The organism is Cellulosimicrobium sp. XJ-DQ-B-000, assembly GCF_031119065.1.
GTDB lineage: Bacteria > Actinomycetota > Actinomycetes > Actinomycetales > Cellulomonadaceae > Cellulosimicrobium > Cellulosimicrobium funkei.
The window spans coordinates 56,590-114,260 of record NZ_JAVHYN010000006.1; the positions used below are offsets into that span (position 1 = coordinate 56,590).

43 protein-coding genes (2 of these 43 only partly in view) are annotated in these 57,671 nt (G+C 74.4%); 20 read left to right on the forward strand and 23 right to left on the reverse strand.

Annotation, left to right across the window (positions count from 1 at the left end; genetic code table 11):
- Together RDI86_RS11155 and RDI86_RS11160 are read left to right on the forward strand one after the other, a co-directional pair.
- Nucleotides 1–837, forward strand: partial view of a carbohydrate ABC transporter permease gene (locus RDI86_RS11155; RefSeq protein WP_083711959.1) — the 3' portion only. It extends 129 nt beyond the left edge of the window; only the last 837 of its 966 coding nucleotides appear in the window; its start codon lies beyond the left edge, outside the window; the stop codon is at nt 835–837.
- Nucleotides 834–1,895 carry a carbohydrate ABC transporter permease gene (locus RDI86_RS11160; RefSeq protein WP_083711930.1) on the forward strand — a complete coding sequence of 354 codons (1,062 nt, stop codon included), beginning with the start codon at nt 834–836 and terminating at the stop codon, nt 1,893–1,895. The genes RDI86_RS11155 and RDI86_RS11160 overlap by 4 nt, the downstream gene beginning before the upstream one ends.
- A gap of 188 nt (nt 1,896–2,083) precedes the next feature.
- Here RDI86_RS11160 and RDI86_RS11165 read toward each other — a convergent pair whose 3' ends face one another.
- Together RDI86_RS11165 and RDI86_RS11170 are read right to left on the reverse strand one after the other, a co-directional pair.
- The gene (locus tag RDI86_RS11165) at nt 2,084–3,391 is read right to left on the reverse strand and encodes an alkaline phosphatase (protein ID WP_308821410.1); all 1,308 of its coding nucleotides are present in this window, start codon (nt 3,389–3,391) and stop codon (nt 2,084–2,086) included.
- Between the two features lie 163 nt (nt 3,392–3,554).
- Nucleotides 3,555–4,595: a DUF2804 domain-containing protein gene (locus RDI86_RS11170; RefSeq protein ID WP_308821411.1), complete on the reverse strand. Its 1,041-nt coding sequence runs from the start codon at nt 4,593–4,595 to the stop codon at nt 3,555–3,557.
- Nucleotides 4,596–4,796: 201 nt separating this feature from the next.
- On the opposite strand from RDI86_RS11170, the gene RDI86_RS11175 reads away from it, so the two are divergent.
- From RDI86_RS11175 to RDI86_RS11185, 3 genes are all read left to right on the forward strand, one after another.
- Nucleotides 4,797–6,017 carry a ferrochelatase gene (locus RDI86_RS11175; RefSeq protein WP_308821412.1) on the forward strand — a complete coding sequence of 407 codons (1,221 nt, stop codon included), beginning with the start codon at nt 4,797–4,799 and terminating at the stop codon, nt 6,015–6,017.
- Nucleotides 6,018–6,058: 41 nt separating this feature from the next.
- Nucleotides 6,059–6,793 carry a hydrogen peroxide-dependent heme synthase gene (gene hemQ / locus RDI86_RS11180; protein ID WP_061267467.1) on the forward strand — a complete coding sequence of 245 codons (735 nt, stop codon included), beginning with the start codon at nt 6,059–6,061 and terminating at the stop codon, nt 6,791–6,793.
- Between the two features lie 204 nt (nt 6,794–6,997).
- A complete protein-coding gene (locus RDI86_RS11185) occupies nt 6,998–7,831 on the forward strand; it encodes a tryptophan-rich sensory protein (RefSeq protein WP_308821413.1) in 834 nt (277 codons plus the stop codon).
- A gap of 84 nt (nt 7,832–7,915) precedes the next feature.
- Here RDI86_RS11185 and RDI86_RS11190 read toward each other — a convergent pair whose 3' ends face one another.
- The 3 genes from RDI86_RS11190 to RDI86_RS11200 form a co-directional block, all read right to left on the reverse strand.
- Nucleotides 7,916–9,262: a Glu/Leu/Phe/Val dehydrogenase gene (locus tag RDI86_RS11190; protein ID WP_308821414.1), complete on the reverse strand. Its 1,347-nt coding sequence runs from the start codon at nt 9,260–9,262 to the stop codon at nt 7,916–7,918.
- Nucleotides 9,263–9,348: 86 nt separating this feature from the next.
- A complete protein-coding gene (locus tag RDI86_RS11195) occupies nt 9,349–10,149 on the reverse strand; it encodes an aldo/keto reductase (protein WP_076405900.1) in 801 nt (266 codons plus the stop codon).
- A gap of 69 nt (nt 10,150–10,218) precedes the next feature.
- On the reverse strand, nt 10,219–10,968 hold the full coding sequence (locus RDI86_RS11200; RefSeq protein WP_076405902.1) for an AraC family transcriptional regulator: 750 nt from the start codon (nt 10,966–10,968) through the stop codon (nt 10,219–10,221).
- Between the two features lie 53 nt (nt 10,969–11,021).
- On the opposite strand from RDI86_RS11200, the gene RDI86_RS11205 reads away from it, so the two are divergent.
- The gene (locus RDI86_RS11205; RefSeq protein WP_308821415.1) at nt 11,022–14,558 is read left to right on the forward strand and encodes a bifunctional proline dehydrogenase/L-glutamate gamma-semialdehyde dehydrogenase; all 3,537 of its coding nucleotides are present in this window, start codon (nt 11,022–11,024) and stop codon (nt 14,556–14,558) included.
- 73 nt (nt 14,559–14,631) lie between these two features.
- On the opposite strand, the gene RDI86_RS11210 is transcribed toward RDI86_RS11205, so the two are convergent.
- The 7 genes from RDI86_RS11210 to RDI86_RS11240 all read right to left on the reverse strand — a co-directional run bounded on the left by RDI86_RS11210 (nt 14,632) and on the right by RDI86_RS11240 (nt 22,986).
- Nucleotides 14,632–15,849 carry a DNA glycosylase AlkZ-like family protein gene (locus RDI86_RS11210; RefSeq protein ID WP_308821416.1) on the reverse strand — a complete coding sequence of 406 codons (1,218 nt, stop codon included), beginning with the start codon at nt 15,847–15,849 and terminating at the stop codon, nt 14,632–14,634.
- A gap of 81 nt (nt 15,850–15,930) precedes the next feature.
- Nucleotides 15,931–16,947, reverse strand: a complete 1,017-nt coding sequence (locus RDI86_RS11215; RefSeq protein WP_061267473.1) for a LacI family DNA-binding transcriptional regulator — start codon at nt 16,945–16,947, stop codon at nt 15,931–15,933.
- 67 nt (nt 16,948–17,014) lie between these two features.
- Complete coding sequence (locus RDI86_RS11220) at nt 17,015–18,565, reverse strand: family 1 glycosylhydrolase (protein WP_308821417.1); 1,551 nt, start codon at nt 18,563–18,565, stop codon at nt 17,015–17,017.
- Nucleotides 18,566–18,700: 135 nt separating this feature from the next.
- Nucleotides 18,701–19,621, reverse strand: a complete 921-nt coding sequence (locus RDI86_RS11225) for a carbohydrate ABC transporter permease (RefSeq protein ID WP_061267475.1) — start codon at nt 19,619–19,621, stop codon at nt 18,701–18,703.
- Complete coding sequence (locus RDI86_RS11230) at nt 19,618–20,742, reverse strand: carbohydrate ABC transporter permease (protein ID WP_061267476.1); 1,125 nt, start codon at nt 20,740–20,742, stop codon at nt 19,618–19,620. The genes RDI86_RS11225 and RDI86_RS11230 overlap by 4 nt, the downstream gene beginning before the upstream one ends.
- A 116-nt stretch (nt 20,743–20,858) precedes the next feature.
- Nucleotides 20,859–22,193, reverse strand: coding sequence for an ABC transporter substrate-binding protein (locus tag RDI86_RS11235; RefSeq protein WP_043653372.1), 1,335 nt, complete (start codon nt 22,191–22,193; stop codon nt 20,859–20,861).
- 292 nt (nt 22,194–22,485) lie between these two features.
- Nucleotides 22,486–22,986, reverse strand: a complete 501-nt coding sequence (locus tag RDI86_RS11240) for a DUF2505 domain-containing protein (RefSeq protein ID WP_021481970.1) — start codon at nt 22,984–22,986, stop codon at nt 22,486–22,488.
- A 134-nt stretch (nt 22,987–23,120) separates the two neighbouring features.
- Between RDI86_RS11240 and RDI86_RS11245 the strand changes: the two genes are divergently transcribed.
- Nucleotides 23,121–24,602 (forward strand): sensor histidine kinase, encoded by a 1,482-nt coding sequence (locus tag RDI86_RS11245; RefSeq protein WP_043653374.1) that lies wholly within the window; start codon nt 23,121–23,123, stop codon nt 24,600–24,602.
- Between the two features lie 146 nt (nt 24,603–24,748).
- Here the strand turns inward: RDI86_RS11245 and RDI86_RS11250 are convergent, their stop codons facing one another.
- The gene (locus tag RDI86_RS11250) at nt 24,749–24,997 is read right to left on the reverse strand and encodes a WhiB family transcriptional regulator (RefSeq protein ID WP_021481972.1); all 249 of its coding nucleotides are present in this window, start codon (nt 24,995–24,997) and stop codon (nt 24,749–24,751) included.
- 240 nt (nt 24,998–25,237) lie between these two features.
- On the opposite strand from RDI86_RS11250, the gene RDI86_RS11255 reads away from it, so the two are divergent.
- Nucleotides 25,238–25,699 carry a hypothetical protein gene (locus RDI86_RS11255; RefSeq protein ID WP_308821418.1) on the forward strand — a complete coding sequence of 154 codons (462 nt, stop codon included), beginning with the start codon at nt 25,238–25,240 and terminating at the stop codon, nt 25,697–25,699.
- Nucleotides 25,700–25,721: 22 nt separating this feature from the next.
- On the opposite strand, the gene RDI86_RS11260 is transcribed toward RDI86_RS11255, so the two are convergent.
- The 5 genes from RDI86_RS11260 to RDI86_RS11280 all read right to left on the reverse strand — a co-directional run bounded on the left by RDI86_RS11260 (nt 25,722) and on the right by RDI86_RS11280 (nt 36,238).
- The gene (locus RDI86_RS11260) at nt 25,722–30,098 is read right to left on the reverse strand and encodes an FtsK/SpoIIIE domain-containing protein (RefSeq protein WP_308821419.1); all 4,377 of its coding nucleotides are present in this window, start codon (nt 30,096–30,098) and stop codon (nt 25,722–25,724) included.
- 193 nt (nt 30,099–30,291) lie between these two features.
- On the reverse strand, nt 30,292–32,850 hold the full coding sequence (locus tag RDI86_RS11265; RefSeq protein ID WP_308821420.1) for an FtsX-like permease family protein: 2,559 nt from the start codon (nt 32,848–32,850) through the stop codon (nt 30,292–30,294).
- A complete protein-coding gene (locus RDI86_RS11270; RefSeq protein WP_308821421.1) occupies nt 32,850–33,671 on the reverse strand; it encodes an ABC transporter ATP-binding protein in 822 nt (273 codons plus the stop codon). Before RDI86_RS11270 ends, RDI86_RS11265 begins: the two co-directional genes overlap by 1 nt.
- Before the next feature lie 218 nt (nt 33,672–33,889).
- A complete protein-coding gene (locus RDI86_RS11275; RefSeq protein ID WP_051876517.1) occupies nt 33,890–34,624 on the reverse strand; it encodes a response regulator transcription factor in 735 nt (244 codons plus the stop codon).
- Between the two features lie 42 nt (nt 34,625–34,666).
- Nucleotides 34,667–36,238: a histidine kinase gene (locus tag RDI86_RS11280; protein WP_308821422.1), complete on the reverse strand. Its 1,572-nt coding sequence runs from the start codon at nt 36,236–36,238 to the stop codon at nt 34,667–34,669.
- Between the two features lie 104 nt (nt 36,239–36,342).
- Here RDI86_RS11280 and RDI86_RS11285 point away from each other — a divergent pair, with 104 nt between their 5' ends.
- Nucleotides 36,343–37,026, forward strand: coding sequence for a response regulator transcription factor (locus RDI86_RS11285; RefSeq protein WP_031316534.1), 684 nt, complete (start codon nt 36,343–36,345; stop codon nt 37,024–37,026).
- 43 nt (nt 37,027–37,069) lie between these two features.
- A complete protein-coding gene (locus tag RDI86_RS11290; protein WP_061267480.1) occupies nt 37,070–38,401 on the forward strand; it encodes an ATP-binding protein in 1,332 nt (443 codons plus the stop codon).
- A gap of 21 nt (nt 38,402–38,422) precedes the next feature.
- Here RDI86_RS11290 and RDI86_RS11295 read toward each other — a convergent pair whose 3' ends face one another.
- Nucleotides 38,423–38,974: a GtrA family protein gene (locus tag RDI86_RS11295; protein WP_083711932.1), complete on the reverse strand. Its 552-nt coding sequence runs from the start codon at nt 38,972–38,974 to the stop codon at nt 38,423–38,425.
- A gap of 114 nt (nt 38,975–39,088) precedes the next feature.
- On the opposite strand from RDI86_RS11295, the gene RDI86_RS11300 reads away from it, so the two are divergent.
- The 3 genes from RDI86_RS11300 to RDI86_RS11310 all read left to right on the forward strand — a co-directional run bounded on the left by RDI86_RS11300 (nt 39,089) and on the right by RDI86_RS11310 (nt 43,125).
- On the forward strand, nt 39,089–40,330 hold the full coding sequence (locus RDI86_RS11300) for a 5-(carboxyamino)imidazole ribonucleotide synthase (protein WP_308821423.1): 1,242 nt from the start codon (nt 39,089–39,091) through the stop codon (nt 40,328–40,330).
- The gene (gene purE, locus RDI86_RS11305) at nt 40,327–40,845 is read left to right on the forward strand and encodes a 5-(carboxyamino)imidazole ribonucleotide mutase (protein WP_061267482.1); all 519 of its coding nucleotides are present in this window, start codon (nt 40,327–40,329) and stop codon (nt 40,843–40,845) included. The genes RDI86_RS11300 and purE overlap by 4 nt, the downstream gene beginning before the upstream one ends.
- A 153-nt stretch (nt 40,846–40,998) precedes the next feature.
- The gene (locus RDI86_RS11310; protein ID WP_308821424.1) at nt 40,999–43,125 is read left to right on the forward strand and encodes an acyltransferase family protein; all 2,127 of its coding nucleotides are present in this window, start codon (nt 40,999–41,001) and stop codon (nt 43,123–43,125) included.
- A 16-nt stretch (nt 43,126–43,141) separates the two neighbouring features.
- On the opposite strand, the gene RDI86_RS11315 is transcribed toward RDI86_RS11310, so the two are convergent.
- Nucleotides 43,142–44,572 carry an LCP family protein gene (locus tag RDI86_RS11315; RefSeq protein ID WP_308821425.1) on the reverse strand — a complete coding sequence of 477 codons (1,431 nt, stop codon included), beginning with the start codon at nt 44,570–44,572 and terminating at the stop codon, nt 43,142–43,144.
- Between the two features lie 4 nt (nt 44,573–44,576).
- Complete coding sequence (locus RDI86_RS11320; RefSeq protein WP_241005836.1) at nt 44,577–45,857, reverse strand: LCP family protein; 1,281 nt, start codon at nt 45,855–45,857, stop codon at nt 44,577–44,579.
- A 155-nt stretch (nt 45,858–46,012) separates the two neighbouring features.
- Here RDI86_RS11320 and RDI86_RS11325 point away from each other — a divergent pair, with 155 nt between their 5' ends.
- The 6 genes from RDI86_RS11325 to RDI86_RS11350 all read left to right on the forward strand — a co-directional run bounded on the left by RDI86_RS11325 (nt 46,013) and on the right by RDI86_RS11350 (nt 52,810).
- Entirely contained in the window at nt 46,013–46,978 is a 966-nt protein-coding gene (locus RDI86_RS11325; RefSeq protein ID WP_255179397.1) for a glycosyltransferase, read from the forward strand.
- Nucleotides 46,975–47,823 carry a glycosyltransferase gene (locus RDI86_RS11330; protein ID WP_061267484.1) on the forward strand — a complete coding sequence of 283 codons (849 nt, stop codon included), beginning with the start codon at nt 46,975–46,977 and terminating at the stop codon, nt 47,821–47,823. The genes RDI86_RS11325 and RDI86_RS11330 overlap by 4 nt, the downstream gene beginning before the upstream one ends.
- A gap of 195 nt (nt 47,824–48,018) precedes the next feature.
- On the forward strand, nt 48,019–49,206 hold the full coding sequence (glf, locus tag RDI86_RS11335) for a UDP-galactopyranose mutase (protein WP_061267485.1): 1,188 nt from the start codon (nt 48,019–48,021) through the stop codon (nt 49,204–49,206).
- Nucleotides 49,203–51,215 (forward strand): glycosyltransferase, encoded by a 2,013-nt coding sequence (locus tag RDI86_RS11340; RefSeq protein WP_061267486.1) that lies wholly within the window; start codon nt 49,203–49,205, stop codon nt 51,213–51,215. The genes glf and RDI86_RS11340 overlap by 4 nt, the downstream gene beginning before the upstream one ends.
- Complete coding sequence (locus tag RDI86_RS11345) at nt 51,212–52,081, forward strand: ABC transporter permease (protein WP_061267487.1); 870 nt, start codon at nt 51,212–51,214, stop codon at nt 52,079–52,081. Before RDI86_RS11340 ends, RDI86_RS11345 begins: the two co-directional genes overlap by 4 nt.
- 3 nt (nt 52,082–52,084) lie before the next feature.
- The gene (locus RDI86_RS11350; protein ID WP_061267488.1) at nt 52,085–52,810 is read left to right on the forward strand and encodes an ABC transporter ATP-binding protein; all 726 of its coding nucleotides are present in this window, start codon (nt 52,085–52,087) and stop codon (nt 52,808–52,810) included.
- A 432-nt stretch (nt 52,811–53,242) separates the two neighbouring features.
- On the opposite strand, the gene RDI86_RS11355 is transcribed toward RDI86_RS11350, so the two are convergent.
- Nucleotides 53,243–55,411, reverse strand: a complete 2,169-nt coding sequence (locus tag RDI86_RS11355) for a hypothetical protein (RefSeq protein ID WP_308821426.1) — start codon at nt 55,409–55,411, stop codon at nt 53,243–53,245.
- Nucleotides 55,412–55,589: 178 nt separating this feature from the next.
- On the opposite strand from RDI86_RS11355, the gene RDI86_RS11360 reads away from it, so the two are divergent.
- Nucleotides 55,590–56,570 carry a glycosyltransferase family 2 protein gene (locus tag RDI86_RS11360; RefSeq protein ID WP_163188304.1) on the forward strand — a complete coding sequence of 327 codons (981 nt, stop codon included), beginning with the start codon at nt 55,590–55,592 and terminating at the stop codon, nt 56,568–56,570.
- Here the strand turns inward: RDI86_RS11360 and RDI86_RS11365 are convergent, their stop codons facing one another.
- Nucleotides 56,571–57,671, reverse strand: the 3' portion of a protein-coding gene (locus RDI86_RS11365) for a SpoIID/LytB domain-containing protein (RefSeq protein ID WP_076405922.1). 927 nt of this gene lie beyond the right edge of the window; 1,101 of the gene's 2,028 nt are visible here — the last part of the coding sequence; its start codon lies beyond the right edge, outside the window; its stop codon occupies nt 56,571–56,573.

Consider the following 57,671-nt stretch of genomic DNA (forward strand, 5'->3'; position numbering starts at 1 on the left):
CCGCTGATCCTCGTCTTCGGCGTCTTCTCGTGGTTCCCGATCGTGCGCGCGGTGATCATGAGCTTCCAGGAGACGAACCTCGTGAGCGACCCGACGTTCGTCGGGCTCGACAACTTCCGCCAGGTGCTCAGCGACCCGCTCCTGGGCAAGGCCGTGAAGAACACGCTCTACTTCGCGTTCCTCGCGCTGCTGTTCGGCTACCCGATCCCGCTCGTCGCCGCGGTGCTCATGCGCGAGGTCCGCCGGGCGCGCGGGCTGTACTCCGCGCTCGCGTACCTGCCGGTCGTCGTGCCGCCGGTCGTCGCGGTGCTGCTGTGGAAGTTCTTCTACAACGGCAGCCCGACGGGCGTGTTCAACACGATCCTCGGCTGGGTCGGGCTCGGCCCGTACCCGTGGCTCCAGGACGCCTCGACCGCGATGCCCTCGCTCGTGCTCGCGGCCACGTGGGCCGGCGCGGGCGGGACGATCATCATCTACCTCGCGGCGCTCACGAGCGTGCCGCCCGAGCTCTACGACGCGTCCGAGGTCGACGGCGCCGGGCTGTGGCGCAAGATCTGGCACGTCACGCTGCCCGCGCTGCGCGGCGTCCTCTTCATCACCCTGATCCTCCAGGTGATCGGCACGGCGCAGGTCTTCCTCGAGCCCTACCTCTTCACCGGCGGCGGGCCGAACAACGCGACCCTGACGATCCTGCTGCTCATCTACCGCTACGCCTTCCAGAACAGCCTGGGCGGCGACTACGGGGCCGCGACCGCGCTGTCGATCATGCTCGCCGCCGTCCTCGCCGTCTTCTCGGTCCTCTACTTCCGGCTCACCCGGTCCTGGAGCACGTCATGACCCTCTCGCCCACCGACAACCCGAGCGAGATCGGCGTCGTCTCGCAGGATTCCGCAGCGGCGACGGACGCCGCCGACGACCCGGCGGGCACCGCTCGCCGCGCCGCGGAGGCGAGCCGCACCCGTCGTGAGGCGGACCGCCGACGGCTGCGCGCGCGCCGCCGCAAGGCGCTCGACGGCGTCGAGGACCGCGGCGCGCTCTCCGAGGCGGACTGGCGCCGCCCGTCCGTGCGGTGGGGGATGGGCACGACCCACGTCTTGCTGCTCGTGGTCCTCGTCGTCGCGGGCCTCGGCCCGATGCTGCTGCTCGCGAAGTACGCCGTCACCCCGACGCAGGACATCCTCCGCACGCCGATGGCCGTCTTCCCGAACGGCATCGCGTGGGACAACCTCGACAAGGCGTGGAACGACGTCCAGGTCAGCCGGTACTTCCTCAACACGATCTGGCTCGCGGTCGGGTCGTGGGCGTCGCAGATCCTCGTCGCGACGACGGGCGGCTACGCGCTGTCCGTGCTGCGCCCGCGGTACGGGAAGGTCGTGCAGGCGCTCGTGCTGTCGACGATGTTCGTGCCCGCGATCGTCCTGCTCGTCCCGCTGTACCTGACGATCCTCGACCCGCCGCTGCTGGGGCGCTCGCTCATCAACAGCTTCTGGGCCGTGTGGCTGCCCGCAGGCGCGAGCGCGTTCAACGTGCTGCTCGTCCAGCGGTTCTTCGACAGCCTCCCTCGCGAGGTGTTCGAGGCCGCGCGCATGGACGGCGCCGGGCCGTACCGGCTGTTCTGGTCGGTCGTGCTGCCGATGTCGCGCCCGATCGTCGGCGTCGTCTCGGTGTTCGCGGTCATCGCGGCCTGGAAGGACTTCCTCTGGCCGCTGCTCGTGCTCAAGGACCCGGCGATCCAGCCGCTGTCCGTGCGCCTGCCGTCCATCGAGGCGTCGACCGACCTCGGCGTCTTCCTCGCCGCGCTCGCGATCTCGACCCTCATCCCCGTCGGCCTGTTCCTCGCCTTCCAGCGCATGTTCCTCCAGGGCGCCGGCCTCGGAGGAGCGGTCAAGGGCTGACCCCAGCGCTCGGCCCCCCACCCCCTCTCCGCACCCCCCTTCTCCGCCCAACCTCTCCGTCGAACACGGGGTCGGCGACCGGAATCGTCTCGATCCGGTCGCCGACCCCGTGCTCGGCGGCGCCAGGGCCGTGGTCGGCGGCGCCAGGCCCGTGGTCGGCGGCGCGGGGCCGGGCGGCTCCCCGGGGCTCAGCCGCGACCGCGGGGCTGCATCGCGCGCAGGACGGCGTCGTGGACGTCGGTGTTGCGCTGCGCGCCCGCGAGGCGTGCGGCGCCCGGGCCCTGTGCGGTGATGGGCGTCGCCTCGCCCGTGTGGCCGCCCGTCGTCCAGTCGACCGTGAGCTGCAGGTCGGAGCCCGCGAGGTCGAACGGGCCGTCCTCGGCCGTCGCGCCCTCGCCGCCCTCGTCCTCGGGGTCGACGTTCTCGATGGCGAGCCCGCCCGTCGCGTGGTCGCCCACGACGAGCACGAGCGTGTCCCGGTTCCGCTCCTGGAAGTCGAGCGCCAGCGCGACGGTCTCGTCGAGCGCCTGCCCGGCCTGGATCGTGCGCGTCGCGTTGGAGCGGTGCGCGAACTCGTCCACGCCCTCCTCCTCGACGAGCAGGAAGAACCCGTCGCGGTCGCGCGACAGCACGTCGAGCGCCTTGGCCGTCATGTCGACGAGCGGCACCTCCGGCTCGTACAGGTCGCCCTCGCCCTCGTTGCGCTGCTCGAACATCTCCTCGTTCGCGAACAGGCCGAGCAGCCTGCGCCCGCGCGCGTCCGCGAGGCCCTCGGCGTCGCTCACGTACGCGTAGCCGAGGTCCTGCGCGCGCTCGACCAGGTTCCCCTTCGTGCCCTTGCTCTGCTCGGTCGGGTCCTTGGCGGGGTTGTCCTCCCACGCGCCGGGGTCGCCCGCCGGGTACCACCAGTCCTCGCCGCCGCCGAGGACGACGTCGGGCCGCGAGCCCTCCAGGAGCTGGCGCGCGATCTCGCTCTGGTCGCCGCGGTCAGGCACGTGCGCGCCGAACGCCGCGGGCGTCGCGTCGGTGACCTGCGCCGTCGTGACGAGCCCGGTGGCCTTGCCCGCGTCCCGGGCCGCCTCGAGGAGCGTCGGGACCGGGTTGCCGTCGACGTCGACGCCCACCGCCCCGTTGTACGTCCGGACCCCGGATGCGAACGCCGTGGCGCCCGCCGCGGAGTCCGTGACGGCCTCCTCGGGGTCGGCAGAGTCCGTCGTGGTCCACCCGGCGTGCTCGAGCGAGTCCATCGCGAGCTGCCCGTCCTTGCCGACCGTCGCGAGCCGGATGAGCTCGCGGTGCGAGAGCCCGAGCCCGTCGCCCTGGATGAAGATGACGTTGCGGGCGCGGTCGTTCCCGTGGCCCTGGCCGCCGCCGCGGTCGCCGCCCCGGTCGTCGCCGCGCTCGCCTCCGCCGCCGAGCGGCAGGAGCATCACGAGCGCCGCGGCGGCCGCGACCCCCGTCGTCCCCGCGCTGAACCGTCCTCGTCGTGCCTGCATGAGACTCCCCTTTCCCACCGGCGCCGGCTGCGGTGCCGGCACGGCCGCCGCGGACGGGGTCGCCGTCGTCGCGGGGCACGCCCGACGGCGTCGGTGCCGTCGGGACGCTCCCCACGCTAGGCAGGGGCGGGGGACTGGCAAGCCGGGCCGGGGTGCGGGGCGGTCACCAGCGGTTGTGGACCTCCTCGGCCCAGCCGACGAGCCCGTCGAACCGCACCGGCGCGGGCGGGGTGCCGCCCGCACCCGGCGCGGCCGGCGGCGTGAACGTGCCCGACCAGTGCCCGAAGCACTGGTCGGTCGACGACGAGACGACCCCGAGGTGCGTGCGCGTGACCTTCGTGTGGAAGGGCACGAACGTCGCGTCGAGGCCGCCGCCGCTGACGCGCCACGGCCGGTCCGGGTCGGCGAGGTCGTAGTCCCACACGAGCTCGTCGGGGAGGTGGTGGAGGCGCCCGTCGACGAGGACCGCGTTCTCGGTCGAGCCCGTGCCGACCGTCCAGCGGCCGCCCACCTGGATCCCGACGACCCGGCCGTGGCTCTCGCCCGAGCCCGCGCCCCAGTTCCACCGGACGTCGTACGGCCAGCGGCCGCGCCCGTGGTCGAGCACGGCCCACGACGACCCGGCCGGCACGTCGACCGTCCGGCCGTCGATCCACAGCGTCCCGTGCGCCGGGCGGGCCACGTCCTTGACCGTGTACTGGAACCGCGTGTCGCTCCACGGGACCACCACCGCGAGCCGCTCGTGACCCGGCGGCAGCGTGGCGACGACGTCGAACGAGACGTCGCGCGTGCGCGCCCGCAGGCGCGTGCCGCCGTCGACCTCGTCGAGGTCGATCGCGAGGTTCCTCGCCCGGGCGCGCGCCGGGCCGTCGCCCAGCGTGCCGGGGAGCTCGACGCCGCGCGCCGGCACCACGGTCGCGCCGGCACCCCACGTCCGGCCCGACTCCCGGTCCAGGACCCAGACCTCGTGCACCGCGGCGTAGTCGATCGAGGAGACGGTGAGGGCGAGGACGTGCGTCGGGGTGGTGACGCCCCAGTACTCCCAGCGCTTGTTCCGGCCGAACCGGCGCGGGCCGCCCGCGCCGCGCCGCCCGATCGCGTCGGTGCCGACGAGGGGCCGGCGGGCCCAGCCGACGGCCCGGCGGTCGAGGCGGCCGTCGGGGCGCGTGAGCGGCACGCGCTCGGTGATCTCCGGGAGCAGCACGGCTCCACCTCCACGTGGTCGGCTCGGGCGGCTCGTGCGCGGGCGTCGGTGCCCGCGGCGCGGCCCGAGGGACGAGCGGCCCGAGTCTAGGGCGCGACCGTCGTCGCGAGGGACGAGGTGACACTCTGTCCCGTCAATGTCACGTCCGAGGTGCCCGCTTCCGGACGAGCGGGCTCAGGAGCGGGTGCCATGATCGGGAGCATGCCCCCGTTCTCCCCCCAGGACGTCACTGCCGACACGGGCCGGGCCGCCGAGCCCGCCGCCAACCCCGCGAGCGCCGTCGACCCCGGCCCTGCGCCCGACCTGCGCCCGTACGACGCGCTGCTGCTGTACTCGTTCGGCGGGCCCAACAAGCCCGAGGACGTCGTGCCGTTCCTGCGCAACGTCACCGCGGGCAAGGGCATCCCGGACTCGCGCCTCGAGGAGGTCGGCGAGCACTACTACGGCTTCGGCGGCAAGAGCCCCATCAACGAGCAGAACCTCGCGCTCAAGGCGGCGATCGAGGCCGAGCTCGCGCGCCGCGGCGTCGAGCTGCCCGTCGTGTGGGGCAACCGCAACTGGGAGCCGTACACGACCGACGCGATCGACGAGCTCGAGGCGCTGGGCGCGAAGAACGCCGTCGCGCTCGTGACGTCCGCGTACTCGTCGTACTCGGGCTGCCGCCAGTACCGCGAGGACCTCGCGGTCGTGCTCGACGGGCGCGGCCAGCTCGGCCCCGACGGCTCCACGGGCGTGCAGTTCGACAAGGTGCGCTCCTACTTCAACCACCCGGGCTTCGCGCAGGCGAACGTCGACGCGGTGCTCGACGGCTACGCGGCGCTCGCGGACAAGGGCGGCGACGGCGCTGCCGCGCGGCTCGTGTTCGTCACGCACTCCATCCCGGACACGATGGAGGCGGCGTCGCGCATCTCGTTCGCGACGTACTCCGAGCAGCACCTCGACCTCGCGCGCGTCATCGCCGCGGAGGTCTCGGCGCGCCTGGGCCACGACGTCGCGTGGGACCTCGCGTACTGCTCGCGCTCCGGCCCGCCGAGCCAGCCGTGGCTCGAGCCCGACGTGAACGACCACCTGGAGGCCCTCGCGCAGGACGGCGTCCGCGACGTCGTCCTCTCGCCGATCGGCTTCGTCTCCGACCACATGGAGGTCGCGTACGACCTCGACACCGAGGCGATGGAGACCGCGACGGGGCTCGGGATGACCGCCGTCCGCGCAGGCACCGTGAGCACGCGCGAGCCGTTCGTGCGCGGCCTCGTGGACCTGCTCGTCGAGCGCGCGGCGCTCGCACGCGGCGAGGACGTCGAGCAGGCCACGGTCGGTGCGCTGCCCGCGTTCCGCTCGGTGTGCGCGCCGGGCTGCTGCCTGCGCCGCGACGGCGAGCCGAGCGGCGTCCCGGCGCTGTGCAGCACGGACATCCACAGCTGAACCCCGGCGGACACCCCCGCACGGACCCGAGAGGAACCCCGATGAACGACGCCGCGCGCGTACCCGCGGACCACGAGCAGATCAACACCACCATCCGCTACGCGATGTGGTCCGTCTTCGCGACGGCGGCGCCCCTGCCCGCCGACGCGGACGAGCGCGCGGGCCTCGTGGCCGACGCGCTGGCCGCCGTCGGCGGCGGTGACGACCCGTCCGCGACGGACGGCGACCTCGTCGTGCGCGGCTGGTACGACGTCGCGGGCCTGCGCTCGGACGCCGACCTCATGGTGTGGTGGCACGGCCCGACGGTCGAGTCGGTGCAGCGTGCCTACCAGCACCTGCGCGCGAGCGGCCTGGGCGCGCACCTCGAGCCCGTGTGGTCGAACGTGGCGCTGCACCGTCCGGCGGAGTTCAACCGGGGGCACGTGCCCGCGTTCCTCGCGGGCGAGGAGCCGCGCGACTACCTGTCGGTCTACCCGTTCGTGCGCTCGTACGACTGGTACCTCCTGCCCGACGCCGAGCGCCGCACCATGCTGCGCGACCACGGCCTCGCGGCGAAGGACTACCCGGACGTGCGGGCCAACACGGTCGCGTCGTTCGCGCTCGGCGACTACGAGTGGATCCTCGCGTTCGAGGCCGACGAGCTGCACCGCATCGTCGACCTCATGCGCGAGCTGCGCGCGACCGAGGCGCGCCGCCACGTGCGCGAGGAGGTCCCGTTCTTCACGGGCCCGCGCACCACCCTCGCCGACTGGGCGGACCGCCAGCCCCTGGCCTGACCCCCCACCCTCGCTCCCGCCCGCCCGGCAAGCCCGGGTCTGCGGCCGAGAACGACTCTGGTGTCGGTATCCCCGCGATACCGACACCAGAGTCGCTCTCGGCGGGGAGCAGGGTCGTGCTCGGCGGCGAGCAGCGTCGTTCTCGGCGGGGAGCGGCGGTGCTCCCGGGATGCTCAGCATGCTGAGTGATGTAAGGCTGGACGTATGACCACCGCAGCCGCCGTCCCCGCGGGAAGCGTCCGCGCCCCCGCTCCCTCCGACCGGGTCCGCCAGGTCGTCGTCCTCGTCGGGTCGCTCGTCGCGGCCGGGGCCGCCGCGTACGGCGCGGGCGCCTTCGGCGGCACGTCCGTCGAGCAGACCGCCGGGGGAGCGCTTTCCTCGACCGCGACGCCCGTCGCGCCCGACAACCCGGCGTTCCGCATCTGGTCGGTGATCTACCTCGGCCTCTTCGCGTTCGCCGTCTACCAGGTGCTGCCGCGGCACGCGACGAGCCCGCGCCTGCGCGCGACCGCGTGGTGGGTCCTGGTGTCCATGGTCCTCAACGCCGCGTGGATCGGCGTCGTGCAGGCCGGGTGGGTGCCGCTGAGCGTCGTCGTCATCGCGGCGCTGCTCGCCGTCAACGCGGTGGTCGTCGTGCGGCTCGTGCGCCGTCGCCCCGAGTCGACGGCGCAGGCCGTCGTGCTCGACGGGACGATGGGCCTGTACACCGGCTGGGTGAGCGTCGCGACGCTCGCGAACGTCGCCGCGGCGCTCACCGACGCGGGCGTCGGCGAGCTCGGCCTCGGCGCGACGGTCTGGTCGGTCGTGCTCGTCGCGGCGGCCGCCGCCCTCTCGGTCGCGTGGGCCGTGTTCGCCGCCGGGCGTCGCGCGGTCGTGCTCGGCATCGGCCTCGCGATGTCGTGGGGCCTCGCGTGGATCGCCGTCGGCCGGTTCCAGGGCGAGCTGGTCAACCACACCGTCGCCTGGGCCGCCGTCGCAGCATCCGCGATCGCCCTCCTGTCGGCGCTCCTGGCGACAACCCGCCGGCCACGCCCCTGATCACCCGCCGAGCACGGGCTCCGCGACCGGATCGAGCCCAGGACGGTCGCGGACCCCGTGCTCGGCGGGGCCGAGTCTGGTCCGTCAGGGGTAGAGGCCTCGGATCTGGTGGGCCTCTGCTACGCGCTGGACGCCGATGACGAGCGCCGCGTCGCGCAGGCTGAGGTCCTCGCGGCGCGCGAGACCCGCGACCTCCTCGTAGGCGTGGAGCATGCGGTGCTCGAGCTTGTCGCCGATCTCGTCCGCGGTCCACCAGTACGCCTGGTTCGCCTGGACCCACTCGAAGTAGGAGACGACGACGCCGCCCGCGTTCGCGAGCACGTCCGGCACCACGGTCACGCCGTTCTTCGCGAGCACGCGGTCGCCCTCGGCGGTCGTCGGGCCGTTGGCGCCCTCGACGACCCAGCGCGCGCGCACGGTCCGGGCGGTGTCGCCGTCGAGCACGCCCTCGACCGCGGCCGGGACGAGCACGTCGACGTCGAGCGCGAGCAGCGCGTCGTTGTCCACCGGGTCGGCCCGGTCGAAGCCCACGACGCTCCCCGTCGCGGCGACGTGCTCGACCAGCGCCCGCACGTCGAGCCCGTCCGGGGCGTGCACCCCGCCGTACTGGTCGGAGACCGCCACGACGCGCGCGCCGCGGGCGGCGAAGATCGCGGCCGCGTGCGACCCGACCTTGCCGAAGCCCTGGACGGCGACGCGCACGTCGGACAGCGGCACGCCCGCCTCCTCGAGCGCCGCGGCGGTGACGTGCACGACCCCCGCGCTCGTCGCCGTCGTGCGACCGAGCGACCCGCCCACGGTGATGGGCTTGCCCGTCACGACCGCTGGGATCGTGTAGCCCTGGTTGACGGAGTAGGTGTCCATGACCCAGGCCATGGTCCGCTCGCTCGTGCCCATGTCGGGCGCCATGATGTCCCGCTCGGGCCCGATGACCGGCATGATCTCCGACGTGTAGCGTCGCGTGACGCGCTCGAGCTCCGCGTCGGAGTAGGAGCGCGGGTCGATCGCGACGCCGCCCTTCGCGCCGCCGTACGGCAGGTCCACGAGGGCGCACTTCCACGTCATCCACATGGCGAGCGCGCGGACCTCGTCGATGTCGACGCTCGGCGCGTACCGCAGGCCGCCCTTGCCCGGACCGCGCGAGACGTTGTGCTGCACGCGGTAGCCGTGGAACAGGACGGTGCGGCCGTCGTCGCGCCGCAGCGGCACGGCCACGTTCACCTCGCGGCGCGGGGTCGCGAGCATCTCGTGCAGGCCGTCGTCGTAGCCGAGGAAGCGGACCGCGCCGGCGAGCTGCGCGTGCGCGGTGTCGAGCGCGGACGCCGGGGTCCCGGCGTCGGGGGAGCGGCGTGTGCCGCGGGGGAGATCGGTGCTGTCGGTCGGGGTGGGGCCGTCGCTCGTGGTGGCGGGCGGCACGGACGTCGTCGTCACGGTTCCTCCGGTTCGAGGTTCTCCTCGGTGCCGCGGGGGTGTGCGGCACCGAGGGTCACGCTACCCCCGGCGCGGTCGCTCGCCCCTCACGCGCCCCGGCGGTGCCCGAGGGCGTCGACCGCCGCGAGCTCGTCGGCGGTGAGGGAGAACCCGGTCACCCGGAAGTTCGCCTCGATCCGCTCCGGCGTCACGGACTTCGGGATGACCACGAACCCGTGGTCGAGGTGCCAGCGCAGCACGACCTGCGCGGGGGTGACGCCGTGCGCGGCCGCGACCTCGGCGAGGACCGGCGCGTCGAGGTCGGTGCGCTTGAACGGGCTGTACCCCTCGAGCACGACGCCGCGCTGCGCGAGCTCGTGCACGACCCGGTGGTCGTAGTCGGCCGGGCTCCACGGGATCTGGTCGACGGCGGGCGTCTCGCCGACCTGCTCGGACAGCACGTCGACCTGCTCGACGGAGTAGTTGCTCACCCCGATCGAACGCACCTTGCCCTCGTCGCGCAGCTCGACGAACCGCTCCCACACCCACGGCGACGCCTCGCCCGCCGGCGGCCAGTGGATGAGCCACAGGTCGACGTGGTCCGTGCCGAGGTCGCGCAGCGACGCCTCGAGCGTCTCGCGCTCGCGGCCCGCGGCGTCCGGCGGGAGCTTGGTCGTGACGAACACGTCGGCGCGGTCGACGGACGAGTCGGCGAGCGCGCGCCCCACCTGCGCCTCGTTGCCGTAGCCCGTCGCGGTGTCGACGTGCCGGTAGCCCACGTCGAGCGCGTGGCGCACGGCGCGGTAGGCGTCGTCGCCCTCGGACTGCCAGGTGCCGAGGCCGAGCAGGGGCATCGTGCCGCCGGGCAGCTCGACCGCGGGGACGGGGGCAAGGTCTGCGGAGGTCATGCCGTCAGTCTCCGTGCCCGACGCCGTCCCTCGCCACGGCGGGCGCCCTCGCCGTCGAGCGGGCGGAGGTCAGCGGCGGGTGCGGCGCCGGTACTGGGCCGGGGTCTCGCCCGCGAGGCGCGCGAACGTGCGCGTGAACGACGGCTGGTCGTAGAACCCGCTCGCCGCCGCGACGTCGCCGATCGACACGGCGCTCCCCGCGAGCAGGCGTGTCGCGTGGTCGACCCGGGTGCGCAGCACGAGCTGGCGCGGCGTCACGCCGTACACGCGCCGCACGCGCCGGTCGAGCACCGCGGGCGTGCACCCCGCCGCCTCGGCGAGCCGCGCCGTCGTCCAGCGCGCCCCGAGGTCCGCCTCGACCGCGGCGACGAGCGCGGCGAGGGAGTCCATCGTCGCGTCGTCCGCCGCGCCCGCGCGCAGGTCGTGCGAGACCGAGACGATCCCCACGAGGTGACCGGCGTCGTCGTGCACGGGGAGCTTGGACGTGAGGAACCAGCCCGACGTGCCGCCGAGCCGCCGGATGCGCTCGAGCTCGCCGCGCAGCGCGCGCCCGCGCAGCACCTCGGCGTCCTGCTGCTCGTAGCGCTCGGCGAGCTGCGCGACGAACAGGTCGCGCGCGCGTCGGCCCAGCACCGCGCGGCGCGAGCGCTCGTTCGTGCGCGCGACGAACACCGGGTTGACCGCGACGTACCGGCCCGTGACGTCCTTCGCGCAGAACATCGTGTCCGGCAGCTCGTCCATGAGCGCGACCATGGCGGGGCTGAGGGCGGCGAGGAGCGCCATGCCCTCGGGCCACAGGTTGTCGCGGACGGGTGCCATGTCGCCCCGGATCGTACAAGACGAGCCACCGCGACCCGAGGCACCCTGGAGGGATGAGCAACGACGCGCCCGCCCGGCCGCTCCCCACCCCCGGAGCCGTCGGCGACACGAGCCTCACCTCCCCGGACGACCTCGTCGAGGAGGCCGTCACGCTGGCCCGCCGCTGGCTCGCCGCGAGCGAGGGGGCGGGCGACGCGCGCGCCCGCAGGACCGCCGAGCGGCTCGGCGCGCTCGTCTCCGACCCCGCGGGCCTCGAGCTCGCGGTCCGGTTCGTCGACGACGTCGCGCGTCCCCAGGACGTGCACGTCGCCGCGCGGGCGCTCGGCCGCCTCGGCGAGCTCGCGGGCAGCGCGGGGTCGTTCCTCGGGCCGGTCGACCGGTCCCTCCTGCACGTCGGGGCGGGCGTCGCGCCGGTGCTGCCGCGCGTCGTCGTGCCGGCCGCGCGCGTGCGCCTGCGCCAGCTCGTGGGCCACCTCGTGGCCGACGCCGGCCGCGGCCTCGGCCCGCACCTCGCCCGGACCCGCGCGGAGGGCTACGCGCTCAACGTCAACCTCCTCGGCGAGGCCGTGCTCGGCGAGGCCGAGGCGGACGCGCGCCTCGAGCGCACGCTCGCGCTCGTGCGGCGCCCCGACGTGGACTACGTGTCGGTCAAGGTGTCGTCCGTCGCGTCGCAGCTCGTCACGTGGGACCTCGACGGGTCGTGCGCGCGCGTCGTCGAGCGGCTGCTGCCGCTGTACCGGGCGGCGCGCGACCACGGCGTCTTCCTCAACCTCGACATGGAGGAGTACAAGGACCTCGCGCTCACGACCGCGGTCTTCCGCGAGATCCTCGCGCACGACGACCTGCACGACCTCGAGGCCGGGATCGTGCTCCAGGCGTACCTGCCCGACGCGCTCGGCGCGCTCGACGGGCTCACCCGCTTCGCGACCGAGCGCGTCGCCGCCGGGGGAGCGCCGATCAAGGTGCGCCTCGTCAAGGGCGCGAACCTCGCGATGGAGGCCGTCGAGGCCGAGCTGCACGGCTGGCCGCAGGCGCCCTACCCCACGAAGCCCGACGTCGACGCCAACTACGTCCGCCTCCTCGACCACGCCCTGCGCGCGCCGCGGACCGACGCCGTGCGCATCGGCGTCGCGAGCCACAACCTCTTCCACGTCGCGCTCGCCGTGCTGCTCGGCCGCGCCCGCGGCGTGAGCCACGCGGTCGACGTCGAGATGCTCCAGGGCATGGCCCCCGGCGAGGCGCGCGCCGTGCGCGACGAGGTCGCGGCCGACCGCGTCGAGAGCGGCCCGCACGCCGGGCGCGGCGGCCGCGTCGTGCTGTACACGCCCGTCGTGCGCGACGAGGACTTCGACGTCGCGATCTCCTACCTCGTGCGCCGTCTCGAGGAGAACGCCGCCGAGCAGAACTTCCTGCACGCCATGTTCGCGCCCGACGGGTCGCCCGCGGGCAGCCCCATGGAGCGCCAGGAGGCCGCGTTCCGCGCGTCCGTGCGCCACGGCGTGCACTACGCCGAGACCGACGTCGCGCCGCGCCGCACGCCCCGGCCCGCCGTCGGCGGCGGGACCGGCGCCGGGTTCGCGAACGCCCCCGACACCGACCCCGCCGTCGCCGCCTCGCGCGACTGGGCCCGCCACGTCACCGGGGCCGGCTCCGGGTACGTCCCCGTCCGCACGCCCGAGCTCACGACGACCGCCCAGGTGGACGACGCCGTCGCGACCGCCGTGCGCGCGACCGCCGCGTGGTCGCAGGTCGCCCCGGCGGCCCGCGCCGCCGCGCTGCGCGCCGTCGCCCGGCGCCTGGAGGAGGCGCGCACCGACCTCGTCGCCGCGATGGTGCACGAGCCGGGCAAGACCGTCGCCGAGGCCGACCCCGAGGTGAGCGAGGCCGTCGACTTCGCGCGCTACTACGCGCGCTCCGCCGAGGAGCTGGACCACGTGCCCGGGGCCCGGTTCGCGCCCGACGGCGTCACGCTCGTCACGCCGCCGTGGAACTTCCCCGTCGCGATCCCCGTGGGCGGGGTCCTCGCGGCGCTCGCGGCCGGGTCGGCCGTGCTCGCCAAGCCCGCGCCGCCGACGCCGCGCTGCCTCGAGGTCGCCGTCGAGGCGGTCCACGCGGGCCTGCGCGACGCGGTGGCCGCGGCGCCCGGTGACTTCGCGGGGCTGGACGCGGGCTCGGTGACCGACGTCGTGCAGTACGTCCGCGTGCCCGACGACGAGCTCGGCACCCGCCTCGTCACGCACGAGGACGTCGCGCGCGTCGTTCTCACGGGCTCGATCGAGACCGCGCAGCTCTTCGCGCGGTGGAAGCCGTCGCGGCCGGTGCTCGCCGAGACGTCGGGCAAGAACGCGCTCGTCGTCACGCCGTCGGCGGACCTCGACCTCGCGGTCGCGGACCTCGTGCGGTCGGCGTTCGGGCACGCGGGGCAGAAGTGCTCGGCCGCGTCGCTCGCGATCCTCGTCGGCTCGGCGGGCGACCCGCGGACGGAGACGGGCCGCCGGGTGCGGCGCCAGCTCGTGGACGCGGTGCGCTCGCTCGCCGTCGGTCCGGCGACGGACGTCGCGACGACCATGGGCCCGCTCACCGAGCCCGCGTCGGGCAAGCTGCTGCACGCCCTGACGACGCTCGAGCCGGGGGAGACCTGGCTCGTACGGCCGCGGCTGCTGGACGGCGGGCCCGAGCTGGAGGGCCGCCTCTGGACGCCGGGTCTCAAGGAGGGCGTCGCGCCCGGGTCGCCGTTCCACCTCACCGAGTACTTCGGGCCGGTCCTCGGGATCATGACGGCCGCGACCCTCGACGAGGCGATCGCGCTGCAGAACGCGGTCCCGTTCGGCCTCACCGGCGGCATCCACAGCCTGGACGACGCCGAGGTCGAACGCTGGCTCGACGCCGTCCAGGTGGGCAACGCCTACGTCAACCGGCACATCACCGGCGCGATCGTGCAGCGGCAGTCGTTCGGCGGCTGGAAGCAGTCGGCCGTCGGGCCGGGCGCCAAGGCGGGCGGGCCGAACTACGTCGCGCAGCTCGGGCGCTGGAGCGACGCGCCCGACACCTCGACGAGCGCGTCGGCGTCGGGCACCGACGGCACGCACGACGCGGTGCCGCCCGCGCGCGAGACCGCGCCCGAGGCGTGGCTCGCGTGGGCGAAGGCCGACGACGTGCGCTGGTGGGAGCGGGAGTTCTCCGTGGGCCACGACCCCTCGGGCCTGCACGTCGAGGCGAACGTCTTCCGCTACCGCCCGGTCGACGTGCTCACCGTGCGCGTCGGCGCGGACGCGCTCCCCGTCGAGGTCGAGCGCGTCCTGCACGCCGCGCGCACCGCGGGCGTGCCGGCCGTCGTGGTGCCGAGCACGGGCGACGCCGCGGTGAGCGACGAGGACTTCGCGCGCCGCGTCGCGTCGGGTGCCGTCCGGGGCCGGGTCCGCGTCGTCGGCTCCGCGCCGGGGCTGCACGAGGCCGCGGCCGAGCGCGTCGGCGAGGTCACGGTGCTCGACCACCCCGTCGTCGCGAGCGGGCGCCGCGAGCTGCTCACCGTGCTCCACGAGCAGGCCGTCAGCCGCACGACGCACCGGTACGGCCACGTGAAGCGCTGACCGCTCCCGGCGCGCGGGAGGGGCTCGGCCACCGCCGGGTCCCTCCCGCGACGACCGCGCGGCACCCCGGTCGCTACCGCGCGTCCGGCACCGGCGAGACGGTCACGGACGCCGCGTCGCGGGACGCGCGCAGGCGCTCCGCCTGCTCGGCGACGGCGTCGGCGAGCCCGGCGTCCCACGGGACCCAGGGGTCGGTGAGGACCGTGAGGCGCCGGCCCGACGCGCGGGGCCGCCACGTGCCCACGACCTCGCCGCCCGCGAGCACGGCCCCGGGCCGGCCGAGGACCCGCCACAGGTCCTTGGCACGCGCCACGTCCGGGACGAGCGTCGCGCGGTCGCGCAGCTGCAGGAACAGGTCGTAGGGGCCCACGAGGCGCACGACCGGGGCGCCGGGCGCGGGTCGCGCGTCGCGCTCGCGCGCGGCGGCGCCCGTGACGCGACCGAGATCCTCGGCGAGCACCCAGCGCTCGGTCGGCCGCGGGCCGGGCTCGACGTCGGCGACCTCGACGCGGACCGCGTCGTCGGGCCACCGGTCCCGGACGTCCTTGACCGGGGCGTCGAGGAATGCGGCGACGTCCTGGACGCTGGCGGCGGGGAAGAAGCGCAGGTAGCCGCGGACGACGTCCAGGCGCGGCAGGGCGTCGCCGCCGAGGCGCCCGTAGAGCGGCGGCTCGAGGCCGGGGACGCGCCGCAGCACGGGCGGGGACGAGCCCGGTTCGAGCTCGAGCCCGGCCTGCAGGGCCGCGAGGCGGAACGTCTGCTCGTAGCTGTGGGTGGCGCCGCACGGCCCGCACCAGCGCAGGTGCGGCTCCGGGAGCCGCGCGGTGAGCCGCGTCGAGAGGTCGCCCTTGACGGTCGGGGTCTCGACGAGCTCGCGCTCGAGCCGCGCCTCGGTACGCAGGGCGTCGAGCACGGCGACACCCGCCGCGCGGAGCGGTCGGCTCGCGTCGTAGACCCGCTTGGCGGCGTCGGCCTCGGAGAACGGCGCCGTCGCGGTCGCGACGTCGGCGAGGTCCGCGCGGCGGTAGACGTGCGGGGCGCCGCGCAGCGTCCACGCGAGCACGAGGTCGGGCGGCAGGGTGCTGGGCGCGACGGGCGGGGCGCCCCGGACGGCGAGCGCCCACGCGGCGCCGTCGGACCCCGTGTCCTGGACGCCCAGGTCGAGGACGGCGACGTCCGTCACCGCGGCGGCCGCGCCCGGCGCCCGGTCGAGCTCGTGGGCGTGCCAGCGTGCGGCGAGGACGTCGGCCCGCGAGAGCGTGGCCACCACCGGTTCCGTGGACGTGTGCACGACGCCAGGCTACGAGCGACCGCCCACAGCGTCTCGGCCCCACGCCTCGGGTGCCGCGCGGCGCCGCGGGCGGCGCGGGGGTCAGACGGAGTCGCGCTCGACGAGCTCCGGCGCGAGGACCTGCGACGCGATCTCGTCGCCGCGGCCGCCCACGAGGTCGAGCAGGAGGTCGGTCGCGCCGCGCACCATCTCGACCATGGGGTTCTGGACCGTGGTGAGCGGGGGCGACGTCGTGGCGGCGGTGGCGAGGTTGTCGAAGCCGACGACGGACACGTCGCGCGGCACGTCGCGGCCGTGGGCCGCGAGCACGCGCAGCGCGCCCTCGGCCATGAGGTCGGACGCGACGAACAGGCCGTCGAGGTCGGGGTGCGCGGCGAGGAGGCGTTCCATGGCCGCCGCGCCGCCCGCGACGGCGAAGTCGCCGATCTCGACCGCGTCGTCCGGAAGGCCGGCGTCGCGCAGCACCTCGCGGAACCCCGTGAGCCGGTCCACGCCGGCCGTCATGTCCTGCGGGCCGGCGATCGTCGCGATACGGCGCCGGCCCGCCTCGACGAGACGCCGCGCCGCGAGGCGGCCGCCCTCGACGTTGTCCACGTCGACGTACAGGAGGTCCGGCGTCGGGTGGAACGGCCGCCCCACGAACACGGCGGGCAGGCGCGCCGCGAGGAGCGCCTCCTCGAGGTCGTCGTCGCGGTGGTGGGACGCGACGATCGCGCCGTCGACGTGGCCGCTGCTGAGGTACCGCACGATGCGGCCCGGCTGCTCGTCGGGACGCGCGAACAGCAGCACGAGCTGCAGGTCCGTGCCGCCGAGCGCGGCGCTCACGCCGCGCATCGTGCCCGCGAGGAACGGGTCGGTGAGGATGCGCTCGTCGGGCTCGGGGACCACGAGGGCGATCGAGTCCGTGCGGCGCGTCACGAGCGAGCGGGCGGCGCGGTTGGGCGTGTAGCCGAGCTGCGCGACGGCGGCGTCGACCGCCGCCTGCGCCTCGGGCGACACCCGCAGGCCGCCGTTGATGGCGCGCGACGCCGTCGAGCGCGAGACACCCGCCGTCTGGGCCACCTCGTCCAGGGTCGGCGCGGAGCGCAGGCTGTTCATCGGGACAGTATGGCGCGCGCGCTCCCCGGTCCGCACCGCCCCGCTCACCGTGTCCTCACCGTCGCCGTCACTCGGCCGGGGCGGCGTCCGCGACCGGCGTCTCGCGCGCCGGGATCGCGTTGTCGCGCGCGACCTGGGCGTACCAGGCGCCGCTCGCCTTGACGGTGCGCTCCTGCGTCTCGTAGTCGACCCGGACGATGCCGAAGCGCTTCGTGTAGCCGAGCGCCCACTCGAAGTTGTCCATGAGGGACCACGCGAAGTAGCCGCGCACGTCCGCCCCCGCGTCGATCGCGTCGCGCGTCGCGCGCAGGTGCGCGTCGAGGAACTCGAGCCGGTCCTGGTCGTCGACCGAGCCGTCCGGGCCCACCTGGTCCGGGTAGGCGGCGCCGTTCTCGGTGATGTACATCGCGACGCCGCGCGGGCCGGTGAAGTCGCGCTGCAGGCGCGTGAGGAGGCGCGTCAGCCCCTCGGGCTGGACCTCCCAGCCCATGTCCGTGCGCGGCAGGCCGCGCGAGTGGGCGTGCACGCCGTCCGCGGCGGGGTAGGGGGACGACGTCGGGCGCACCGGCGCGGCGTCGGCCTCCTCGTCGCGGACGCCCTCGGGGCGCGTGCCCCCGCCGCCGTCGCTCCCGGTGCCGGGCGCCGTCGTCTGCGGGCGGGCCGAGACCGCCCCGCCGTTGTAGTAGTTGACCCCGAGCGTGTCGATCGGGGTCGAGATGATCTCGAGGTCCCCGTCCTTGACGTGGTCGAGCAGGCCGTAGGGTGCGACGTCCTCGAGGACGTCGGCCGGGTACTCGCCGTGGAAGACGGGGTCGAGGAAGATCCGGTTGAACTGGCCGTCGATCCGGCGCGCGGCGTCGACGTCGGCCGGGTCCTGGGGGTCGACCGGGTCGGACACCGTGAAGTTCAGCGTGAGCCCGAGGTTCGCCTCCGGCGCGCGCTCGCGCAGCGCCCGGACCGCGAGGCCGTGCCCGAGCAGCAGGTGGTGCGCGGCCGCGAGGCCGTCCTCGCGCGACTGCCGGCCGGGCGCGTGCACGCCCGCGGTGTAGCCGAGGAACGCGGAGCACCACGGCTCGTTGAGCGTCGTCCACACGCCGACGCGGTCGCCCAGCGCCTCGTGCATCGTCACCGCGTACTCGGCGAAGAGGTACGCCGTGTCGCGCGACGTCCAGCCGCCCTTGTCCTCGAGCGCCTGCGGGAGGTCCCAGTGGTACAGCGTGAGCCACGGCAGGACGTCCGCGGCGAGCAGCTCGTCGACGAGGCGGTCGTAGAACGCGAGCCCGGCGGGGTTGACCGCGCCGCCGTCGGGGCGCACGCGGGCCCACGACGTCGAGAACCGGTACGTCCCCAGGTTGAGGTCGCGCAGGAGCGCGACGTCCTCGCGGTACCGGTGGTAGTGGTCGCACGCGACCATGCCGTCGTCACCGTTCACGACGGCGCCCGGCACGCGGGCGAACGCGTCCCACACGGAGTCCGTGCGTCCGTCGGTGTGCCCCGCGCCCTCGATCTGGAACGCGGCCGTCGCGGCACCCCAGAGGAAGCCGGGGGGCATCTCGACGCGTCCGGTCGCGGTCGCCGGGTTCGGGGGGAGGGGCGCGGACGGGACGAAGCTGGTCATGGTCGATTGTCCTTCGAGAAGTCGCGGGATGGCACGCGGGCGGGCCGGTCGGGCCCGCCCGCGCGACGGTGGGCGCGCAGCACGGACCGCGCCCACCGGGTGGTGGACGGGTCGTGCGGCGCGGGGCGTCGGGCGTCAGCCCTTGACGGCGCCCTGCATGATGCCCGCCACGAGCTGGCGGCCGGTGAAGATGAAGATGACGATGAGCGGCAGCGTGACGAGGAAGATCCCGGCCATGACGAGCGAGTAGTCGACGAAGAAGTTCGACTGCAGGGACCGCACCACGAGCGGCAGCGTCGGGTTGTTCTGGTTGAGCACGATGGACGGCCAGAAGAAGTTCGTCCACTGCTGCACGAACGTGAACAGGCCCAGCATCGCGGCGGCCGGGCGGGCCGCCGGCAGCGCGATGGACCAGAACGTGCGGATCATGGACGCGCCGTCGACCCGGGCCGCCTCGATGAGCTCGTACGGGAGCGCCTCGCCGAGGTACTGCGTCATCCAGAAGACGCCGAACGCCGTGACGAGCGCGGGCACGATGACGGCCTGGAGCTTGCCGATCCACCCGAGGTCCGACATGAGGATGTACATCGGGATGACGCCGAGCTGCGTGGGCACCGCCATCGTCGCGATGACGAACACGAGCAGCGGGCCGCGGCCGCGGAACCGGAGCTTCGAGAACGAGAAGCCGGCGAGCGTCGAGAACAGCACGACCGAGAGGGACGTGAGGACAGCGACGACCACCGAGTTCCAGGCGGCCTTCCAGAAGTTGATCGCGTCCGAGCTCATGACGTCGGCGAACCGGTCGAACAGGCTCGCGTCGGGCAGGAGCTGGGGCAGCGCGCTGCGCGAGATCTCCTCGGGCGTCGAGGAGCCGAGGATCAGCGTGAAGTACAGCGGGAACACCGAGATCAGCAGGACGATCCCGAGGATGGTGTACGTGACCCAGCGCGGGCGGCGCTGCGTGCCGCCCACGTTCTTCCCGGCGCTCCGGCGGCGGGACGCGGCGCGGGCCGCGCCCGGGCCGGCGGTCTGGGCGATGACGGGGACGGAGCTCATCGCTTCCTCCGGTCGGTCGGGCTGGCGGCGGTCGGGACGGACGCCTCGGTCCCCGCGGCGGAACGCTGCGCGGACATGGCGTCCTCGGCGCGCAGGCGCTTGCGCGCCTCCTGGCGGCGACGCACCCAGCGTGGCGGGCGCGGCTGCGCGTTCGACGTGGCGATCCGCCGGGTGACGAGGAAGTTGACGATGCCCACGAGGATGATGAGCAGGAACAGCAGCCACGCGACGGCGGCCGCTCGGCCGAAGTTCTTCTGGTTGCCCCACGCGACGTCGTAGAGGTAGAGCACGGTCGTCATCCACTGCCGGTCGGCGCCGCCGAGACCCTGCGCGTCGAACATGCGCGGCTCGTCGAAGATCTGCAGGCCGCCGATCGTCGACGTGATGACGACGAAGATGATCGTGGCGCGGATCTGGGGGACGGTCACGGAGAAGAACTGGCGCACGCGCCCGGCGCCGTCGATGATCGCGGCCTCGTAGAGCTCGCGCGGCACGGCCTGCATCGCGGCGAGGAAGATCAGCGCGTTGTAGCCGGTCCAGCGGAAGTTCACCATCGACGCGATGGCGACGTGGCTCGCGAGGGCGTCGGCGTGCCAGCGGATCGGGTCGACGCCGACGAGGCCGAGCAGCTCGTTGATGAGCCCGTACTGGTCGGCGAACAGGCGGCCGAAGATCATCGAGACCGCGACGGGCGCGACGACGTACGGCAGCAGGACGCCCATGCGCCAGAACGTCGCGGCGCGCAGGTTCTGGTCGAGCAGGGCCGCGATCGCGATCGCGGCGACGACCTGCGGCACGGACGAGAGCACGAAGATCGAGACGGTGTTGCGCAGGGACTTCCAGAACGTCGGCTGCGCGAGGACGTCCGTGTAGTTCTGGAGACCGACGAAGTCGCCCTGGCCGCCGAGCAGGTTCCAGTCGTAGACCGACACCACGGCGGTGTACACGAGCGGGAAGAGCCCCGTGATCGCGAACAGGATGAAGAAGGGCGAGATATAGAGGTAGGGCGAGACCTTGACGTCCCAGCGGCTGAGGCGCTGGGAGAAGCCGACGCGGCGCGGCGTGCGCGGCGGCGGCCCGCTGAGCCCCGGCGAGGGCTGGGTGGGCGTGAGGACGGCCATGTGGGATTCCTGGGCTGCTCGGTGGCGCTGGGTGGCTGCGGGTGCGGGGCGTCGTCCGCGGGCGGACGCGCGCGGGGCCGGGGGCGGCAGGTCGTGCCGCCCCCGGCCCCGTCAGGTCACAGGCCCAGGTCCTGGAAGGACTGGAGCGTCTTCTGCCACGAGGAGGCGGCGTCGTCCGTCTTCTCGACGTCCACGCGCTTGATGCCGTCCTGGACGGTCGTGTGGATCGAGAAGTAGTTCGCGCCCTTGAACGGCGCGCTGTCGATCGCGAGCGCGCGGTTGACGAAGATCGTGCCGACCGGGGCGTCGTTGAAGAAGTCGTTCGTGAAGGACTGCACGGCGTCGGACTCCTGCGCCTCGAGCTGCGACGGGAACGTGCCCGCGTTCTCGAAGGCCGTCGTCTGCTGCGCCGGGTCGGTCAGCCACGCGGCGAGCTCCTTGGCCGCCTCGGCGTTCGGGCCGGAGGCCGGCACCGTGAGGAACGAGCCGCCCCAGTTGAGGCCGCCGCCGGGGAAGACGTCCGCGACGTTCCAGCCGGTGACGCCGCCCGAGCGCTCCTCGACCGGGCCGGTCATCCACGCGGGGCAGATCATCGTCGCGAAGCCGTCGTTCTGGAACGCGGCGTCCCAGTCGCCCGACCACTGCTCGAGGCCGGCGGAGAGCTCGTTCGTCGTCGACTGCTCGAGCACCGTGTCGTAGATGTCGATGATCGGCTGGTTGGACGCGAGGTCCTTGGGCGTGCCGTCGGACTCCTCGTAGGCGTTGTCGATCTGGTTGACCATCGCCTGCGAGATGGACATCGCGGAGTCGTACCAGGCCGCGTCGCTCGCGGCGACGAAGGTCTTGCCCGCGGCGAAGTAGTCGTCCCACGTGGCGTCCTCGCCACCGAGGAGCTCCGCCACGCCGGCCGGGTCGCTCGGGAGGCCCGCGGCCTCGAAGAGGTCCTGGCGGTAGCAGATCGCGCTCGGGCCGATGTCGGTGCCGTAGCCGATGAGCTTGCCGTCGGTCGTCGTCGCCTGCTGGACCTTCCAGTCCACCCAGCGGCCGTCGAGCGACGAGTCGGTGAGGTCCGTGAAGAGGTCGGGGTACTGCATGAGCTCCGGGAGCCAGTCGACCTCGATGGCCTCGATGTCCGCGAGACCCTCGCCGCCGGCGGCGAGCTTCGTGGTGAGGTTGGTCCGCGCGTCCTCGGACTTGGCGGCCTTCGTCTGCTTGACGGTGACGTTCGGGTGCTCCGCGGTGTACGCGGCGAGGAGCTCGTCCGTGTAGCCGAAGTCGTTGAACGTCGCGACGGTGAGCGTGATCTTGTCTCCGTCGCCGGAGCCCGTCGCGTCGTCGTCCGAGCCGGAGCCGCTCGAGCACGCGGTCAGGGTGAGGGTGATGGCCGCGAGGCCTGCGACGGCGGTGATCGCCTTGCGGGGCCGGCGGGTCGTACGGGTGCTGCTCAGCACGGTGACTCCCTTGTCGGTGGGGCGGGGTCGTGGCAGCGCTCCCACCACCAATGTGGTAGCGCTTCCACACAACGGCCTGATCGTGCGTTCCCGCCCGAACCCGTGTCAAGCCTGGGTCGGGTCCGCACGGGTGTGGTCGCGCTCCCACCGGGGTATCGCCGCAGGTCAGCGCGTTACAACGACCGACCAGTTGGTCGGGTTCCGTGGAAATCGTTACCGGTTCGAGACCGGTCGCCGGGCCGGCGTCGCCGGGTCGCCGATCAGGTCCGGCCGGGCGCCGCTCGGTCGGTGGTCAGCGCGACAGCCACGCGAGACCGGCGGACTCCTCTGCGGCGAGCGCCGTCCGCACGGCCTCGGCCGCGGCCTGCTCGATCGCCCCGCCGAAGAGCGGCACGTTGGCCTTGACCTCGCCGTCGTAGCGCTCGACCGTGCCGTCCCCCTCCGGGGAGAGCGTCACGGTGCCCGTGAGCCGCACCGGCGCGCCCGTGATCTCGAGCGACACCGTGCCCGACCGCTCGCCGTCGCGCTCCGGCTCCCAGGCCTCCGCCTGCCGGATCTCGAGACGACCCCCGACGAACGAGCGGACGTGCGCCGGGATCTGGTCCGTGGGCAGCGTCCGCCGCACCGTGACCGTGAACCCCTCGTCCGGCCCGCCGGTGACGTCCACCTGCTCGACGTGGGCGCCCTCGCCGCCCGAGCGGGCGGCGCGCCAGCGGACGAACTCCTCGTCCGCGAGCATCGCCCCGACGGCGTGGACGGGGGCGGGGTAGCGGAGCTCGACGCTCAGGTGCACGGGACCTCCTCGGGCCCTGCGCCGGCCCGTGACGGGCCGGCCGACGGGACGGCTGACGGTTCGGGCGACCGCGCACGCGGGCGCTGAGGGGACTCTACCGGTCGCGCCCCTCTACGCTGGGGTCCGTGTCTGCCATGAGTGACCTCATCTCCCGCCACGCCGACCTCAGCCCGGCGGACAACGAGTGGTTGCACCTGCTCGTGGGCGACTGGCAGGTGATCTCCGACCTCGCGTTCGCCGACCTCGTGCTGTGGCTGCCCACGAGCGACGGCAACTTCGTCGCCGTCTCCCAGTGCCGGCCGTCGACGGGCGCGACCGTGCACTACGACGACATCGTCGGGTCGTTCGCCCCGGAGGGCCAGCGCCCGCAGCTCGAGCGCGCGCTCACCGAGGTGCGGTCGCAGCGCTCGCGCGAGCCGCGCTGGTTCGGCGCGTACGCCGTGCGCGAGGAGGCCATCCCGGTGCTGCACTCCGGGAAGGCGATCGCCGTCGTCGCGCGGCAGACCAACCTCGGGAGCGGGCGCACGCCCAGCCGCCTCGAGCTCAACTACGTCGAGGCCGCGGACGACCTCATCGCGATGATCTCGCGCGGGGAGTTCCCCTTCCCGAACGCCGCGACCGGGCCGCGTCGCGGCGCGCCGCGCGTCGGCGACGGCCTCATCCGGCTGAACTCCGAGGGCGAGGTCCTCTACGCGAGCCCCAACGCGCTGAGCTGCTTCCACCGCCTGGGGGTCATCGGTCCGCTCGTCGGGCGGTCGCTCGCCGAGGTGACGGCCGACCTCATCGAGCACCAGACCCCCGTGGACGAGTCGCTCCCGCTCGTCGTCATGGGCCGCGCGCCCTGGCGCACCGAGATCGAGGCGCAGCGCGTCGCGCTGTCGCTCCGCGCGCTCCCGCTCACCGAGTCCGGCCAGCGCATCGGCGCCGTCCTGCTGTGCCGCGACGTGTCGGAGCTGCGCCGCCGGGAGCGCGAGCTCATCACCAAGGACGCGACGATCCGCGAGATCCACCACCGTGTGAAGAACAACCTCCAGACCGTCGCGGCGCTCCTGCGGCTCCAGGCCCGGCGCATGGACGTCCCCGAGGCGCGCGCCGCGCTGGAGGAGGCCATGCGCCGCGTCGCGACGATCGCGCTCGTGCACGAGAGCCTGTCCCAGACGCTCGACGAGGAGGTGGAGTTCGACGACATGGTCGGTCGCGCGCTGCGCCTCGCGGCCGACGTCGCCTCCGCCGACACGAGCGTGCGCACCGTCCGCACGGGGAGCTTCGGGCTCGTGCCCGCGGAGGACGCGACCCCCCTCGCGCTCATCCTCACCGAGCTCGTCACGAACGCCGTCGAGCACGGCCTCGCGAAGCAGGAGACCGGCACGGTCGAGGTCGCGGTCGAGCGCGAGGGCTCGGCCCTGCGAATCGTCGTGGCGGACGACGGGGTCGGCATGCCCGACGGCGACGTCGCCCGGGCGGGCAAGGCCGCCAAGAGCGGCCTGGGGTCGCAGATCGTGCAGACCCTCGTGACGAACGAGCTCGGCGGCACCATCGAGTGGTCGCCGCGGCCCGGCGGGGGCACCCAGGTCGTGCTCGCGCTCGTGCTGCGCGACGGCAACCGCCAGGGCTGACCGGCCGGCACGACGGCGGCCGCCGCGCGGAGGCGCGCACGGCACGGGTCGTGGAGCGGAGGCACCGCACGACGACGGGCCGCCACCCCGGAGGGTGACGGCCCGTCGTGCTGCTCGACGCCCGGAGGCGGAGCAGCGTGTCGTGTTCAGCCGGCGCGGCGTGCGCGCGCGGTGCGGCGCTTGAGGGCGCGGCGCTCGTCCTCGGAGAGACCGCCCCAGACGCCGGCGTCCTGGCCGGACTCGATGGCCCACTTGAGGCACGTGTCGACGACGTCGCAGCGGCGGCAGACGGCCTTCGCCTCCTCGATCTGGAGGAGAGCAGGGCCGGTGTTCCCGATGGGGAAGAACAGCTCGGGGTCTTCGTCGAGGCAGGCTGCGCGGTGGCGCCAGTCCATGTTCGTCGTCTCCTTCGGGCAGAGGGGAGCCTGGTCGCGAGGTGATGACTCGTCGCTGGGCGACCCGGCAGGGGGCTGCCCGGGCCAAGGGCTCGAGGCGGGGGGTGATTGATGCTTGAACCAGGTTCACACCTCGTGAAGCACAGCACAAGGGGTTACGAGAAAGTTTCCGTCGCATGAATCGTGAGGCCTTCGTCACACGGGTGTGAAGCCGCAGGTCGGCGCGTACGCTGGGTGATCGTGCCCTCCCGCGAGCCCTCCGGAACCCCGCCCGAGCCCCGCCCGACGCCCCCGGGACCGTCGTCCGACGGGGGGTCGCGGCCGCCCGCGCTGACGGCGCTCGTCGCCGGGGTCGGCATCGAGATCGCCGCGCTCGTGGTGGGCGCCGTGCTGATCCTCGTCGAGCTCCTCCGCGGTGGTTCGCAGTCGTTCGGGGTGAGCGTCTTCCTCGTCGTCTTCGCCCTGGGCGTGGGGGCCGTGCTCGCCGCGAGCGTGCGCGGGCTGCTGCGCGGGCAGCGCTGGGCGCGGTCGCCCGTCGCGACCTGGCAGATCCTCCAGGGGGTCGTCGCGGTCAGCTCGCTCCAGGTGGGCGTGACCCCGTGGGTCGTCGTGGCGCTCGTGCTCGCCGTCGTGGTGCTCGTCCTCCTCATGCTGCGTCCCGTCGTCGAGGCGACCACGCGCGACGTCCGCCCGGCCGCCTGACTCCCGGGTCCTGACTCGGCCGTCACGGTCGGGCGACCTGGAGCGGCGCCAGCCGCGCGCCCTGGACCACCACCCCGCGACCCGGTCGGGGCCGGCCGGGTTCGGCGAGCCACTCCAGCCCGTGCCCGAACACCTCGGCGCTCCCGCGTTCGCGCGGCGCGAGGACGATCCCGCTGCGCGCCCCGCGCAGGTCCGCGAGCGGACCGCGCAAGGCTGAGGCCGCGGCACCCGTGGTCGCCGACGCGAGCAGCACGAGCCCGTCACGGCACAGCGCCGCGAGCCGGTCGGCCTCCAGCACGCAGAGCTGGGTCAGCACGTCCAGGTCGTCGACCACCACGACCCGCGGCGCCGTCGCCCTGCTCGGGAACGTCTCAGCGCCCTGACCTGCTTCCAGCGTGTCGAGGAGGCGCGCGACGTCTGCCGGCGTGTACCGCCGCACGACGATCGCCCCGTTCCCGTTCCCGTTCCCTTTCTCGTTGCCGTTGCTGTGGCTCTTGCCGCTCGCTCTCCCGACGGCCGTCCTGCTCGAGCTCCTGGTCCGGTTGGTGGTGCGCGTCGTGCGTCCGTGGGCGGCCATCACGGCGCCCGCCAGCGCGTCGTCGCGGGTCACGACCGCGCGGAGCCCGCCGGTGGCGGCCGCGTGCCGGGCGAGCAGCGCGAGCGTGCTCGTGCGGCCGCTCCCGGGCGGCCCGACGACGAGCGCGCCGCGCCCGACGTCCATCCACAGCGTCCGCCCGTCGTCGCCGCCCCGGCCGACCGCGACCTCTGCGACGGCTCGGCTGTCCGGCTCCGCCACGACGGCGGCGGAGCTCGGGTCGCCCCCGCCCGGCGCGTGCCCGGCCACGTCGAGATCGACGGAGTCGACGTCGTCGGGCAGCGGGTGCAGCCGGAAGGCGCCCCGGCGGGGTGGCGCCGGGCGCCCTGATCGTCCTCGCGCGACGGTCGGTGGCAGCACGACCTGGCACATGAGCGGGTCGCCCGGCCCGAGCCACACCGCTCGGCCGGGCGGTCCGCCCTGCCCGGCGAGCGCTGCTGGCACGCCCAGCGACACGTCGTCGTGGCGGTCGCGCGAGGCCAGCACCGCTCTGACGCCGACGAGCGATGCCAGGCCGCCGACCGTCGGCCCGCTCGCGCTCACGGCGACCGCCGTGGGGGAGTCGGCGAGCACGTCCGCGAGGGCGTCGGCGCCGGCCCCGCCCGCGACGCCGGCGAGCACGCCGCGCACGGCCTCGACGTCGTCCACGAGGAGGAGGGTGCGCCCGGTCGTGCGGTCGAGCCTCGCGGGTCGGGACTGACCGTCGTCGTGACCGGCCAGGAGCCGGAGGAGGCGGGCGACGCGGCGCGGGTCGCTCCGGTCCACGACCGTGCCGGTGCCGGGGTGCGCCGCGAGGTCCGCGAGCCCCGGCCCGATCGCGTGGACCGCCCAGCCGTGGTCGAGCGCGGCCAGCCCGACGGTGCGCAGGGCCGTGGTGCGGCCAGACCGGGGCCGGCCCTGGACCGCGAGATGACCGTCGCGCGGGTCCCAGCGGACCACCGTGCGGCGCTGCAGTGCCGGCAGGTCGCCCAGCGCGACGGGCAGCGCGCGGTCGTCGGGGCACATCTCCGCGCCTTCGGTCCCTGCGGCCGTCGCGGAGCCCGCCACCTGCTCGCCGGCCGCCGTCGTGCCTGCGATGTCTTCGCTCATCTCCCGGCCGTCCGCCACGCGCTCGTCTGCCCCTCCGCCGCCTCCCTCGCCCACCCGCTCGACTCCGGCGAGGTCGTCGGGTCCGACGCAGACCGGCAGGGCGGGGAGCCACGGCGCGGGGTGGGGGCGCAGCCCCGACCGCGCCGCGACCTCGTGCGCCGCCGCGACGAGGAGCGGCAGGTGGTCGTCCGAGGAGCCCGGCGCAGGCCCGCCCGGGCCGCGTCCAGCGCCCCACGGGTCCGCGAGCCGCACGCGCGTCTCCGGCAGGGCGAGCGGCCCGCCGGCTCGTGCGCACTGCACGGCCACCGGTGGCTCGGCACCACGGCGCAGGACCAGGCGCCCGGGCGTCGCCGCGGGGACGCGGGCCGCGTGCGGCGAGTCGACGACGTCGCGCGAGTCGGCGACGTCCACGACCCGGAGCGCGATCCGCAGCGTGACGTTCGCCCGCACGTCGGCGCTGACGGCGCCTGCGGGCCGCTGCGTCGCGAGGACCAGGTGCACGCCGAGCGACCGGCCCTGCGCGGCAACACGCAGCAGCCCGGGCACGAGGTCGGGCAGGTCGTCGGCGAGCGCGCGGAACTCGTCCACCACGACCACGAGCCGCGCGAGCCGTCCCCGGGGGAGGGCGTCGATGCTCGCGACCTCCGCCGCGGCGAGGATCCGCTCGCGCCGGTGCAGCTCGGCCCGGAGCCCGGCCAGCGCCCGTCCCGCGAGCCCCGGGTCGAGGTCGGTCACCTGGCCCACGACGTGCGGCAGCCGGCCGCACGCCCCGAAGCTCGCGCCACCCTTGAAGTCGACGAGCGCGAACGACAGCTCGTCGGGCGAGCGTCCGAGCGCGAGCCCGGCGACCAGGGACTGCAGGAGCTCGGACTTCCCGGCGCCCGTCGTGCCGGCGACGAGCGCGTGCGGCCCCTCGCGGACGAGGTCGACGGCGACGGGCGCGCCCCCGGGCCCGACGCCGAGCACGGTCCGCAGGCCGTGCCCGTCCCGGCGGGCCGCGTCCTGCCAGCGCTCGGCGACCCACGTCGCGAGCCGGTCCGGCGCTCGCGGTGCGCCCAGCAGGGGACCGAGCGCGACCGCCGACGGCAGCGACCGCGCCGTGGGGTCGCCCGGGTCGGGCTCACCCGCACGGTCCCCGTCCCCGGTGCCCAGCCGGCCGAGGTGCTCGGCCGCGGCGAGCCGCCGCGCGAGGCCGAGCGCCCACCCGGCGCTCACGCCGACGTGCTCGCGCGGCGTCCGGGCGCCGTCGGGACCCGTGACGACGGCGACGGCTCCCGAGACGTCGACGAGCGTCCGGCACCACGCCGGGACCTGCGCCCGGTCCCCGAGCACCAGCAGCACGTCGGTGCCCACGGGTGCGCACCGCTCCCACGCCCGGGCGAGCTCGCCCGCAGGCACCGGGCCGTCGACGACGACGAGGCCGGGCGGGTCGGCGGCGGCCACGGCGTCGAGCGTCCGGACGGCGCGGGCGTGCGGCAGCCAGCGGCACCACGACCACGCGGGCGCGTCCTGCGCCGCGGGCCGCACCGTCAGTGGCGCCCCCGAGGCGAGTACCTCCACGAGCAGGGCCCGGGCCGCGGCGAGCGCGACGTCCCGGGGCCCGACGACGGCCACGCACCCGTCCGGCAGCCGGACCCGCGACGGGCTCGTCCCACCCGACGCCGCGAGCGACGCCCCGCCACCGGTCGCGCCCACGGACCCGCCCGACGTCGTGCCGACCGTCGTTCCCGGCGCCGCCCCTGACGACCCGGCGTGCGCCGAGGGAGCGCCCGCCGCCCCCGCCCCCGCCAGGTCGGCGCCCGGGGCGAGCCGGGCGATCGTCGCCCAGAGCAGGACGTCGGTGGGCCGGGGGTCCAGCGGGTCCACCGGCACGGTGCCGGGGGCGGTGCCGACGTCCGGCGGGGCCCCGGGCGGCGCGGCGCGCTGCGCGACGCGGCGGCGGCGCGCCTCGGCGATCGCGGGACCGAGGACCGCGAGCGGCCCCACGAGCGCGAGCAGCGCGAGGAGCGGCTGGCGCAGCGCCATCGCGAGCCCGACCGACGCGACGGCCGGCACGAGCGCGGTCGCGAGCTGCGCCGTCCCGAGGCGGCCGGCCTCGGCGGGACGGTCCGGACCCACGGCCGGTCCCGACCGTGGACCGTGCACGAGCGCGGGCCGCGCGCGCAGGGCGTACGCGCCGCCGGGCGTCACCAGGGCGCGGTTGACGCGCCAGCGCACCGCGCGCCACGAGCCCACCCGCCGACCGGCCCGGGCCGGGCGCGTACGAAGGACGGCAGCGTCGTCGGGCACTCGGCGCGTGCCGCGCGGAACGCGGACCCGCACCCGGGGCCCGCGCCGCGTGGTGCGCCAGCGGACGTCGAGCCGGTCGACGCGGGTGCGTCCCCGGTCGCCGTGCCCGACGGCGACGAGCCGCCCGGCGTCCGGGCCGCCCAGGACCGCGACGTGCCGGGGCGCCGCGAGCACGTCCTCGGGCACCGGCCCGTCGTCGCGACTGCGCGGGTCCGACCCCGCCCGCACGACCGTGACCGTCGCCCCGGGGAGCAGCGGGCGCGTGCCGCAGCGCTGGTCGTCATCGACGGGGACGCCGTCCACGGCCAGCGGCGCCGTGCGCAGCTCGGGGCGGCACCCGAGGTCGGCGAGAGCGGGTCGCGCGTCGCCCAGGCGCGTGCCCGCGGCGAGCAGGACGTCCGTGCCCGGGTGGACCGTTACGCGCACCCACACCCCGCCGTCGGACGGGGGCGCGGGAGTGCCGCCCCGCGGTGCACCGGGAGCGAGGGGCGGGGCGGGGGAGAGCACCCGGCGATCGTGCCCGACGGCGGTCCGCACGAGTCGGGCACGACCGCGCCCCTGTGGACGGGGGTCCGTCCACAGGGGCGCGCGTCGGCCGACGGCCGGTGGGGCGTCTCGCTCAGTCCACGGCGAGCGCCGCGACGGGCGACGTCCGGGCCGCGGTGCGGCCGGGGACGACGGAGGCGACGAGACCCGCGACGAGCGCGACCACGAGCACGAGCGCGATGTCGCGCCACGGCACGGCGAGCGACACGTCGCCCATGACGCTCAGCGCCGTGGCCGCTCCGGCCCACCCGTAGAGGACGCCCAGCACGATCCCGAGGACGGCCCCGACGCCCGCGATGAGCATGCCCTCGATCGCGAGCATCCAGCGCAGCTGGGAGCGGCTCAGGCCGATCGCCCGGAGCGTCGCGGACTCGCGTCGCCGCTCGATGACCGAGAGCGACAGCGTGTTCGCCACGCCGATGAGCGCGATGACGACCGCGACCGCGAGCAGCCCGATGATGACCCCGAGGATCGTGTCGATGACGCTCTGCATCGCCGCGCGCTCGACGGCGATCCCGGCGACCTCCACGGGCGTGTCCGACTCCACGACGGCGTCCTGGATCGCAGGGACCACCTGCGCGGCGGCGCCGGTGTCGTCGAGGCCGACCCACAGCCGGGACATGAGGCTCGTCGGGTCGACGGCACGCGCGTCGTCGACGGTGAGCAGCCCGCCGGAGCCGATCCCCCCGGTGCGGACCGTCACGTCGAGCGTCTCGCCCGTCGGGCCCGTGAGCTCGGCGGTCTCGCCGTCCGCGAGGCCGTAGTTCTCCGCCTCGCCCTCCGAGAGGAGGAGCGTCCCGGGACCGAAGGCCGCGAGGTCGTCCGGCGTCCGCACCACGGAGCGCGCGGCGTCGGGGTCGGCCCCGTGGAACGACGTCTCGGTGCCGTCCGGCATGGTCACTGTCGCGGCGTACAGCTCGACGACGCGGGACACGCCCTCGGTGCCGGACACGGCGCGCACGACGTCGGACGGCACGGGCTCACCGGTCGACCCGTACGCGTCCGTCGCGACCATGACGTCGACGGGGTACTGGTCGTCGAGCGCCGCGTCGAGCGAGGTGCGGGCGCTCGCGGCGCCGGTCGACATCATCGCGACGAGCGTGACGCCGATGAGCAGCGCGGTGCTCGTCGCTGTGGTGCGGCGCGGGTTGCGCAGCGTGTTCGCGGTGGCGAGGCGCGCCGTCGACCCGGTGCCCGCGAGCAGGCGGCCGACGAACGACACGACGGCGGGCAGCCAGTAGACCGCTCCGACGAGGACGCCCACGAACGACAGCGCGCCGCCGACGACCCCGGCGAGGAGCCCGATCTCGGGCTTGTCGGTGAGCCCGAGCCAGATCCCGCCCGCGAGGACGGCGACGCCGCCCAGCGTGAGCAGGGACGCGACGACGAGCCGCGCGCGGCCGCCCCCGCGCAGGATGTTCGGCGCGTCGGCCGGGCGCAGCGCCTCGAGCGGGGCGACGCGGGTCGCGGCGCGGGCGGGGGCGAGCGACGCGACGACCGTCACGAGCGTGCCGACCACGAGCGGCACGAGCACCACCACGGGCGTGACGGTGATGGTCGCGGGGACCGGGACGCCCAGGTCGGCGCCGCGCGCGACGAGGAGCGCGATCTGCGTGAGCAGGCCGCCCAGGACGATGCCGGCGAGCGACGACACGATGCCGAGGATCGTCGCCTCGGTGAGCACGGACCGGGCGAGCTGCGCCTTGTTCGCGCCGACCGCCCGCAGGAGCGCGAGGGTGCGCGTGCGCTGCGCGACGAGGACCTGGAACGTGTTCGCGATGACGAGCGCGGCGACGAGCAGCGCGACGGCGGCGAACGAGAGGATGACGTACGTGAAGACGTCCTGGTCGCCGGTCATCTTCCGCGCCTGCTCCTGCGCGTGCTCGTCCGGCGTGACGGCCTTCGCCCCGTCCGCAGAGGCGGCGACGAGCTCGGCGCGCGCGGTCTCGAGGTCCGTGCCGGGCGCGAGGGCCACCATCGCCGACGAGTAGGTGCGGGCCGGGTCGTCGGGCGTGGCCTGCGCGGCCTCCCAGGCGGCGACGTCCTCGGCCGGGACGACCACGGCGCCGCCCATCTGGGCGTACGCGCCGTACGGGTCGTCGGTCGTCCCGACGACGGTCAGCTCGTCGCGGACCTCCGTGTAGTCGCCGCCGTCGGGCGCGGTGTCGTCCCACACGTTGCGCGAGCTCGTGACGGTGTCGCCGATCCCGACGCCGAGGCGCTCGGCCACGGCGGTGGGCAGCGAGACCTGGCCGGACGCGGTGGGCATCGAGCCCTCGACGACCTCGAGCGCCTCGAAGCGCGGGTCGGACGGCGCCGGGACGCCGAGCTGGAACACGCGCTTCGCGCCGTGCGAGAGGTCGAGGTAGGTGAACGACGTGGCGTCGACGGCCTCGACGCCGGGCACGGAGCGCAAGGCCTCGACGTCGGGCGCCGTGAGGTCGTCCGGGGCGGACACGACGAGGTCGGCGTCCGCGTACTGTGCGGCGATCGAGTCGTTCGTGGTCTGGGTGATGACGTTGCCCGCGATGAGCGTCGCCGTGACGAAGGCCGTCCCGATGACGATCGCGACGCCGGCCGCGACGAGGCGGCCGATGCTGCGGCGCATCTGCGCCAGGGTGAGCCGGAACATCAGGCGCGCACCGCCTGCGACGCCGTCGGGGCGGGACCGTCGGTGCGGGCGTCGAGCGTGCGGAGCGCGTCGAGCCCCGCGAGCACCGACTCGGGCGTCGGGTCGGTGATGTCGCCCGCGATGCGCCCGTCGGCGATGAGCACGACGCGGTCCGCGTACGCCGCGGCCGTCGGGTCGTGCGTGACCATGATGATGGTGCGGCCGAGCTCGCGCACCGAGCGGCGCAGGAAGCTCAGCACCTCCGCGCCCGAGCGCGAGTCGAGGTTGCCCGTCGGCTCGTCGGCGAACACGACCTCCGGGCCGGCGATGAGGGCGCGCGCGATGGCGACGCGCTGCTGCTGCCCGCCGGACAGCTCGCTCGGGCGGTGGCTCAGGCGCGCCTCGAGGCCGAGCGTGCGCACGAGCGTCTCGAACCACGCACGGTCGACCTTGCCGCCCGCGAGCTCGACGGGGAGCGTGATGTTCTGCTCCGCCGTGAACATCGGCAGGAGGTTGAACGACTGGAACACGAAGCCCACGCGGTCGCGGCGCAGCTGCGTGAGCGCGTTGTCGTTGAGCCCCGTGACTTCAGTGTCCCCGATGAAGGCGTGCCCGCTCGTCGCGGTGTCGAGGCCCGCGAGCAGGTGCATGAGCGTCGACTTGCCCGAGCCCGACGGCCCCATGATGGCCGTGAAGTGCCCGCGCTCGAAGTCCACGTCGACGCCGTCGAGCGCGTGCACCGCCGCCTCGCCCGTGCCGTAGGTCTTGCGCAGCGTGCGGGCCCGCACCGCGGGCGGGCCGGCGGGGGCCGGGTCGGTGGGTCGGTACACGGTCGTGTCCACGTCGTCTCCTGGTTCGTCGTGCCGCACGCGGACCGGTGGTCACGGGCGTGCGTCGGGATCGTGGACGACGCTACGGAGGGGGCCCGGCCCACCGCGTCCGGCGATGGTCGGGTCATGGCCGCGGGCGGGGTCATCCTCTGGTCGTAGACGTCCCCCGCCCAGGGTGGACACGACGGCGCCCCACCGGTCGGCGACCGGTGGGGCGCGGGCGGAGCGGGTCAGGCGCCGGGGCGCACGAGCCCCGTCTCGTAGGCCGTCACGACGGCCTGCACGCGGTCGCGCGCGCCGAGCTTGGCCAGGATGCGCCCGACGTGGGTCTTGACCGTCGCCTCGGCGACGAACAGGTCGCTCGCGATCTCGGTGTTGGAGCGACCGCGCGCCATGAGCACGAGCACCTCGCGCTCGCGCTCGGTGAGGCCCTCGACGGCCGCGTGCGCGGGCGAGTCCTGGACCTGCTCGGCGGGCAGCGCCGTCACGAGGTGCTCGAGCAGGCGCCGCGTGGACGACGGCGCGATGACCGCGTCGCCGCGGTGCACCGTCCGGATCGCGGCCAGCATCTCCTCGGGCGGCGCGTCCTTGAGCAGGAAGCCGCTCGCGCCCGAGCGGATGGCCTCGAGCACGTACTCGTCGAGGTCGAACGTCGTGAGGACGATGACCTTCGGGGCGTGCGCGCCGTCGGCCGCCGCCGCGGTGAGGCGGGCCGTCGTCTGGAGCCCGTCGAGGTGCGGCATGCGCACGTCCATGAGCACGACGTCGACCGGGTGGTCCGCGAGCAGGCGCAGCGCCTGGAGCCCGTCGCCCGCCTCGACGGCGACCGTGAGGTCGGGCTGGGAGTCGATCACCATGCGGAAGCCCGCGCGCACGAGCTGCTGGTCGTCGACGAGCGCGATGCGCACGGGAGCGTGCGGCTCGGTGGCGTACGCGTCGCCGGGCACGGGGAGGGCGTCGGTCATGGTGTCCTGTCGGTCGGTCCGGTCGGAGGGCTCGCGCGCGGGTCAGGGGGGCGGCGGGGGCGGGGCGAACAGGCCCGGAGCCGGTCCCGCGGCCGTCCTGCCCGGTCCCATCCTGCCCGACGGTCCCGACCTGCCCGGCAGCGCGGGCCCCGACGGCACGGTCCCCGGCGGCACGGTCCCCGGCGGCACGGGGCCCGACGGCACGGGGCCCGACGGCGCGGGGCCGGGCGGCGCGGGCGAGCGACCGGGGACCGGCGGCACGGGCAGGCGCAGGTGCACGCGGAAGCCGCCGCCCGCGCGCGGCCCCACCTGGACGGACCCGCCGAAGAGCGCGGCCCGCTCACGCATGCCGAGCACGCCGTAGCCGCCGGAGCGGGCGTCCTGCCGGGCCTCCGCCGCGCTGGAGGCGCCCCGGCCGTCGTCCTCGACCTCGAGGTCGAGGGTCGTGGCGCCCCAGCGCACGACGATCGTGACCTCCGGGTCCGGCCCCGCGTGCTTGAGGACGTTGGTGAGCGCCTCCTGGCAGACGCGGTAGACCGTGAGCCCGGCCCCGGGCGGCAGGGTGCGCGCCTCGCCCACGCGCACGAACGACACGCGCATCCCGCTGTCGCGCACCTGGGCCACGAGGCTCTCGAGGTCGGCGGCGTCGGGCTGCGGCGCGCGCTCGAGCGCGGCCGGCGGGGGGTTCCCCGGGAGCTGCTGCGTGGGCGCGCCGGGTCCGGACGGCGAGCCCGGGCCGGGGGCACCGCCGCGCCCCGCGGGCAGCGCCAGGGTGCCCGCGGGCCCGACGGCGGCCCCCGGCGCGGGCGGGCGCGGCGGCTCGGACCGCAGCACGCCGAGCAGACGACGCATGTCGGCCAGTGCGGTGCGTCCCGTCTCGGAGACGGTCGCGAGCGCGCGGGCCGCGGCGTCGGGGTCGTTGGCGGCGGCGTACCGGCCGCCGTCGGCCTGGGCGATGATGACGGACAGCGAGTGGGCCACGATGTCGTGCATCTCGCGGGCGATGCGCGCCCGCTCGGCCGCGGTCGCGATCTGGGCCTGCTGGTCGCGCTCGACCTCGAGGCGCTCGGCGCGGTCGACGAGCGCGGCGATCGTCTCGCGCCGGGACCGCCGCACGAGGCCGAACGCCCAGACGGCGAGGAACGTCATGCCGCCGAACGCGGACGTGAGGAACACCATGAGCGCGAGGTCCTGGAGCCGGCCCGAGAGCAGCCCGAGCGCGACGCCCAGGACCACCGCGCCGACGAGCGAGGCGACGATCGCGGTGCGGTGGGCCCAGCGCGGCCCGTAGACCGTGACCGAGTAGAGCGCGACGAGGACGGCGAAGTCGGCGGGGAAGATGAGGAGGTAGCCCGCGAGCAGGTGCACGAGCGCGACCGAGTACACCGTGACCGCCGACGCGAGCGGGTGCGAGCGTCGCCAGGGGAGCGGCGCGAGGAGCAGCACGGCCCAGAACGCGGCCCAGCCGCCGCTCGTGCCGACGCCGCTCGCGCCCGACGCGGAGAACGCCGCCGACGCGGGCACGAACACCACCGCGAGGACGAGCGTGACGGTGAGGTCCACACCGAAGCGGTGCTCGTCGGACCACTGCCCGAGGCGCTCGTACCAACCCATGCGTCCAGCCTAGGCAGCGGGCGGTCGCGCGACGTCCGACCAGGGTCGCAGAGTTCACCGGGCACGATGGGACCGAAGTCGTACTGATGCCCTAGCATGAGCGAATGACCCACGTACTGCTAGCGGAGGACGACCCGGCGATTGCCGAACCTTTGGCGCGCGCACTGACACGTGAGGGTTACAACGTCGTCGTCCAAGGAACTGGTCAAGGGGCGATCGACTCGGCCAGCGGTGCGGACATCGTGGTGCTCGATCTGGGCCTTCCGGACATGGACGGCCTCGACGTCGCACGCGAGATCCGTCACAAGGGCCTGACCACGCCCGTGCTCGTGCTCACCGCGCGCGCCGACGAGGTCGACCTCGTCGTGGGGCTCGACGCGGGCGCCGACGACTACGTCACCAAGCCGTTCCGCCTCGCGGAGCTCCTCGCCCGGGTCCGGGCGCTCCTGCGCCGCTCGCACGGCGAGCAGGTCGACGAGGAGGAGCTCGCGGCGCAGGACGTCCGCATCGACGTCTCCGCGCACCGGGCGTTCCAGGGCGAGCGGGAGCTCCACCTGACCACCAAGGAGTTCGAGCTGCTGCGCGTGCTCGTCGCGAGCGCGGGCTCGGTCGTCGTCCGCGACGCCCTGATGCGCGACGTGTGGGGCTCGGAGCCCGTCGGCTCGACGAAGACGCTCGACATGCACGTGTCGTGGCTGCGCCGCAAGCTCGGCGACGACGCCAACGCGCCGCGCTACATCTCGACCGTCCGGGGCCTCGGCTTCCGCTTCGAGACCGGCGAGAGCTGACCGTCCCCTGACGGGACGAGGGACACGGGGAGCGAGGAGCAGCGTGCGGCGTCGGATGCTGCAGGCGACGGTGGCGGCCGTGGCCGTCGCCGTGATCCTCCTCGGGTTCCCCCTCGCCTTCTACGGCGCCCGGTTCGTGCTCCAGGGCGAGGTCGACGACCTCTCCTCGCGCGTCGAGCGCCTCTCCCGGTCCATCGACGCGCGCCTCGCGACGGGTGACGAGATCCCGGACCACGTCATCGAGGACGCGGTCCAGCCCCGCGCGAGCGACCCCCCGGCGCACGTCTACGTCGCGCTGCCCGACGGCACGGTGCTCACCGCGGGCGACGAGGTCACCGGCCGCGAGATCGAGCAGCCCCTGCACTCCGACTCCGGCGCGCTCGTGACCCTCACCGTCTCCTACTGGGACGCCTACCTCCGGGCCGCGCAGGTCGTGCTGCTCGTCGTGGCCGCGGCGATCGTCGCGTTCGCGGCGGGCATCGGGATGGCCGTGTGGCAGGCGAACCGCATCGCCGCGCCGCTCGTGTATCTCGCGGCGTCGGCGGAGCAGCTCGGCTCGGGGCAGGTGCGCCCACGGCTCGAACCCTCGGGCGTCGAGGAGATCGACCTCGTCGCCGCCGAGCTCGCGCGCAGCTCCGACCGGCTCGCGGGCCGGCTCGCCGCGGAGCGCCAGTTCGCGGCCGACGCGTCGCACCAGCTCCGCACGCCCCTCACGGCCCTGAGCATGCGGCTCGAGGAGATCTCCCTCGCGTCCGACGACCCGGCCGTCCAGGAGGAGGCGCGGATCTCTCTCGAGCAGGTCGAGCGCCTCGTCGGCGTCGTCGACGACCTCCTCGCGTCGTCGCGGCGCGCGCAGGGCGGGACGACGGAGGCGGTGAGCCTGCTCGACGTCGTGCACCAGCAGGAGGAGGAGTGGGTGCCGACGTTCGCGAAGGCGGGGCGCCGGCTCGTCGTCGACGTGCCGCCCGAGTACCAGGTGCTCGCGACGCCCGGCGCGCTCGCGCAGGTGCTGGCCACGCTCATCGAGAACTCCCTCAAGCACGGCGGCGGCACGACGACCGTCCGCGCGCGCCCGTCCGGCACGAGCGGCGCCATCGTCACCGAGGTGTCCGACGAGGGCGCGGGCGTCCCCGACGACCTCGCGCCGCGCATCTTCGAGCGCGAGGTCACCTCGGGCGCGGGGACCGGCCTCGGCCTCGCGCTCGCCCGGGACCTCGCCGCGTCCGACGGCGGCCGCCTGGAGCTCGCGCAGCGTCGGCCCGCGGTCTTCGCGCTCTTCCTCGCGGGGGTGCCGCGGCGCCTCGACCCGCGCGTCGTGCTGCCGACGGGGACGGTGGTCGCGGCCGGCGGTCGGCGTCGGCGTCGACGCGGCTGACGCGTCCGGGACGTGCGCGGCTCAGTCGGCCCGCACGTCCGCTGGTGGGCGGGCCGCGTCGTCGGCGGTCTTCGCCGGGGTCGCGGCGTCGGGGCGGTCTCCCGTGAAGACGAGGTGGCGGTACGCCACGTAGCGGAACGCCGTGCCCAGGGCGAGCCCCACGACGTTCGCCGAGACGTTCTTGGCGAGCGGCGACGTCAGCCCGAGCGCGTACGTCGAGATCGCGAGGCACCCCACGGCGATGAGCATCCCGCCCACGTTGACGACGACGAACGCCGCGAGCTCGCGCCCGCGCGACTGCGTGCGCCGGTCCGAGAACGTCCAGTACCGGTTGCCGACCCACGCCACGAGCGTCGCGACGGCGACGGAGACGATCTTCGCGGTGAGCGGCTTGTGCCCGAGGAGCTCGCCCGGGCCGAAGCTCAGCAGGTTGAACAGGCCCAGGTCGACGACGTACGCGAGCGCGCCGACCGACCCGAACTTCGCGAGCTCGCGGACCCGCGCCAGCACCCGCTCGCGGCGCGACCCGGACGTCGCGGACGTCTCCGCTCGTCGGTCCAGGTCGTTCACCACCCCTCGAGGCTACCGGCCGGTCCTGGCCCCCGCCCGGGTGCCGTCCGCCGTCCGTCCGTCCGACGGGCGGTCGGGGGAGGGCCGCCCCGCGGCCAGGCACTAGGGTGGGTGCACGTGGCAGCCCCAGTGATCGCCGTGGTCGGCGGAGGACAGCTCGCACGCATGATGGCCCCCGCGGCCGGAGAGCTCGGCGTGCACCTTCGCGTGCTCGTGGAGGCCGCGGACTCGTCCGCGGCCCAGGTCGTCGTGGACGCGCCCGTCGGCGTCGCGTCCGACGAGGCCGCGGTCCGCTCCCTCATCGCCCCCGCGGGCGCCGCCCCGGCGGACGTCCTGACGTTCGAGCACGAGCACGTCCCGAACGCGCTGCTCACCGACCTCCTCGAGCACGGCACGCCCGTGCGCCCGGGCCCGGACGCGCTCGTCCACGCCCAGGACAAGATCGTCATGCGGCGCCGGCTCACCGAGCTCGGCGTGCCGTGCCCGCGCTGGGCCGCGCTCCCCACGGACCCGACGGCGGCGCGGGCAGCGCTCACCGGCTTTCTCGCCGAGGTCGGGGGCGAGGCCGTGGTGAAGACGGCGCGCGGCGGGTACGACGGCAAGGGCGTCCGCGTGGTCTCGGCCGCGGAGGGCGGCCCCGAGCAGGTGGCGGAGTGGATCGAGGCCGCCGCGACGGACGGCCCCGAGCTCCTCGTCGAGGAGAAGGTCCCGTTCGCGCGCGAGCTCGCCGTGCTCGTCGCCCGGCGCCCGAGCGGCGGCGCGGACGGGCGGGGCGAGGTGCGCACGTGGCCCGTCGTGGAGTCGATCCAGCGCGACGGCGTGTGCGCCGAGGTGATCGCGCCCGCGCCCGGTCTGACCGACGGCGAGGCGCAGCGTGCGCGCGCCGCCGCCGTGCGGATCGCCGAGGGGCTCGGCGTCACGGGGGTGCTCGCGGTCGAGATGTTCGAGGTCGCGGGGGAGGACGGCCCGCGCGTGCTCGTGAACGAGCTCGCGATGCGTCCCCACAACTCCGGCCACTGGACGATCGACGGCGCGATGACGAGCCAGTTCGAGCAGCACCTGCGGGCCGTCCTGGACCTCCCGCTCGGCGACACCGCGGCGACCGCGCGCTGGACCGTGATGGCGAACGTCCTCGGCTCGACCCTCGACGAGCTCACCGACGCGCTGCCCGACGTCCTCGCCGCGTTCCCCGACGCCCGGGTCAACCTCTACGGCAAGGGCGTGCGCCCCGGGCGCAAGCTCGGCCACGTCAACGTGAGCGGCGACGACCTGGACGACGTCCGGCGCCGGGCCCTGGCCGCCGCCGCGACCCTGCGGGGCGAGCGCCCCGCGACCGACCCGAGCGAGGAGCGCGCATGAGCCAGAACCCCGTCGTCGGCATCGTCATGGGGTCGGACTCCGACTGGCCCGTCATGGAGGCCGCCGCCGACGCGCTGGCCGAGTTCGACGTGCCCGTCGAGGTCGACGTCGTCTCCGCCCACCGGATGCCCGTCGAGATGATCGACTACGGCCGCACCGCCGCGGAGCGCGGCCTGCGCGTGATCGTCGCGGGCGCCGGGGGAGCGGCCCACCTGCCGGGCATGCTCGCCGCCGTCACGCCCCTGCCCGTCATCGGCGTCCCGGTGCCGCTGCGCCACCTCGACGGCATGGACTCGCTGCTGTCGATCGTCCAGATGCCCGCGGGCGTCCCCGTCGCGACGGTGTCCGTCGGCGGCGCGCGCAACGCGGGCCTGCTCGCCGCGCGCATCCTCGCCGCGGGCACCGACGACGACGCCGCGCGGCTGCGCGAGCGCATGGTGGCCTTCCAGGCAGACCTGGGGGAGCAGGCTCGTGCCAAGGGTGCGCGACTGCGGGCGGCGCGCTCCGGCCTCTGAAGCCTCGGGCGCCACCGGCGTGGTCCGTTTCGGGGTACGCGCGCCGACCGGGTAGCCTCGAACGGATCCTCGGCGACGCGAGGAGCGGGTGCGGTGCGCCCGCCGGGGGAACGCGTCGGCGAGGCCGCCGCCCCCTCGACAAGGATGACCAGCATGACCCCACCCCCCTGGGCCGCCGGCCTCTCGGAGGCCCGCGCCAGCGGTGCGGTCGCGCCGGTTCGCCGGCACGCGCGGCCTCGCGGGGCCGGTGCGCCCGCGACGGCCGGGTACCGGCACGACCTGGACGGCCTGCGCGCCGTGGCCGTGCTGCTGGTCGCCGTCTACCACGTGTGGGTGCACCGCGTCTCCGGCGGCGTGGACGTCTTCCTCATGCTCTCGGGGTTCTTCGTCGGCGGGGGACTGCTCCGGAGCTTCGCCCGGGGGGCGCCCGTCCGCCTGCGCGACTATCTACCCCGGCTTGCCCGGCGCCTGCTGCCGGCTCTCGTCGTCGTGCTCGCGGCGGTGCTCGTCGCCAGCATGGTGTGGCTGCCGCGTACCCGGTGGGGCGACGTCTCGGGAGAGACCCTCGCCTCGCTCCTCTACGTGGAGAACTGGCGGCTGGCCGTCGGCGAGCACACCTACGGTGCCGCGGACGCGATGCAGAGCCCGCTCCAGCACGTGTGGTCGCTGTCGGTCCAGGGCCAGGTCTTCGTCGGGGTCCCGCTCCTGCTGCTCGCGGTCTGGTGGTGCACCCGTCGGTGGGCGTCGCCCGCTCGGCTCTCGGCGGTGCACGCGACGGTGGTCGTCCTCGCCGTCGCGTCGTTCTTCTACGCCCTCGTCTCCGTGCGTCTCGACCAGTCGTTCGCGTACTACGACACCTTCGCCCGGTTGTGGGAGTACCTCACGGGGACGCTGCTCGCGCTCGCGGTCGTGCGCGCGCGGGTCTCGCGCGGGTGGAGCGTCGTCGGCGGGTGGGTCGGCGTCGCGGTCCTGCTCGCCGCCGGTCTCGTCGTGGACGGCGGCTCGTCCTTCCCCGGCCCCGCGGCGCTCGTGCCCGTCGCCGGTGCCGCGCTCGTCGTGCTCGCCGGTGCGACGTCCGACGGACAGCTCCCGCGGGGCTCCGTCTCCCGCCTCCTCGCGTCGACGCCCGTCGCGCGGGCGGGCGGCTACGCCTACACCTTCTACCTGTGGCACTGGCCGGTGCTCGTGTTCGCGATCGTCGTGCGCGACCGGCCCGTGGGGTGGCTCGCGGGTACCGCGGTGCTGCTCGTCGCCGGGGCGCTCGCCTACGCGACCCGGCGCTGGGTCGAGGTCCCGCTCCGTTCGGCCACGCCACGTCCCCGGACCGACGGGCTGCGCGGCCTGCGAGTCGCGGTCGCGGTCGCGGCCGCGCTCGCCGTCGCGCTGCCGCTGGGGTGGTTCGGCCAGCTCGAGATCCAACGGCGGTCGTTCAGCACCGTGGACACCGCGAGCTTCGAGGGGTTCCCGGGGGCGATGGAGGTGGCCGCGCCAGGGGTCTTCTCCGTCGAGAAGGACGCCACGCCGGTCCCTGACCCCGTGACCGCACCGTTCGACGTGGCGCTGCCGACGCGGGACGAGTGCGTCACCTACAACGAGGACACGACCGTGGTGCGGTGCACCTACGGCGACGAGACGGCGCGGACGGTCGTCGCGGTCGTCGGCAACTCCCACGCGGAGCAGTGGGTCGACGCCCTGTCCGGGATCGGCTCCGTGTCGGGGTTCCGGGTCGTGACCTACCTCAAGGGCGGGTGCCCGTTCTCGCTGGACACCCCGGAGGAGAACCCGTGGCAGTCCTGCCGGGACTGGAACACCGAGGTGGTCGAGGAGCTCGTCGAGTCGCCGCCCGACGCGGTCTTCACCATCGGGACGCGGTACTCGTGGAACGACGACAGCATCCCGGGCAACGAGTTCGTGCCGCCGGGGTACGTGCGGGCCTGGGAGGCCCTCGACGCCGTGGGCGTCCAGGTGGTCGCCCTCCGCGACACGCCGTGGCTGCTGGAGTCGGCTCCGGACTGCGTCGCCGTCAGCAACGACCCGACGGTCTGCGCCGTCGAGGCGACCAGCGTGCTCGACGTGCGGAGCCCGGCCGACGACATGGAGCTGCCCGCCAACGTCGCGCTCGTCGATCTCAACGACATCGTGTGCTTCGACGGGGTGTGTCCCTACGTGCAGGGCAATCGCATGGTCTATCGGGACAACAACCACCTGACGCAGGCGTACGTCCGCTCCATCGCCCCGGTGCTCGAGGAACGCGTGCGGGACGTGCTGCCGGTCTTCTGACCCCGTCCGCGGTCCGCTACTGCGGCAGCCCGCCCACCTGGCCGGGTGCGAGGTTGCCGTCGCGGATGTCGACCCAGAACTGGCCGACCGTCTCGGGGTCGAGCTGCACGGTCGCTCCCAGGTTGCCGCCGGGGCGGAAGTCGGGGTTCGAGATCGGTGGGGTGCCGGTGATGCCGTCGGGCCCGTTGGCCTTGCGGAACGCGAGCACGAGCTTGCCCAGGTCCACGACGCCGGTCTTCTCGTCGACGGTGAGCGCCCCCAGCCCGGAGTCGAGGAGCGAGACCTGGTCGCCCGGGCGGAAGAGGATGCTGGGGTTCGCGGCCTGCGAGCTGATCGCGCCGATGACCTGGCGCTGGCGCTCGGCCCGCCCGATGTCGCCCTTCGGGTCGGAGTACCGCATCCGCGAGAACGCGAGCGCCGTGTGGCCGTCGGCGACGTGGCAGCCCGCCGTCCAGACGAGCTCGCTCTTCGGGTCGTCCACGTCGTAGTCGAGGCACAGCTCGACCCCGCCGACGGCGTCCACGATCCCCTCGACACCGCCGAACCCCACCTCGACGTAGTGGTCCACCGTGAGACCGGTGAGCTGCTCGACGGTCTGCACCAGCAGCGCCGGGCCGCCCCAGGAGTACGCCGAGTTGAGCTTGCTCGACCCGTTCCCCGGGATCTCCGCGTACGTGTCGCGCGGCAGGCTGATGAGCGCGACCGGGCCGCTCGGGGGTGCGTGGAGGACCATGATCGTGTCGGTGCGCGCGCCCTCGGTGCCGTCCTCGCTGATGCCGTCGCCCCGCGCGTCCGACCCGGCGAGCAGGTAGGTGCTGCCGGCGGTGCCGGGAGCGCCGGAGAGCGCCTCCACGTGCTGGATCTTGCCGTTGGCCCAGATGAGCAGGCCGACGGGCCACGCGAGGATCGCGACGATGACGACGCCGGCGACGAGGCCGACGACGCGGCCCTTGCGGACGCGGAAGCCGCCGCGACGAGAGGGCCCGGGGGCCGACGGGGGCCGCCCGCCGCCCGGACCGCCGGGCCCGGCCGGGCGCGGACGAGAGGCCGCCGTGGAACGGCCCGGGCTCGCGGTCGCGGCGCGTGCGCTCGCGTGCGGGGACGACGAGACGCGAGCGGGTGCCGAGCGCTCGGCAGAGCGCGCCGGTGCGACGGACGGAGGCAGCGCCGTCGCGGCGGGCTCGCCCCGGGAGCGCGTGCGTCCGGCGGGCGGCGCAGGCGGCGGCGTCCCCTTGCGAGCCGGGGTCACCGGGATCTCTCGCGACGACTGACGTCGGATGCGCGGCTCGGCCCGGACGGCGTCGTCGGGAACCGACCGCGCCGGCGGCCGGGGGCGACCGCTGTTCCCGACGGCGATCGCGTCGTCGGCCGACGAGGGCCGGGGCGAGCGACCGCCCTGGGGCGTGAAGCTCGGCGGCAAGGACCGGGGGTCGCGTGGGTCGGTCATGGGGTCACCCGCACTGCGAGGTCTGGTCGGCGGCGGAGAACGCCTCCTTGCCGGCTTCCTTCGACTGCACCGGCGCCGGGTCGGTGGCGGCCGGGTCCGGCGCGGGGGCGTCGTCTCCCTCCGTGACCGGCGGGGCGTCGGTCGCGCTGTCGTCCGCCGGCGGGGAGGCCGGGGCAGCGGGCGCGACGATCGGCTCGTCGGCGCGCACCTTCGCCCACAGCTCGTCGGCCTCCGAGGTCCAGACGACCTTCGCGTCGGGGTCCCGCGGGTCCGGCGCGTTCGGAACGGTCATGAAGGTGATGTTGCCACTGGTCGCGCCCTGGAGGCTGAAGGCGAGCCCGGCGAGGCTCGGGATCGACGAGAGGTTGTCGCTCATCGTCAGCGACTTGGTGCCCGCGTCCACGAACCCGTAGATCTGCCCGAGGTCCGAGAGCAGGTTCTTCGACAGCACCTGGTTGACCGTCGCGGCGAGGAGCTGCTGCTGGCGGCCGATGCGGCTGAGGTCCGACCCGTCTCCGACCCCGTAGCGTGCCCGGGCGAACCCGAGCGCCTGGGCGCCGTCGAGCGTCTGCCACCCGGCGGCGAGCTGCAGGTCGGCCTTGGGGGAGTCGATCGCCTCGGGGATGCAGATGGGAACGCCGCCGATCGCGGTCACCATGTTCTGGAAGCCCGCGAAGTCCACGACGACGAAGCCGTCGACGTACACGTCGGTGAGGCTCTCGACGGTCTGCACCGTGCACGCCGCGGCGGAGTCGACGTCCCCGCCGACCGTCGCCCCGTCGGCGAACGCGGCGTTGAAGCGCGTGTTCGCCGGCGCGGTCTTCTTCCCGTTCGTCGTGGTGCACGCCGGCACGTCGACGCGCGAGTCGCGCGGGATCGAGATCATCTCCACGCGCGAGCGGTCGGCAGAGACGTGCACGAGGATCGTGGTGTCCGAGCGCATGCCCTCGACGCCCTCGACCTCGTGGCCGTTCTCCCCTCCGCGTGCGTCGGAACCCATGACCAGGACGTTCAGCGGCTTGCCGGCGTTGGGGTCGCTGGGGTCGGGGACGGTCTGCTCCGGCCGGTCCTCCACCAGCTCCAGCGCGTTCGACGACGTGATGTTGCCCTGGATGCTCGTCAGCGCCGTCGCCCCTCCGACGGCCCCGAACGCGAGCACCGCCGTCGCCACCATGCCGACGGTGCGTGCCACCCGGTGGGTGCGCAGCGTCCGCGCGTGCGCGGGCCCGCGCGGCGGCGCGGAGGCTGCCGCGGCGCGGTCCTGGGCTCGGGTGCGGGATGTCACGGGAGTCGAGCATAGGCCGCCCCTGCAACGGCGCGGCGCCTGCGCGGAGCGCGGGTGGTGGAGGACTTGTGCAGGCGGACGGCCCGGCGCCCCGCGGCGGCGCGGGAGCCCGGTCGCGGTCCGGTAGCCTGCTCGTCGTGTCGAGAACGGGTGGGGTGTCCGCCGAGCCCCGGGTGGTCGCGGTGGTCGTGGCGTACAACCGGCGCGACCTGCTCGTCGAGTCGCTCGACGCCCTCGCGGGGCAGACGCGCGCCGTCGACGCGGTGCTCGTGGTGGACAACCGCTCGGACGACGACTCCGCCGTCGTCGCCGGCGAGCACCCCGTCGGCGCGACCGTCCTCGAGATGTCGCGCAACACGGGCGGCGCGGGCGGCTTCGCGGCCGGGATAGCGCACGCCGTCGAGTCGATGGACGCGGACCTGGTCTGGCTCATGGACGACGACACGATCCCCTTGCCCGGTGCGCTCGAGGCGCTCCTCGAGGCGAGGGCTGCCTACCCGGGGCCCGTCGCGCTCCTGGGCAGCCGCGTCGTCTGGCACGACGGCCGCGAGCACCCGATGAACACTCCCCGCACGAGGCCCGGAGCCTCGCCCCGCGCCCTGTCGCGCGCGGCGGAGGCCGGCTCGCTCCCGGTGCGGTCGTCGTCCTTCGTCTCGATGCTGGTCGACGCCCGGGCCGTCCGGCACCACGGGCTGCCCGTCGCCGACTACTTCATCTGGAACGACGACTTCGAGTTCTCGTGCCGCCTCCTGCGGCACGGGACCGGCCTGTACGTCCCCGGCTCCGTCGTGGAGCACCGGACACGGACCTTCGGCGCGACCGACGTCGACCCGGGCGAGCGCTTCTACTACGAGGTGCGCAACAAGCTCTGGATGCTGCTTCGCTCGCCCGCTCTCGCACCCGAGGAGCGCGTGCTGTACGCGGGGTCGTCCGCGCGGCGGTGGGCTCGTACCTTCGCCCGGTCGTCGCGGCGCTCGGTCCTGGTGCGCTCGGCCGCGCGCGGCCTTCGGGACGGCCTCGTGCGCGGCCCGCGTCCGACGTCGCAGGTGCTGTCGGGCGCGACGCCGTGGGGAGACGAGGTCGTCGCGATCGAGGACGGCGTGCGGACGGGGGGACGGTGAGCGCCCCGTTCTCGGTGCTGCTCCCGGTCTACCGCGGGGACGTCGTCGCGCAGCTCCGCCGCTCCTTCGAGTCGGTCACCGCGGAGCAGACCCGGCAGCCGGCGCAGGTGGTCATCGTGCGTGACGGTCCCGTCGGCCCCGAGCTCCGCGCACTCCTCGCGGCCCTGCCCGCCCGGTCGCCGGTCCCGGTGGAGCTGGTCGAGCTCGAGCGGAACGTCGGGCTCGCGCTCGCGCTCGAGGCGGGCCTCGAGCGCTGCGCGCACGAGATCGTCGCCCGGCAGGACGCCGACGACATCAGCCGTCCGGCCCGGTTCGAGCGGCAGATTCCCCTCGTCGAGTCGGGACTGGACATCGTCGGATCGGCGATCGAGGAGTTCGAGGACGAGTCGGAGGACGAGGGCGTCGCCGAGGGCCACCTGGTGCGGGTCCCGCCGCTCACCGGTGCGGAGATCGAGCGCGCCGTCCGCTTCCGCTCGCCGTTCAACCACCCGTCGGTCGTCTACCGCCGGTCGGCCGTCGCCGCGGCCGGAGGCTACGAGGACCTCCCGCTCATGGAGGACTACTGGCTGTTCGCCCGCATGATCGCGGGCGGTGCTGCCACGGCCAACGTCCCGGAGCCGCTCGTCCTCTACCGGGTGGGTGCCGGGTCGTACTCCCGCCGCGGGGGGACACGGCTGCTGCGCTCGGAGCTCGAGCTCCAGCGTCGGCTGCGGAGCATCGGGATCACGACCCCGGCCCAGGAGCTGCGGAACTCGGTCGTCCGCGGGGGCTACCGGCTCGTGCCGGAGGCCGTGCGTCGTCGTGCCTACGGGGCCTACACCCACCGCAAGCACGGCGGGGGATGAGAGCGGGCAGGGGCGTCGTCCGAGGACCGACGCCCCGGCCACCGGCGCGACGGCACCTGCGGGCCCGGTGCACCGCCCGAGCGGGCGCCCGAGGTGAAGGTTCGGTGAGGGAAGCCGGCCCCCGACCCCGGCGTCCGAGCGCGCGCCGCCTGCACGCTAGGCTTTGGTGGCTGCAAAACCAACTGAGGAGTGTGTGTGGACGCGGATCTTGTCGTCGTGGGTTCAGGCTTCTTCGGCTTGACCGTCGCTGAGCGGATCGCCGAGGAGCACGGCCGGAAGGTCCTGGTCATCGATCGGCGGAGCCACATCGGCGGCAACGCCTACAGCGAGCCGGAGCAGTCGACGGGGATCGAGGTCCACCGGTACGGCGCCCACCTCTTCCACACCTCCAACGAGCGGGTGTGGGAGTACGTGAACCGCTTCACGGCGTTCACGAGCTACGTCCACCGCGTGTACACCACGCACCGGGGCGAGGTCTTCCCGATGCCGATCAACCTCGGCACGATCAACCAGTTCTTCCGGTCGGCGCACGGACCGGACGCCGCGCGGGCGCTGGTCAAGGAGCTCTCGGCGGAGCTGGGGGACAAGAAGCCGGAGAACCTCGACGAGCAGGGCGTGTCCCTCATCGGCCGACCGCTGTACGAGGCGTTCATCCGGGAGTACACCGCCAAGCAGTGGCAGACCGACCCCCGCGACCTCCCGGCGTCGATCATCTCCCGGCTGCCCGTGCGTTACACGTACGACAACCGCTACTTCAACGACACGCACGAGGGTCTGCCCGTCGACGGCTACACGGCGTGGATCGAGCGCATGGCGGACCACAAGAACATCGAGGTCCGGCTCGGCGTGGACTTCTTCGACGAGTCCCAGCCGGTGAGCAAGGGCAACGTCGTCGGCAACGTGCCGGTCGTCTACACGGGTCCGGTCGACCGCTACTTCGACTACGCCGAGGGCGACCTCTCGTGGCGCACGCTCGACTTCGAGGAAGAGGTGCTCCCCGTCGGCGACTTCCAGGGCACCCCGGTGATGAACTACGCCGACGCCGACGTGCCGTACACCCGCATCCACGAGTTCCGGCACTTCCACCCCGAGCGGGACTACCCCACGGACAAGACCGTGATCATGCGGGAGTTCTCACGCTTCGCGGAGAAGGCGGACGAGCCGTACTACCCCGTGAACACGGCGGCGGACCGTGCGCGCCTGCTCGCGTACCGCGACCTCGCGGCCGGTGAGAAGGACGTCCTCTTCGGCGGCCGGCTCGGCACGTACAAGTACCTGGACATGCACATGGCCATCGGTTCGGCACTGTCGATGGTCGACAACAAGCTCGCTCCGCACTTCGCCCGCGGGACGAGCATCGAGAGCGGGGGCGTTGACGCATGAGCACCCAGACCCAGCAGACCGCGACGGACGAAGCGGCCGAGAGCGTCGAGCACCGGATCGTCCAGCGCGTGATCCTCCCGATCGAGGCCGACTCCGACAGCCTCCCGCTGTACGTCGAGGCGGGCGAGATGCGGGCTCGGCAGATCCAGACCGACCTCGAGTCCCTGTGGAGCCGGTCGCAGCAGAGCGACTCGTTCTCCCGCTCGAGCGAGCAGGTCCGGTCGCAGGACATCAACGGGCGTTTCTCCATGCTCGTCCGCCCCGGCCGCCGTATCTCCTTCGCGACCTACTTCAACGCCTTCCCGGCCAGCTACTGGCGCCGCTGGACCGTCGTGGAGTCCGTCCGCCTCACCGTGGCCACCTCGGGTCCCGGCTCCGTGACGGTGTACCGCTCGAACGCCCGCGGGGTCCAGCAGCGCGTCACGTCGGTCCAGGTGTCCGGCGACACGACGACGGACCTCGACCTCTCGCTCGCCCAGTTCGGCGACGGCGGCTGGTACTGGTTCGACCTGATCGGGGGGGCGGAGCCGTTGCTCCTCTCCCACGCCGAGTGGTCCGTGGACGCGGCCGCCCGCCGCGAGGGCACGACGAGCGTCGGCATCACCACGTTCAACCGCGCGGACTACTGCCTCGAGACCATCCGGACGGTGGCGGAGAGCCCCGAGGTGCGCGAGATCCTCGACGAGCTGATCGTCGTCGACCAGGGCACCCAGCGCGTGCGCGACCAGGACGGCTTCCCGGAGCTCGAGGCCGAGATGGGCCCGCAGCTCAAGCTCGTCGAGCAGGGCAACATCGGCGGCTCGGGCGGCTTCTCCCGCGGCATGTACGAGACGCTGCAGTCGGGGAAGAGCGACTACGTCATCCTGCTCGACGACGACATCGTGCTCGAGCCCGAGAGCATCCTTCGGCTGGTGAGCTTCGCGGACTTCACGCGCAAGCCGACCATCGTCGGCGGGCACATGTTCGACATGTACAACCGGTCGGTGCTGCACACCTTCGGCGAGGTCGTCGAGCCGTGGCGCATCCAGCCGGGGCTCCCGCACGCGGACATGGAGAACGGCCACGACTTCGGATCCTCGGGCCTGCGTGCGACGCCATGGCTCCACCGCCGTGTCGACGTGGACTACAACGGCTGGTGGATGTGCCTGATCCCGGTCGAGGTGATCCGCGAGATCGGGCTCTCGCTGCCGGTCTTCATCAAGTGGGACGACGCGGAGTATGGTCTGCGCGCTCGTGCGCACGGCTACCCGACCGTCTCTCTGCCGGGTGCGGCCGTCTGGCACGTCTCGTGGGCGGACAAGGACGACCTCGTCGGGTGGCAGGCGTACTTCCACGAGCGCAACCGCCTCATCACGACCCTCCTGTACTCCCTGTACGAGCGCGGTGGGCGCGTCCTCCGCGAGTCGACGTACATGGACGTCAAGCACCTCATCTCCATGCAGTACTTCTCCGAGCGCGGACGACTCATGGCGATGCGCGACGTGCTCGCCGGGCCGGAGCAGCTGCACGGGATCATCGGCTCCAAGCTGCCCGAGATCCGCGGCATGGTGCAGGACTTCAGCGACGCGCGGTACGCGCCCGACGCGGACGCCTTCCCGGCGCCGGCGCCGAGCAAGCCGCGCAACAAGGGCCGTGGGGTCCAGATGCCGAGCCGGGTCGCGCTCGTGCCGTGGGCGGCCAAGACGATGGTGCGCCAGATCGTCGTGCCCGTCGACGACGAGCGGGCCGACCGCCCGCAGACCCTCGTGTCCCACCAGGACGCGCGCTGGTGGCGGCTGTCGCAGTACGACAGCGCCATCGTGTCCAACGCCGAGGGCACGGGTGCGTCCTGGCACCGCCGGGACCCCCGGGTCGTCCGCGAGATGCTCACGGAGGGTCTGAAGCTGCACGCGCAGCTCTTCGCACGATGGGCCGAGCTCCGCAGCGCCTACCGTGACGCGCTTCCCGTGATCACCTCGGTGGAGGAGTGGGAGCGCACGTTCGCGGCCAACCCCCCTGCACAGCGGTGAGCACGGCCGCCGCAGAAGAGCGCCCTCTGGTCGAGCCCGGTCGCGGGCACGGGCTCCTCGACGTCGTCAGGCACAGGTTCCTCCTGCGTCTCGTCGTCAAGAAGGAGCTGCGTGTCCGCTACCGGGGCTCGGTCCTCGGGATGCTCTGGTCCTACGTCAAGCCGGCGGTCCAGTTCATCGTCTTCTACCTCGCGCTCGGGCTGTTCCTCGGCCTGAGCAAGGGGGTCGAGGACTACGCCGTCTACCTCTTCTCGGGGATCGTCGTCGTCAACTTCTTCGGCGAGGGATTCTCGAACGCCACGCGCTCGGTCGTCGGCAACGCCGCGCTCGTGCGGAAGATCTACCTCCCGCGCGAGCTGTTCCCGGTCTCGTCGCTGTGGGTCTCCGCGGTGCACTTCTTCCCGCAGCTGCTCGTGCTCCTCGTCGGGGCGATCTTGTTCGGCTGGCGTCCCAACGCCGCCGAGCTGGGCGCGGGGCTGCTGGGCTTCTGCATCGTCGCGGTGCTCGCCCTGGGTCTCGGCCTGCTGTTCGGCGCGGTCAACGTGTTCTACCGCGACGCCGAGAACTTCGTCGACCTCATCGTCATGGTCGCGACCTGGCTCAGCCCGGTGCTGTACCCGTGGCAGGCGGTGCGCGACGTCGTGCCCGAGTGGTTGTTCGTCGTCTACCAGCTCAACCCTCTCACCGCGGCGGTCGAGCTGTTCCACTACGCGTTCTGGTACCCGGGGACCACGAGCGGCACGGTCGAGATGCCGCCGCACCTGTGGCTGTTCGCGGTCGCAGGGCTCGTCATCTCGCTCCTGGTGCTGTTCGCCGGGCAGTCCGTCTTCAAGCGTCTCGAGGGGCGCTTCGCACAGGAGCTGTAGGACATGGTGTCAAGCATCGAGGTGCGAGGCGTCGAGAAGACGTTCACGCTCCGGCACAACCGCTCCCTCAAGGAGCTCGCGATGTCGTCGATCCGGCGCCAGCGTCTGGCGGACGAGTTCGTCGCGCTCAGCACGCTGGACCTGACCATCGACGAGGGCGAGACGGTCGCGCTCCTGGGCTTCAACGGGTCCGGCAAGTCGACGCTGCTCAAGCTCATCTCCGGTGTGCTGAAGCCCGACCGGGGCACCGTGCGGACCCGCGGCCGGGTCGCCGGGCTCATCGAGGTCGGTGCGGGCTTCCACCCGGACCTCAGCGGGCGGGAGAACGTCTACCTGAACGGTGCGATCCTCGGCATGTCCGAGGAGGACATCACCCGACGGTTCGACGACATCGTCGCGTTCAGCGAGATCGAGCGGTTCATCGACACCGAGGTGAAGTTCTACTCCTCGGGCATGTTCCTCCGGCTCGCCTTCGCGGTGGCGGTGCACAGCGACCCCGAGGTGTTCCTCATCGACGAGATCCTCGCGGTGGGCGACGAGCCGTTCCAGCGCAAGTGCCTCGACCGCGTGCGTTCGCTGCGCGACGAGGGGCGCACGCTGGTGATCGTCAGCCACGACCTCGACATGGTCGCCAAGCTGTGCGACCGGGGCGTCCTCCTCGAGGGCGGGGTGCTGACCGGGGACGGGCCGACGGTGGAGATCGTCGAGCGCATGAGGTCGTCGCACTGACGGAGTGACGCCGGGGACGACGCCGGCAGAGGACGCCGAGCGGTCCGCCTACGGGTGGGCCGCTCGGCGTCGTCGTGCTGCGCGCCGCCGGGTCGACACCCGCCACGCGCGGGGCCCCGTCGCTCGTCGCCGTGCGATCCCCGACACGCGTCGAGCCGTGCGCTCCCGTCGGCGCGTGGACGACGAGCTGCGCCCCTTCGCGGCGCCTGGGCTCGGGGACCTGGCTTCCCCGTGCGACGGGCTGAGGCCCGGGGCCGCCCTCGACCACCCGCCTCGGCGCAGCCGGACGCTGGCGACAGGACGTGACGGTCCGCTCCGGGAAGCCCCCTCGGCGCGGCGGGTGGCGCGGACCGAGGAGCGCCCGTCGTCCACGTCCCCCGCTCGGGGTCGACGCGGGCCGACGCGGGAGGACTCAGGACGACTCAGGACGACTCAGGAGGGGACCGAGGACGGCGCGACGCGGCGGCGGCGCCGGACCATGCCCAGGGCCACCGACTGACCCAGCGCGAGCACGAGAGCGAGCCCTGCCAGGATCGCGCCCGAACGCACCGCAGGCGTCGTGTACTGGACCGTCACCTGGTCGGCGCCGTCGGGGACGTCGACCTGCAGCAGCCCCTCCGGGCTCACCTTCATCGGGATCTCGTCGCCGTCCGCGGTCGCGGTGTAGCCGGGCCAGGCCAGGCGGGCGAAGGTCAGCGTCCCGGAGCCGCTGACGGAGACCGTCTCGGTGGCGAACGAGGAGTCCGAGGAGGTGACCTCGAGGTCGCCCGTCGTGCCCGAGACGCGCCCGGGGAGGGTCAGGGGGTCGATCCGCTCCCACACGGCACGCTCGTCGTCCTCCTCCACGACGCGCCAGCCGTCCGGCGGACCGTCCGCGATCTGCTCCTCGAACTGCGTCTGCTGGAGGACGAGGGTCTCGACCCGCAGGGCGTCGAGGAGGTTCCCCTCCGTGCCGCGGACCGGGCGCAGAGCCTTCTCGAGCGCCTCGGGGCAGACGGAGCCCTTGTAGTCGATGCACAGCGCGTTCGCGAAGTCGCGGTAGCCGATGCCCGTGTAGCGGTTGACGGACTCGTGGCCGGAGACCACGGGCAGGTTGCCGAACAGCACCTGGGCCGACTCGATCGACTCGGACGTCGCCTGCCCCTGGTTCGCCAGCTGGAGCACCGTGCCCCGGAACCCGTCCGCCTGCGCACGGATCGCGCTCACGGACGACGGGGGATAGGTGCCGAGGTTCCCGTCGCTGGGGAACACCGACGTCTGGAAGAAGGTGAAGACGAGCGTGCCCGCGGCCAGGACACCGGCGAGCTGCTCGGTCGAGCGGCGGCCGACACGGAGGGCGAGGGCGACCAGGCCGAGCGTGACGACCAGGACCGCGACGTGGCGCAGCTGGTCCTCGGGCCGGACCGCGAAGGCGAGGTAGGCGCCCAGGAGCACCAGGGAGAGGCTGCCCAGCGCACGGGCGCGGGCGTGCGACGTCGCCAGCCCCGCGGTGAGCGCCACGGCGAGGCCCACGAGGACACCGAGGTACAGGTACTCGATGACGCGCAGCGGCCAGCGGAAGAGCCAGAAGTTCGAGGGCCCGAGCGCCATGACCGCGAAGACGAGGCCGAACACGGCCAGGCTCGGCGCGGTGCGCAGGCGCGCTCCGAGCGCCCCCCAGCGCAGCCACGGGAGGAGCGGCAGGACGAACCATGCCAGGTACACGGAGGGCAGCTGCTCCACGAGGGCGCCGCCCCAGTTCGTGATGGACGGCAGGTAGGAGGCGGTGCTCGACCCGGCGATGTCACCCAGGTCCGGGACCATGAAGGTGTCGTTGGCGATCCGTGCCAGCTCCTGTCGCGACGTCACGTCCTGCGTGCCGAGCAGGGGACCGAAGACGAGCCACGCGGTCATGCCCACGAGCGCGCCGGTGACGACCAGCGAGACCAGCCCCTGCCAGCGGCGCGCGATCAGGAGCTCCACGCCGAGAGCAGCCAGCACGACGACCAGCCCGAGGGCTGCGTAGGGGTTGCCCGTGGTCATCGCGAGGAAGCCGACGACGAACGTGAAGAGCGGCGAGCCGCCGCGGGTGACCTGTCGGTGGGCGACCCACCAGAAGGCGGTGACGCCCACGAACGCGGCCAGGCCCGCCGGCCACCCCGCCGCCTCGTAGAAGAGGGTGAACCCGGACACCGGGAGGGCGGTCGCGACGGCGAAGGCCGGCCATGACCCGGCCCCGTAGGACCGGGCGAGCAGATAGGTGCACACCGCGAGCAGCACGAGCATCTCGATGGCGACGACCGCGCCGGCGAGCGCGAGGTCGTCGAAGAACGACGTGAGGACGTAGTTCCCCAGGATCACCGGGTTCCACTGGCTGTAGGCGGCCTCGGCGGCGTAGTTCCCGCCCATCCACCCGGCCGGGTCCATCTGCGGCCAGACACCGGCACGCAGCTGCTCGCCGAAGTGGTGCCAGAGCGGGACGAACGACTCCGGCGCGTCGCCGTCGTAGAAGAAGTCGTTGCCCCGCCACGCGGCCACCACCCCGAGCAGAACGGTGACGAGCGGCGTCAGCACCGCCGGCAGGGACTGTCGAAGTCGTCCAGGGCGCGCGACGACGCTCATTCCAGCACATCCTCCAGGAAGCGGTTCCACCGCCGGGGGCGGTCTGGCACGGGCTCGGTCGGACAGTCTAGCCTCCGGGCGAGGGCGTCCCGGCCCGTCGGGCCGTCGTCGAGCACCGGCGACGATCGCTACCATGGCACGGCGCCCGAGGCGGAGCGTGACACGAGGACGGAGAACCATGAACCCGACGGCAGGCCGACTGAGCCTGATCATCCCCGCGCTCAACGAGTACGAGAGCGCGGGCGAGATCGTCGACTTCTACCGAGACATCGTTGCTGCGCACGACGACCTGGAGATCGAGCTCGTGCTCGTCGACGACGGGTCGACCGACGGCACCGCGGACGCCGTGCGCGCACACCTGCGCGACGACGACCTGGCGCTCGTGGTGTCGCTCTCCCGGAACTTCGGCTCGCACGCCGCGATCACGGCGGGCCTCACGCACTGCACGGGCGACGCGGCGCTGACGCTCAGCGCCGACCGGCAGGAGCCGCTCTCGGCGGTGGCGAGCTTCGTGGAGGAGTGGCGGTCGGGTGCCGACGTCGTGTGGGGGCTGCGCTCGGTCCGCGCGACGCGTCGCGGCCCGTCGGAGACGTTCGCGCAGACCTTCTCCAAGGTCTTCAACCGCTCGTCGACGGTCCCGACCTACCCGGCCGAGGGCCCGTCCCAGATCCTCGTCACGCGTCGCGTGATCGACGTCATCACCCGCATGCCGGAGAACAACCGCAACGTCCTCGCGATGATCGCCTGGTCCGGCTTCGAGCAGCGCCGCGTGTTCTTCGAGCAGCTCCCGCGCCCCCACGGCGTGAGCAAGTGGACCTCGTCCAAGAAGGTGAAGCTGGTCGTCGACTCGTTCGTCGAGTTCTCCTTCGCGCCCGTCCGCTGGCTCACCACGGCGGGGCTGGCGATCGGCGCCCTGGGGGCGCTGACGCTCCTCACGTCCCTCGTGCTGGCCTTCTTCCCGGGGGCGCCCGCCGGGATCGCCCTCGTGGCGGGTCTGGTCCTCGCCGTGGGCGGCGCGAACATGGTCGCCCTGGGTGTGGTGGGGGAGTACGTCTGGCGCGCCGGCGACGACGCGCGTCGGCGTCCGGTCTTCGTCGTGCGCGACGTCGTGCGTGCGGGGCGCGCCGCAGCCGTCCGCGACGGCGCCCCGCAGGCCTGATCAGGAGATCGCGGAGTGCAGGTCCCACCCGCTGCCCACGAGCCCGGCGGGGAGGATCGTCCCGCCCGGACCGACCGGGTAGCGGCGCAGCAGGCCGCCTGAGGTCCCAGGCTCCCGAGCGAGGAGCGCGGAGCCGCCCGAGCCGGCCGACCCCGCGAGCAGGTCGAACCCTCCCCAGCCGGAGTTGACGACCTTCGCGTCGAGGATCGTCCCGCCGGGCCCGGTGCGGTAGAGCACGAGCGACCCGTTCGAGCGCAGCCGCCCCAGGAGGTCCGGTCGTCCGTCGCCCGTCACGTCGCCCACGGAGACGACGGCGTCCAGCGCGTGCCACCCGGAGTTGACGGTCCGCGGAGGGTCGAACGTCCCGTCGGCGCGGCCCGCGTACAGCAGCAGGTCACCGAGCATGGTGGTCCGCGCGTACAGGTCGGGCCGTCCGTCGCCGGTGACGTCGCCCGCGGCGACGATCATGTCGACCGTGTGCCAGCCCGTGCCGACAGCACGCCGGGACGTGGACCGGCCGTCGCGGGCCTGTCCGTAGAGCCAGAGCGTGCCGGTGCTGCGCTCCCGCGCGTACAGGTCGGGCACACCGTCCTTGTCGACGTCGCCGGGCGAGCCGATCCAGTCGTGCATCCCCCATCCGGAGCCGACCACCCGCGGCGGCGAGAACGTCCCGTCGGCGCGGCCGGGGTAGAACGACAGCGTGCCCGACGTGGCGTCGCGGCCGTAGGCGTCGGGGACGCCGTCGCCGGTGACGTCGGCGACGACCCCGCCGCTGCCCTGCGTGCCGCCCGCCACCGCCCACCACGTGGAGCGCAGCCCGAACGCCGACCGGAACGCGTCACCGGTGACGGTGACCGACCCGGCCGTCCCCTCGACGCGCACCTGCGTGACGCGACCGCCCCAGCGGCCGTTGCCCGACCGCCCGAGCACGGTCAGGCGCGTGGGAGTGCCGACGGTCGGGTAGGCCGACCGGACCGAGGCGGAGGAGACGACGGCCGTCCACGCGTTCGCGGTGCTCGGCACGACGCCGTCGTACGGGTCGGGGCGGGCGGAGAGGTACGGGAACGAGCCCGCGGCCGTCCACCCTCCGTTCGCCGCCGA

Excerpts from the sequence above, each read along its gene's own strand:
- RDI86_RS11265 (WP_308821420.1), bottom strand. The coding sequence starts at position 32,850 with ATGTTCCGGCTCACCCTGGCGCAGATGCGCCGCAGCATCGGCCGCCTC.
- RDI86_RS11275 (WP_051876517.1), bottom strand. The coding sequence starts at position 34,624 with ATGACCGACGCCCTCCCCGTGCCCGGCGACGCGTACGCCACCGAGCCG.
- RDI86_RS11340 (WP_061267486.1), top strand. The coding sequence starts at position 49,203 with ATGAGCACCCAGACCCAGCAGACCGCGACGGACGAAGCGGCCGAGAGC.
- RDI86_RS11225 (WP_061267475.1), bottom strand. The coding sequence starts at position 19,621 with ATGAGCTCCGTCCCCGTCATCGCCCAGACCGCCGGCCCGGGCGCGGCC.
- RDI86_RS11250 (WP_021481972.1), bottom strand. The coding sequence starts at position 24,997 with ATGGACTGGCGCCACCGCGCAGCCTGCCTCGACGAAGACCCCGAGCTG.
- RDI86_RS11195 (WP_076405900.1), bottom strand. The coding sequence starts at position 10,149 with ATGACCTCCGCAGACCTTGCCCCCGTCCCCGCGGTCGAGCTGCCCGGC.
- RDI86_RS11355 (WP_308821426.1), bottom strand. The coding sequence starts at position 55,411 with ATGAGCGTCGTCGCGCGCCCTGGACGACTTCGACAGTCCCTGCCGGCG.
- RDI86_RS11185 (WP_308821413.1), top strand. The coding sequence starts at position 6,998 with ATGACCACCGCAGCCGCCGTCCCCGCGGGAAGCGTCCGCGCCCCCGCT.
- RDI86_RS11285 (WP_031316534.1), top strand. The coding sequence starts at position 36,343 with ATGACCCACGTACTGCTAGCGGAGGACGACCCGGCGATTGCCGAACCT.
- RDI86_RS11315 (WP_308821425.1), bottom strand. The coding sequence starts at position 44,572 with ATGACCGACCCACGCGACCCCCGGTCCTTGCCGCCGAGCTTCACGCCC.
- RDI86_RS11220 (WP_308821417.1), bottom strand. The coding sequence starts at position 18,565 with ATGACCAGCTTCGTCCCGTCCGCGCCCCTCCCCCCGAACCCGGCGACC.
- RDI86_RS11245 (WP_043653374.1), top strand. The coding sequence starts at position 23,121 with ATGAGTGACCTCATCTCCCGCCACGCCGACCTCAGCCCGGCGGACAAC.
- RDI86_RS11350 (WP_061267488.1), top strand. The coding sequence starts at position 52,085 with ATGGTGTCAAGCATCGAGGTGCGAGGCGTCGAGAAGACGTTCACGCTC.
- RDI86_RS11165 (WP_308821410.1), bottom strand. The coding sequence starts at position 3,391 with ATGCAGGCACGACGAGGACGGTTCAGCGCGGGGACGACGGGGGTCGCG.
- RDI86_RS11280 (WP_308821422.1), bottom strand. The coding sequence starts at position 36,238 with ATGGGTTGGTACGAGCGCCTCGGGCAGTGGTCCGACGAGCACCGCTTC.
- RDI86_RS11230 (WP_061267476.1), bottom strand. The coding sequence starts at position 20,742 with ATGGCCGTCCTCACGCCCACCCAGCCCTCGCCGGGGCTCAGCGGGCCG.
- hemQ (WP_061267467.1), top strand. The coding sequence starts at position 6,059 with ATGAACGACGCCGCGCGCGTACCCGCGGACCACGAGCAGATCAACACC.
- RDI86_RS11200 (WP_076405902.1), bottom strand. The coding sequence starts at position 10,968 with ATGGCACCCGTCCGCGACAACCTGTGGCCCGAGGGCATGGCGCTCCTC.
- purE (WP_061267482.1), top strand. The coding sequence starts at position 40,327 with ATGAGCCAGAACCCCGTCGTCGGCATCGTCATGGGGTCGGACTCCGAC.
- RDI86_RS11215 (WP_061267473.1), bottom strand. The coding sequence starts at position 16,947 with ATGAACAGCCTGCGCTCCGCGCCGACCCTGGACGAGGTGGCCCAGACG.
- RDI86_RS11175 (WP_308821412.1), top strand. The coding sequence starts at position 4,797 with ATGCCCCCGTTCTCCCCCCAGGACGTCACTGCCGACACGGGCCGGGCC.
- RDI86_RS11360 (WP_163188304.1), top strand. The coding sequence starts at position 55,590 with ATGAACCCGACGGCAGGCCGACTGAGCCTGATCATCCCCGCGCTCAAC.
- RDI86_RS11205 (WP_308821415.1), top strand. The coding sequence starts at position 11,022 with ATGAGCAACGACGCGCCCGCCCGGCCGCTCCCCACCCCCGGAGCCGTC.
- RDI86_RS11310 (WP_308821424.1), top strand. The coding sequence starts at position 40,999 with ATGACCCCACCCCCCTGGGCCGCCGGCCTCTCGGAGGCCCGCGCCAGC.
- RDI86_RS11160 (WP_083711930.1), top strand. The coding sequence starts at position 834 with ATGACCCTCTCGCCCACCGACAACCCGAGCGAGATCGGCGTCGTCTCG.